The sequence below is a fragment of the Candidatus Pelagibacter sp. HIMB109 genome, assembly GCF_052048155.1.
Taxonomy (GTDB): Bacteria; Pseudomonadota; Alphaproteobacteria; order Pelagibacterales; family Pelagibacteraceae; genus HIMB114.
This window is the reverse complement of record NZ_JBNAIK010000003.1, coordinates 56,952-113,644: the sequence shown is the minus strand read 5'-3', so window position 1 is coordinate 113,644 and position 56,693 is coordinate 56,952. Positions and strand designations below refer to the sequence as shown.

The following is a 56,693-nucleotide window of genomic DNA, read 5'->3' as shown; positions in this document are numbered from 1 at the left end:
AACTTATTGACGAAAAATTTACTGTCGAAGGTGATTTAAGAAGAGAGATTTCATTAAATATAAAAAGATTAAGAGACCTGGGTACTTATAGAGGTACAAGGCATAGAAAAAAACTTCCTGTAAGAGGACAAAGAACATCATCTAACGCAAGAACAAGAAAAGGAAAAGCAATTGCAATCGCAGGTAAAAAATTAACAATGGCTAAAAAATAATGAGCAAAGAAGAAGTTAAAAAGAAAAGCAAATTCAAAGGTAAGAAAAAAGAAAAAAAAGTTGTAACGTCAGGTAAAGCTTTCGTGAATGCTACATTTAATAATACTATTATTTCAATAACAGACAAAAGTGGAAATGTTTTATCTTGGTCATCTGCAGGATCAAAAGGTTTTAAAGGATCAAGAAAATCCACCCCATACGCTGCCCAAGTAGCTGCTGATGATGCTGCTGCTAAAGCATCAGAATATGGTTTAAAAACTCTAGACGTTGAAGTTAAAGGTCCTGGATCAGGGAGAGAAACTGCTTTAAGAGCTTTGCAAGCAAGAGGTTTTAAAATTGTCTCTATTAAAGACACGAGTCCAATTCCACATAATGGATGCAGACCACCCAAGAAAAGAAGAGTTTAATTAAAAATTAAAAGGAGAACAAATTGATAGAAAAAAATTGGAAAGAATTAGTAAAGCCATCTAAATTAGATGTTCAAACTAATGATGATAAAAGTTATGCAAAGATAACTATTGAGCCTTTAGAGAAAGGCTTTGCCTTAACACTTGGAAATGCTCTTAGAAGAATTCTTCTTTCTTCTATTCAAGGAACAGCAGTAACTGCGATTCAGATTGATGGTGTAGTACATGAATTTTCTTCTATAAACGGTGTTAGAGAAGACGTTACAGATATTGTTTTAAATATTAAGGCTTTATCATTAAAGCTAAAAAATCCAGGACCAAAAAAACTAGTATTAGATGCTCAAGGACCAGGTGAAATTAAAGCTAAAGATTTAAAAGAAAGTGCAGATATTGAAATTTTAAATCCAGAACAAGTTATATGTAACCTTGATGATAATACAAAAATTTATATGGAATTAACAGTCAACACTGGAAAAGGTTATGTATCTGCTGAAAAAAATAGAGAAAAAGATTCTCCATTAGGTCTAATACCTGTAGATTCAGTATACAGTCCAGTTAAAAGAGTTTCTTACAATGTATCAGAAACAAGAGAAGGTTTATCAATTGATTATGATAAACTTACAATGGAAGTTGAAACTAATGGCTCTGTAGAAGCAGAAGATTGTGTAGCTTATGCAGCCAGAATACTTCAAGATCAGCTTGGCATGTTTATAAATTTTGAAGAACCAAAAGAAGTAGTTGCTCAACAGACAAAATCTGAGCCAGAATTTAATAAAAATTTATTAAGAAGAGTAGATGAGTTAGAGCTTTCGGTGAGATCTATGAATTGTTTAAAGAACGACAACATTATTTACATTGGAGATTTAGTTCAAAAAACCGAGGGTGAAATGCTAAGAACTCCTAATTTCGGAAGAAAATCTCTAAATGAAATAAAAGAAGTTTTATCTGGAATGTCTTTATATTTAGGTATTGAAATTCCAAATTGGCCACCAGAAAATATAGCCGAATTGTCTAAAAAATTAGAGGAAGAATATAAATAGATGAGACATAAAATTGCTCATAGAAAACTTAATAGGACTGCTGAACACAGAAAAGCTCTTATTAAAAACATGCTTAACGCATTAATTAAACATGAGCAAATTGAAACAACTTTACCTAAAGCAAAAGAATTAAAAGTAGCGATAGATAAAATTATTACATTAGGAAAAAAGAATACTCTTGCTTCTAAAAGAATACTTATTTCTAAACTTCAAGACCAAAGTATTGTTAAAAAGATAACTACAACACTTTTAAAGAGATATGAAAAAAGAAATGGCGGTTATTCAAGAGTTGTAAGATCTGGTTACAGATACGGAGATAACGCACCTAAAGCTTTTATTGAACTAGTAGACAAGGATTTTAATGCAAAAGGACAAGATTCTGGTCCATCACAAAAAAAAGTTGAAAACAAAGATCAAGAAAAAGCAGAAGTAAAAAAAGATAAAAAATAATGAGCAACTTATTTCTTGTTGCTTTATTTGGAGCAATAGGAAGTTTATCTAGATTTGTTTTAATCCAATCAACGCCAAAATTAATATATTTAAATTTTCCCATAGGTACAATTCTTGTTAACTTAATTGGTTCTTTTTTTATTGGAATTGTAGCTTCGCTTTTTGAAAAACAAATTTTAAGTAATGAATTTAGATCAGTAATTGTTTTTGGATTTTTAGGTGGATTTACAACCTTTTCAGCTTTTACGTACGAAGTGTTTAATTTTTTAAAAACTGGAGATTATTTAAATCTTTTTATTTACTTATTTTTATCAATTATAGTTAGTTTAATTTTATTTTATGTCGGTTATAAATTAATTAAAATTTTAATATGAAAAAACCATTAAAATCTTTTGTTATTAATAAAGATTTTGAAGGTTCTAGAGTAGACAGATTTCTTAAAAAACAATTTCCAAATATTCCTCAGTCTTTATTTGAAAAAAATCTTAGAAAAAAAAATATTACAGTAAATAATAAAAAAGTTAAAAATTTATTCAAACTTGAAATAAACGATATTGTAAATATTTTTACTGAACTGAAAATTGAAAATAAAATTAATAAAAAAAAACAAATTTTTAATATTAATGATTACAATGAATTAAAAAAAAATTTTGTCTTTGAGTGTGAAGATTATTGTGTATTAAATAAACCTTATGGATATGCTTCTCAAGATGGCTCAAAAGTTAAACAGAATGTAATAGATATATTGAATTCAACTAAAAAAAATTACTATATAGTTCACAGACTAGATAAAGACACCTCGGGTTTGATGCTCCTAGCTAAAAATAGATTTTACGCTAAAAAATTTTCTGAAATGTTTAAATCAAGAGAGGTGAAAAAAAAATATCTTGTGATTATAAATGGAAAAATTAAAAAAAATAAAGGCGAAATTTATTCAAAAGAAAAGTTAAATGGAAAAGAAATTGAGTCTAAGCTTTATTTTGAAGTAATATCAAAAAAAAATAACTTTTCTTATCTGGAAATTGATTTGATAACTGGAAGAAAACATCAAATAAGAAAGCAATTTTCGGATATTGGCCATCCTGTAGTTGGTGATTCAAAGTATGGAGATAAAAAAAATAATACTCAACTATGTTTATTGAGTTATGAAATAGAGTTTGAATATAATAATAAGATCAAAAAATATAAGGCAACTATTCCAGATAATTTCAAAACATGTTTGGAAAAGTTTTTTTAAATTCTGAAATTATTATATCATTTAAATCGATGATTTCTGAAAAATTTATAAAATCTGTCATGTTAGCAATTCCCTTATCCCTGATGCCACATGGAATAATTCCATTATAGTCTTTTTTATTAACATTTACATTTAGTGAAAAACCATGAAATGCTATCCATTTTTTAACCCTGATACCAATGGCTGCAATTTTTTCAGAATTATTTTTATTTTTAACCCAAATGCCAATGTTACTTGGGTCACTAAAAGATTTGATTTTATAATTATCTAAGATCCCGATTATTACAGTCTCAATATTTCTTACAAAATTTTTAATATTTTTTTTTGAATTTAAATCAATTGCAAAATATATTACTTTTTGTCCATCACCATGAAACGTCCATTGTCCACCTCTATTTGTTTTGTAAATTGGAAATTTATTTTTATTCAATAAGTCATTATCTTTTGCAGAAGTTCCAGCACTATATAAATTTGGATGTTCTAGAATCCACAGAAGATTATTTGATTCTTTATTTTGTATTTTTTTGACTCGTTCTTCTAATAATTCAATTGCATCCTGATATTCCACAGGTTTTTGGCTTATTTTTATTTCGAGTTTCATAAAAAGATTTGTTAAAAGTATTTATTATTATGTCAAACGAACAAACTATAGAAAAAAAGACATTTGAAGTCACTAAAGAACTTATTGATAATTTAGTTGGCCTAATTAATGAAAAAAGGGTAGTCGAGATCAATAATGCTTTACATGCATTGCACCCTTCAGATGCTGCAGAAGTCTTATCGAATCTTCCAGAAAAAGCTCGTTTTAATTTATTGTTACTTGAAGCGTTAGACTTAAGACCTGATACTGTAAAAGAGTTAAACAACACTCTACAAAAAGATATTTTAAATCAATTACCTTCGGATAATGTGGCAGAAATTGTTAATCAATTGGAGTCAGATGATGCCTTGCAAATTGTTTCAAATTTAGATGAAGAAAAAAAGATTGATGTATATGAAAAAATTCCATTACAAGACAAAAAACTTTTAGAAGAAGTATTAAAAGCTTATCCCGAAGACTCTGCTGCTAGAATAATGCAAACAGAGTATTGTTCTGTCTCGCCCGAGTGGACAGTTGGAGAAACAATAGATTACTTAAGAGAAACCGATGATTTACCTAAAGAATTTTTACAAATATTTATTGTTGATGATATAAAACGACCATTAGGCTCAGTTCCCTCATCAAGAGTTTTAAGAAATCCAAGGTCTACAAAGATGAGGGATATTATGGATGAAACTCAAATGCTTATTTATGGAGATTGGGATAAAGAGCAAGTTGGTTACTTATTTGAGCAATATAATTTAATTTCAGCTGGTGTAGTTGATAAAAATAATAAACTTATTGGTATGATTACTGCCGATGATATTTTAACAGTATTAAAAGAAGAAGCCGAAGAAGATGCCTTAAAATTAGCAGGTGTACAAGATGAAGCTATTACTGATAATGCAGTAAAAATTACGAAAAAAAGATTTGTATGGTTATTAATAAATTTATTTACCGCTGTAATCGCATCATATGTCATTGGTTTATTTGATGGCAATATTCAAAAAGTAGTCGCCTTAGCTGTTTTGATGCCAATCGTAGCATCCATGGGAGGCAATGCTGCAACTCAAACATTAACTGTAACTGTAAGATTAATAGCAACAAAAGAGCTTACCGCAGAAAACTTATTTAAAATAATTGGAAAAGAATTTAGCGTAGGTTTTTTAAATGGTATTTTGTTTTCTTTAATTTCAGGTTTATTTGTCTATTTTTGGTTTTACGAAATTAAACTTTCAATTTTAATTGCTGTTTCAATGGTAATTAATATGGCTTGTGCTGGATTATCTGGAATAGCGATCCCTGTTATATTAGATAAGTTTAAAATTGATCCCGCAATAGCATCAACAGTTTTTGTTACGACTGTTACCGATGTTGTTGGATTTGTATCTTTTTTAGGTTTAGCTGGGATAATACTTGGTATTTAAATATTATCTATCAACCTCACCTTTCCTAAATAGAATGCAACAAATAATCTTGATTGATTATTAATTTTATTTGTAATTTTGAAAGTCTTTAAATTTATATTTTCAACATAATCATATTTAATTTTATTTTTTTTAAAATTTTCTTTTATATCTTTTAAAATATTATTTTTTTTACTTTTCTTTTTTTTAATTTTTTTTACAAAATTAATAATTAATACAGCCTTTTTTTTATTTGCTTTATTAAGTAATTGATTTCTGGATGATAAAGCTAATCCGTTACTATCTCTTATAGTTTTGCAGTTAATTATTTTAGTTTTGATTTTATTAAGAAATATAAAGTCTTTTATAATTTTTAATTGTTGAAAATCCTTCTCTCCTAAATACATTTTTGAAGAAGGCACAATATCAGTAAGCTTTTCAATAACTTGCAGAACACCTTTAAAATGTCGTTTTCTATATTTGTGTTCCATAATTTTATTTATTTTTGGATATTTTCTTTTTTTTGACTTCCAGGAGTAAATTTCATGAAAAGATGGAATGAATAAGTAGTTTACCTTAAGCTTTTTACAAATACGGATATCATCATTAATTTTTTTTGGATATTTTTTTAAATCATTCTTATTATTAAATTGTTTTGGATTTAAAAAAATACTTACAACTGTTACCTTGTTTTCTGTGATAGATTTTTTTATTAAATACTCATGACCTTTGTGTAAAGAGCCCATTGTAGGAACAAAACCAGATTTCTTGATATTCTTAAAAAGTAAATTGATTTCTTTGGATTTTCTTATAATTTTCATTTAAAGTTTTAACAATGATTAAACAAGCAATTATACCACTTGCCGGTTTAGGTACAAGGATGCTTCCCTTGACCAAAGCTTTTCCAAAAGAATTTTGGCCGCTAGGGAATAAATCAATTCTTGAAAATATTTTAGATGAATGTTTTGACGCAGGTATTAATGAAGTTATTTTAGTGATTTCAAAAAAAAAAAAATCAATAAAAGATTACTTTAAAAAAGATATCGTTCTTGAAAAAAAAGTTAAAAATAAACCTGAGCTTTTAAAGTCTTTAAAAAATTTAAATAAAATATCTTCAAAAATTAAATTTGTTTACCAGGACAAACCCAAAGGATTAGGCCATGCCGTATTGTGTGCAAAAAAATTAATTAAATCAAAGCATTTTTTACTATTACTCCCGGATGACATTATAAATGGTAAGAATTCTTCTAAAGAACTTATTGCCATAAATAAAAAAACAAATTCTTCAGTTATTGCAATAAGAAAAGTGATTAAAAAGGATGTTAAGCGATATGGTATAGTAGGGTTTGATGAATTTAAAAATTTAAAAATTAATAAAATGGTAGAAAAGCCTTCAGTAAAAAACTCACCATCTCAGTTTGCAATTATAGGGAGATATATTTTGAATAAATCTATTTTTAATTACTTGGGTAAACAAAAAAGTGGTAAATTAGGAGAAATTCAAATTACAGACGCAATGAACGCAATGCTTTTTCATGAAAATTTTTATGGATGCAAATTTAAAGGTAAATATTTAGACTGTGGAACTATAAATGGGTATATAAATTCATTTAAAGAAATAAATAAAAAATGAAAATTTGTTTTATAGGTACTGGTTATGTTGGCCTTGTTTCTGGTGTGCTTTTCTCTGATTTTGGTAACAAGGTAATATGTGTAGATAATGACCAAAAAAAAATAGATAATTTAAAAAAAGGAATTATTCCAATTTTTGAACCTGGTCTTGATGAGCTGGTAATAAGAAATTACAAATCAAAAAGATTATCTTTTACAACTGACATAGCTAGAGCAATTAAAGACTCAGATATAATATTCATTGCAGTGGGAACACCTACAGCCAAAGACGGAGTCTCCGCAGATTTGAAAAATGTTTATGCAGTAGCAAATGTTATTTCTAAAAATATAAATAAGTATAAAATAATTATTACAAAATCTACCGTCCCAGTTTGTACTGGAGATGAAGTTGAAAAAATTATTAAAAAAAATAATTCATCTTCAAAATTTGATGTAGTTTCTAATCCAGAGTTTTTACGTGAAGGTGAGGCTATACGGGACTTTAGATATGCTGATCGAGTTGTCATTGGATCAAATAATTTATCAAAAACAAAACCAATATTGGAAAAACTTTATGAGCCAATTATTAAAAAAGGTGCAAAATTTATAGTAACAACTAGAAGGAGTTCAGAATTAATTAAATATGCAGCTAATGCATTCCTGGCTACCAAGATTACATTCATTAATGAAATAGCAAATCTTTGTGAACAGGTTGGCTCTAATGTTGAAGATATTGCCATTGGTATTGGAACAGACGCAAGGATAGGGCCTAGGTTTTTAAGGGCTGGCCCTGCTTATGGCGGCTCTTGTTTTCCAAAAGATACTAAAGCCCTTACTAAAATTGGAGACAAATTTAAAACGGATATGTCAGTTGTTAAATCTGTAATAAAAAGTAATGAAAAAAGAAAATCAAAACTTGCTGATCAAATATTAAAAATATTAGGTAATCCCAAAGGAAAAAAAGTTGGTTTTTTAGGTGTTACTTTTAAAGCAAATACAGATGACATGAGAGATACTCAATGTTTAAAAATTTTTCCTAAACTTTTAAATAAAGGGGTTAAGATTTCGTATTATGATCCAACTGGTGAAAAAAAAGAATTAAAAAAAATAAAATTTTTAAAAAGTTCTGAAGAAATTTTAAATCAAAATGACTTAATAGTAATACACACTGAGTGGGATGAGTTTAGATCGTTAAATTTTAAAAAAGCTAAATCTAAAAAGATAAAAATTTTTGACATGAGGAATTTATATCAGCCAGATAGTTTTTTAAATAAAAAAATTAATTATTATTCAATCGGCAGACCTGTGAATGAAAAAAAAGCTCGATAAACTTAGTCAACTTGAATTTAAAGAACAAACCAAGAAACCTAAATTTTTCAAATTAATTCTTCTAAACGATGATTTTACAACAATGGATTTTGTTGTTAAGATTTTAGTAATGTTTTTAAATAAATCAAATCATGAAGCAAATTTTTTAATGCTTAAAATTCACAATGAAGGATCTGCAATTTGCGGTGTTTTCCCTAAAGATGTTGCGGTTACGATTCAAAACAAGATTCATAACTTTTCAAAAATAAATAAACAACCTTTGAAATGTATTGTTAAAGAATAATGGCAACTTTTACAAAATCTTTAGAAAAATCAATTTCAAATGCATTTGCCTTAGCTACTGAAAAAAATCATCAGTATGTAACATTGGAGCATCTTTTGTTTTCATTAATGGATGAAGAAGATGCTCAAAATGTAATGAAAGCTTGCAGCGTTGATATAGGTTTATTAAGAGAAAATTTGGAACATTATATTGATCATGAATTAGATAACATAGTTAACTCTGAAAAAATTTCAGATCCTCAACCCACTGCTGGTTTTCAAAGAGTTATTCAAAGATCGATAGTACACGTTCAATCTTCAGGTAAATCTGAAGTAACAGGAGCAAACATTTTAGTTTCATTATTTGCTGAAAGAGAAAGTCACGCAACTTATTTTTTACAAGAGCAAGAAGTTACCAGATACGATGTCGTTAATTTTATATCTCATGGAATTACCAAAATAGAGAATTTTTCATATACGGAAAATTTAGAGACAGATCAAAAAATTGGACAAAAGACAAATGAACGAACTGCGCTAGATAATTTTTGCGTAAATTTAAATCTAAAGGCTTCAGCCAATAAAATTGATACTTTGATCGGTAGAGATGATGAAGTGAGTCGTATGGCTCAAATCTTATGCAGAAGAACCAAGAATAACCCATTATTAGTTGGCGATCCTGGTGTTGGCAAAACAGCAATTGTTGAAGGCTTAGCTAAAAGAATTTTTAATAAAAATGTTCCAGAACCATTAAAAGATTCTGTGATATTTTCACTTGATCTTGGATCATTACTAGCAGGAACGAGATATAGGGGTGATTTTGAAGAGCGCCTAAAAACAATTATTAATGAAATTGAAAAAAATGATAATTACATTCTTTTTATAGACGAGATTCATACGCTTGTAGGAGCTGGTACAACAACTGGTAACTCAATGGATGCAGCAAATATGCTTAAGCCGGCTTTGCAATCTGGAAAAATCAAATGTATTGGCTCAACTACTTTTACGGAATATAGGTCAAATTTTGAAAAAGATAGAGCTCTGCAAAGAAGATTTCAAAAAATTGATGTTTCTGAACCAACTATTGATGAAGCTTATAAAATTATGTTTGGTTTAAGGGATAAATATGAGGAATATCACAAAGTAAAATACAGTGATGATGCTATTAAAGCTTCTGTTGATTTATCAGCTAAATATATTGGAAACAAAAGACTTCCCGATAAATCAATTGATATTTTAGATGAACTGGGCGCGTTTGAAAATTTAAAAGAAAACAAAGATAGAAAAGAAATTTTAGACGAAAGTGATGTAGAGCAAGTTGTTGCCAAAATAACAAAAATACCAGAAAAAAGTATTACCGCTAACGATAGGTATTATCTTAAAGATTTAGATAAAAATTTAAAAAGGTTAATATATGGACAAGATCATGCAGTCGACGCACTTTGCTCATCAATTAAACTATCTAGATCTGGCTTAAGAAATCCAGAAAAAACTATAGGGAATTATTTGTTTAATGGTCCAACAGGTGTTGGTAAAACAGAATTAGCAAAACAATTATCAAAAACTTTAGGGGTCGAACTTGTTAGATTTGATATGTCTGAATTTAGTGAGAAACATACCATTTCTAAATTAATAGGCTCACCTCCTGGTTATGTTGGCTTTGATCAAGGCGGGCAACTTTCAGAGTCTATAGAAAAAAATCCATATTGTGTACTTTTGATTGATGAAATTGAAAAGGCACATCCTGATATTTTTAATATTCTTTTACAAATTATGGATTATGGAAAATTAAAAGATCAAAATGGAAAAAATGTTGATTTTAGAAATGTTATATTAATTTTAACTAGTAACATTGGTGCCGCAGAGTTAGAAAAAGATCAAATTGGTTTTTCAACTAAAAAAAATAACGAAATCGATCAACAGACAATAAATAAAGTTTTTAGTCCTGAATTTAGAAATAGATTAGACTCAATAATTAGTTTTAACAGACTTGATAAATCTATAATTAAGCAAATTGTCAGCAAGTTTATTCTTGAGCTAGAGACTCAATTAAATGCTAGAGATGTTGTGATTGAACTGTCTAACACTGCAAATGATTTAATATGTGAAAAAGGCTATTCACAAACAATGGGAGCGCGACCAATATCGAGGTATATAGATGAGCATATTAAAAAAACTTTAGCTGATGAAATTATACATGGAAAATTAGTAGATGGAGGACATGTTAAAGTTGATGTTAAAGATGAAAAAATTATTTTTAATTATAAAAAATTCTCAAAATCTGAAAAGCCAGAAAAAGTTCTAGGTAAAAATTAAACTTCAAATATAGTTTCTAACTCAACTGCTGCATCCAAGGGTAGGGTATTTGCACCAATTACGGCTCTTGCATGTTTACCTTTATCTCCAAAAATGTTTACTATTAAATCAGATGCGATATTTAAAAGTTTTGCATGCTCTTTAAATTCAGCAGAGCAATTATAGTAGCCTGTAATTTTAACACACCTTTTTACTAGATTTAAATCATTGGTTGCTTTTTTTAATTGTCCCAAAACATTGAGAATGGCTATTCTAGTTGCTTGTTCACCTTCTTCGATTGTTAAATCTTTACTAATTTTTCCCTTAATCATACTTCCGTCTGGAAGTATAGGTAACTGTCCAGAGATAAAAATTAAATTATTTGATTTTATAAAAGCTGAATAATTCCCAACAGGGTCAGGTGGATTTGGTATTTCGATATTTAGATTATTAAGTTTATCCTCAATAGACATTATTTTTTCTTTTTAGTCTTTTTTGTTTTTTTGAGGGTTTTACCTTTTTTTTGAGCGTCATATTCTAAACGTTTATCAATATAAACTAATGCCTCTTCCATGGTAATATCATTTGGATCTTTATCATCAGGTATGGTTGCATTTATTGTTTTGTATTTAATATATGGACCAAATTGACCTTTCATTACTTTTACTGGTTTTTTATCTTCTGGATGTTCACCGAGGTTTTTAATTTCGTTTGAAGACCTTCTTCCTGGTTTTGCTTCAGCAATTAAAGTAATTGCTTTATTGATTCCAATTGAAAAAATATCTTCAGGAGATTCTAAGGTAGCCGATTTGTTGGCGCACTTTACGTAAGGACCAAACCTTCCGTTATTTAAAGTAATATCCTCATTATTTTCAGGATATTTTCCTAAAACTTTTGGTAATCCTGATAAAAATTTTGCTTTTTCAATATCAACATCATTAGGCGATATTCCTTTTGGAATTGAAAAATTTTTCATTTCTTTTTCATCATTGCCAACTTGAAGGTATGGCCCAAATCTACCTTTTTTAAGCATAATTTTTTTGCCTTCATCAGTTTCTCCAATTTCCTTTGGCTCTGACATAAAATCTTCTTGAGCGGCTTTTATTCTTGATAAAGGTCTTGTAAATTTACATTCAGGGTAATTAGAGCATCCAATAAAAGCACCAAATCGCCCAACTTTTAAACTTAACTCGCCACCGCACTGGCATTTTCTTAAAATTTTTCCTTCTCCATCTTTATCAAAAATTATATCTGCTAAACTTTCATTAAGCATATCAAGAATAGTTCTTGTTCTTAACTCTTTTACTTCATTTACATTTGAATTAAACTTTTCCCAAAATTGACTCAAGACATCGATCCATTTGATTTTACCAGATGTTATTTCATCTAAGCTGTCCTCTAAATTTGCGGTAAAGTTATAATCAACATATCTATTAAATAATTTATCTAAAAAAGCTGTGATTAATTTTCCTCGGTCTGTTGGGGTAAATTTTTTATTAATTAATTCTACATAATTTCTAGTTGATAAAACTGAAATAATACTTGCATAGGTTGATGGTCTGCCAATTCCTAGCTCTTCAAGTTTTTTAACTAAACTTGCCTCAGAATATCTTGGAGGAGGATTTGTAAAATGTTGTTCATCTATAATTTTATCTAATTTTAGCTCATCACCTTCATTAACATTAGGTAAAATATTTTCATCATCATCATTATCGTCTTTTTTTTCATCTTCTTCTTTTGTTTCTTGATAAAGTTTTAAAAAACCATTAAATTTTTGAATGGAACCATTTGCTCTAAACCCTATAGTTTTATCACTATTATAAATATCAACTGAAGTTCTCTCAAACTCAGCAGATTGCATTTGAGATGATACAGTTCTATTCCAAATCAGTTCGTATAACCTCATTTGATCTCTATCTAGTATTGATTTTAAGGATGCTGGGTCTCTGTTAATATCAGTTGGTCTAATTGCTTCGTGGGCCTCTTGTGCATTTTTTGCTTTTTTCCCACTGTAGTTCCTAGCTTGTTCTGGTAAATATTCTTTTCCAATTTTATTTTCAATAAAAGTTCTGCAAGTCTGTAGCGCTTCATTGGATATTTGTGTTCCATCAGTTCTCATATAAGTAATCAGTCCAACTGTTTCTCCATCAATTTCAAATCCTTGATATAATCTTTGAGCCACTTGCATTGTTCTTGAAGCTCCAAAGCCTAACTTTTTAGAAGCTTCCTGCTGCATTGTTGAAGTCGTAAAGGGTGCGTATGGATTTCTTTTATATGGTTTTTTTTCTATTTGAGTTATTTTAAAATTGTGTTTTTTTATTTCATCTACTGCTGATTTAGTTTGTTCTTCATTTTTAAAGAAAAATTTATTTGTTTTTTCCGATTTAAATAAGGTAATTTTTGAATTTAAATCTTTATTTTCCTTATTTTTAAATAAAGATTGAACACTCCAATATTCTTCTGGTTTAAAAAGTTCTATTTCATTCTCTCTTTGAACAATTAATTTTAAGGCAACAGATTGCACTCTACCTGCAGATTTAGATCCAGGTAGTTTTGTCCAAAGTATTGGCGATATATTAAAGCCAACCAAGTAATCCAAAGCTCTTCTTGCCATATAAGCATCAACTAGCTCAGTGTTAATTGATCTAGGATTATCTATTCCATTTTTTACTGCTTTTTTTGTGATTTCATTAAATACAACTCTTTCAACTTGTTTGTCTTTTAATAATTTTTTATCATCAAGAATATTTTTAACGTGCCAAGCTATTGCTTCACCTTCTCGATCAGGGTCAGTTGCAAGGATAATTTTTTTAGCATCTTTAGCCGCATCATAAATTTCTTTTAAAGGTTTTTTAGAACCAGGATCAATTTCCCAAGTCATATTAAAATTATTTTCAGTATCAACCGATCCATTTTTTGAAGGCAAATCTCTTACATGACCATAACTTGCTAACACGATATAATCTTCACCAAGATATTTGTTAATCGTCTTTGCTTTTGCAGGACTTTCCACAATTACTAAATTCATAGCAAAATCTACTCTCAAATATTTTAATAATTGTCAATTTAATGTTGTTTGAAAGCAATAAAATGGTGCTTTTATTTAGTTTTTATTTTACTTTCGTCGCCAGAAATAATTCTCTTGATATTATCTCTATGGGTGTAGATACTAAAAATTGTAAAGAAAAACATTAGTAAAGTTAAATTAAAATCATAAAAAACAAATGTAATAACTAGAGTAATAATAAAAGCTATGATTGCTGACAATGAAGATATTTTAAATATTTTGGCAATCACTCCCCACGTAATTAAAAAAACTAATCCTAAAATGTAATTTGTTATTAATATTCCACCAATAAAAGTTGCTACACCTTTTCCACCTTTAAACTTTAGCCAAACAGGAAAAATATGACCAAGGTATACAATTAAAAAAGATAAAAGACTGTACTCACTAAAAAATTTATTTGTAATTAATACTGCAATACTGCCTTTTGCAACATCTGATAACAAAGTATATGCCGCAACCTGCTTATTGCCTGTTCTAAGAACATTCGTTGCACCAATATTTCCTGATCCTATATTTCTAACATCGCCTAATCCTGCAATTTTTGTATAAATTAATCCAAAGGGAATGCTGCCCAGTAAATATGAATATAAAATAACTAAAGTTATATTCATTATAGTTCAAAGACTAGCTTTCCATTGAGGAAAGTCTTCTCAACCTTGCCTTGTAGTTTTTTATCTTCAATTGCGGTATTTTTTGATTTTGATTGCATTTGATCTCTTTTTACTACCCAAGGTTTTTCAAGATCTATAACGGCTATATCAGCGGGCATACCTTTTTCTAATGAACCGGCATTGATCCCAAAAATTTTTGCCGGATTTTCAGTTATTGCTCTAACTATAGTTTTAAGTTCGAGATTCCCGTTATGATACTGCTCCAAGGCTAGAGATAAAAAGGTTTCTATGCCAGAAGAGCCTGTAGCACACTTTTGAAAAGTTAATCTTTTAGACTCTTCATCTTCTGGCTTGTGGTCAGACACAATAATATCAATTGTTCCATTTTTAACGCCTCTAATTAAATCAAGTCTATCTTGCTCAGTTCTTAAAGGTGGTGATAATTTTAAAAAAGTTCTAAATTCACCAATATCATTTTCATTAAGTGACAAATGATTAATAGAAACACCAGTTGTAAAATCTATATTTTTTGATTTCCACTCATTTATAATTTCTAACGATTTTCCTGATGATAGTAGAGCAATATGATATTTAGATTTATATTGACTAAGTAATCTTAAATCTCTCTCAATTACGACATGCTCAGCGTAATCGGGAATACCTTTTAAACCTAGCTTAGTTGCAATTAGCCCTTCATTAATTACACCATTTTTGGATAATTCGTTATCCTGAGGCATTTGAACAATTAAAGCATTTTGGTTTTTTGCATAATTAAAAATCTTGTCCATTACATTGTTACTTTGAACACACTTAATACCGTCAGTAAAACCTACGGCCCCACTAAGTTTTAATAATCCAAACTCGGTAATTTCATTTCCATCTAAGTTTTTTGTTAGAGAAGCTAAAGAATGAATTTTAATTAAAGATTTATCTCTAGCTCTTCTTTTAATAAAATCAAATGTAGACACATCATCAATAACGGGATCAGTATTTGGCATAGTAACAACAGAGGTTACACCACCAGAAATAGCTGCTTGGCTTAAGGTTCTATAATTTTCCTTATATTCAAAACCTGGTTCCCCAGCAAAAACTCTACCATCGATTACACCAGGCATTGCAATTTTATTTGCACAGTTGTAAATTTTTATATCACCAACATTATTTTTAGTAACTTCTTTTCCAATAGCCTCAACAAAACCTTTTTCATTTATTAATATTCCACCAACTTCATCTATATCATTCTTTGTATCAATTATTCTTGCATTGATAATTGCTGATTTCATATTTGGTTCTCCATAAGAATTTTTAGACACGCCATTCTAACTGCAACACCCATTTCAACTTGCTGAACAATAATACTTCTATTAATGTCATCAGCTAATGACGCATCAATTTCAATCCCTCTATTCATAGGACCTGGATGCATAATCAATGCATCTTCTTTGGCGTGCTTAATTTTTTTATAATCCAGGGCAAAAAATTCATAATATTCTCTTGTAGATGGGATATAAGATCCATCCATTCGTTCTAGCTGCATCCTTAACATCATAATAATATCTACATCTTTAAGCCCATCTTCCATGTTAGTATAAACTTTCACACCGAACTGATGAATTTCTTTTGGCATTAAAGTACTGGGAGCAATAACCCTTACTTCTGCGCCCATCATTGTTAATAGATATATGTTAGACCTTGCAACACGTGAGTGCATAATGTCTCCACAAATTGCTATTTTCAATCCTTCAATTTTTCCAATTTTCATTTTGATTGTCATTGCATCTAGAAGAGCTTGAGTAGGGTGTTCTCTCCAACCATCACCAGCATTAATTACTGCACAATTTACTTTTCTTGATAATAAATTTGCCGCTCCAGAGTCTCCGTGTCTTATGACTAAAATATCTGGATGCATTGCATTTAAAGTCATTGCGGTATCTATAAGTGTTTCACCTTTTTTAATTGCAGAGTTTGAAACGTTCATGTTCATGACATCTGCACCAAGTCTTTTTCCTGCAAGCTCAAAAGATGAGAGAGTTCTTGTAGAACTTTCAAAAAATAAATTAATTTGAGTTTTTCCTTTTAATAAGCTTAATTTCTTATTTTCTTTTCTATTTAGCTCAACAAAGGATTGGCTTTCGTTTAGTATGTGAACAATTTCTGGAATAGATAAATCTTGAATACCTAAAAGGTGCTTCTTTTCATATTTAACAGCTTGTTTAGTTTTGAATAAAGCCATTAAAACCAGTCCTATAGGCTTATTTCATTAATTAGGCAAGCTATTTATTAAGAAAGTCAAGATAACCTTGAAGGATAAAAGCCGCCGCATGTTGATCTAGATTTTTTGATTTTTTAGAAGAGTTAATGTCCAAATCACCCATTAGATTAAACGCTCCTTCACTTGATAATCGCTCATCCCATAAAGTTATAGGTAATTTCGTATTTTTTGAAATATTTTGTGCAAAGTCTCTAGCTGATTGCGATCTTGGTCCTGGGGTTCCGTCCATATTAATTGGGTTACCAATTACTATCCCTTTGATTTCGTATTCTTTAATTATATTATTTAGTTCTTCTAAAAACTGTTTAAATTTTTTCATTACAATAATTTTAAAAGGCGTTGCTATTTTTTGATTAGGATCACTAACTGATAATCCTATGTTTTTTTTTCCAGGGTCTATTCCGAGTATTCTAGAATTTTTTCCAACTTTAATAAGAAAGTCTTTATTATCGCAAAGGTTGATAGTTTCCATTAAAGTGTTATTTTACCGCAAATTTTATCAAAGTCTAATGACAATTACCAAAGATACAGTAAAGAAAATTTCTAAACTTTCCAGGATTGCCTCAAACGAAAAGTTTGAAGAAAATATGATTAAAGATTTAAATGCAATTTTAAAATTCGTTGACCAACTTAATGAAGTGAAAATTGAAAACATAAAACCACTTGCCTCGACTGTCGAACAAGAATTAATCAAAAGAGATGACGAAGTAAAAAAAATGAATGAAAAGAAAGATATTCTTATTAATTCTCCAGAAGAAAATGAAGATTTTTATGTTGTTCCAAAGGTTATTGAGTAATGACTGAAATTTATCAACTTACACTTTATGATTTAGTAGAAAAAATAAAATCAAAAGAAATTTCTTGCGAGGAAGCTACAAAATCATATGTCGATAGAGCTAAAAAATCACAAAAACTTAATTGTTTTATTGAAGAAACATTTGATCAAGCTTTAAATAAGGCAAAAAATCAGTCAGACAAAATAGACACTGGTAAAAAATTATTTGGCGCACCATTTGCGGTAAAAGATTTATTTTGCACAAAAGGTATTCAAACAACAGCTTCTAGTAAGATGCTTGAAGGATTTAAACCTGAATATGAGTCAACTGTTACTTCTAAACTATGGGATGAGGGGGCTAATCTTTTGGGCAAATTAAATTGTGATGAGTATGCGATGGGCTCATCAAACGAAACTAGTCATTTTGGAAATGTAATAAACCCATACAGAAATGATAAGGATTTAGTACCTGGTGGATCATCAGGAGGATCAGCGTCTGCGGTTGCAGCCCATCTTACATCGGCTACTGTTGGGACAGATACGGGTGGATCAATTAGACAACCAGCATCATTTACTGGAACTGTTGGTTTAAAACCAACTTATGGAAGATGTTCGAGATGGGGAATAGTTGCTTTTGCCTCTTCATTGGATCAAGCAGGACCAATGACAAAAGATGTTAGAGATGCTTCTTTATTAATGGAAGTTATTTCAGGACATGATAACAAAGATTCAACGTCTGCACAAATAGAACAAGAAGTTTTTAGTCAAAAGTTAACCAAAGATATTAAAGGTTTAAAAATTGGAATACCAAAAGAATATAAAATCGACGGTATGTCAAAAGAAATAATAGATCTTTGGGATAAAGGAATTGAAATAGTAAAATCTTTAGGATGTGAAATTAAAGAAATATCACTTCCACATACAAAGTATGCTCTTCCAGCTTATTATATAATTGCTCCAGCAGAAGCTTCTTCTAATTTGGCAAGATATGATGGGGTAAGATATGGTTTTAGAGCTGAAGGTAAAGATTTAATAGAAATGTATGAAAACACTCGATCTTTGGGATTTGGTGATGAGGTTAAAAGAAGAATTTTAATTGGCACTTATGTTTTATCATCAGGTTATTATGATGCCTATTATTTAAAAGCTCAAAAAGTTAGAAGGTTAATTAAAAATGACTTTGATCAAGCCTTTAAAAGTGTAGATACTATTCTAACACCTACAACACCATCAGCAGCATTCGCGATTGGTGAGAATGTTGATGATCCAATTTCTATGTATTTAAATGATGTTCTTACTGTGCCTGTAAATCTTGCGGGGTTACCAGCCATATCTATTCCTGCTGGATATGATCAAAACAATCTTCCTTTAGGCCTACAATTAATTGGTAAATCTTTTGATGAGCAAACAGTTTTAAATAATGCATATGCAATTGAACAGTCGATTAATTTTAAACCAAATTTCAAAGATTGGTGGATGTAATGTCAGAAAAAGAATTTGATTATTATTTAAAAGGTGAAAAAGGTGAGTATGAGGTTGTAATTGGCTTAGAGGTACATGCGCAAGTTTTGTCAGATGCTAAATTGTTTTCCTCCTCTGCCACAAAATTTGGCTCAGAGCCAAATTCTCAAGTAAGTTTGGTCGATGCTGCGATGCCTGGAATGTTGCCTGTTATAAATAAATTTTGTGTAGAACAAGCTGTAAAAACAGGTTTAGGTTTAAATGCAAAGATAAATACCTTTTCTAAATTTGATAGAAAAAACTATTTTTATGCAGATCTCCCGCAAGGCTATCAAATTTCTCAATTTAAACATCCAATAGTAGGTGAAGGAAAAGTGATAGTAGATATGCCTTACGGTACAAAAGAGATTGGAATTGAAAGATTACACCTTGAGCAGGATGCAGGAAAAAGTATACACGATCAAGATCCAAAAAATTCTTTTGTAGATTTAAATCGATCTGGAATAGCATTAATGGAAATCGTAAGTAAACCTGACCTAAGATCACCTGGTGAAGTTGGAGAATACATAAAAAAATTAAGATCAATTATGAGATATTTAAATACCTGTGATGGTAATATGGAACAAGGTTCATTGAGAGCTGATGTGAATGTTTCTGTGAGAAAAAAAGGATCAAAAGAATTTGGAACACGTTGTGAAATTAAAAATGTTAACTCAATTAAGTTTATGCAGCAAGCCATTGACTATGAGGCTAGAAGACAAATCGAATTAATTGAAGAGGGCAATGAAGTTGATCAAGAAACGAGACTTTTTGATACAAAAAAACAAGAAACTAGATCGATGCGTAGTAAAGAAGACGCTCATGATTACAGATATTTTCCGGATCCGGATTTATTACCATTAAGATTAGAAGATTCTTATATCGAAGATTTAAAAAAAGGTTTGCCAGAATTACCAGATCATAAAAAACAAAGATTGATATCAGAGTTTAAACTTTCAAATTATGAAGCAAGTGTAATTATATCTGATCAAGCAGTTTCTACATATTACGAAGAGGTAGCTAAAAATTCAGATTATAAACTTGCTGCAACGTGGTTAATGGGTGAATTGTTTGCAACTTTAAATAAAGAGGGCAAAGATATTACCGAAAGTCCAGTGAGTACGGTTAATTTAGCTAAGATGATTAACTTAATTAAAGACGGAACAATTTCTGGAAAAATTGCAAAAACAGTATTTGAAGAAATGATCAAGAATGATGGTGATCCAGCAAAGATAGTTGAAGACAAAGGTTTAAAACAAACCTCAGATCCAAAAGAAATTGAAAACATCGTTGATAAAATTTTATCTTCTAATCAAGATAAGGTTGAACAGTATAAATCTGGAAAAGATAAACTTTTTGGATTTTTTGTTGGTCAAGTAATGAAGGAAATGAAGGGAAAAGGAAACCCTCAAATGATCAACGATATTTTAAAAAATAAATTAAAATAAATAAAATGTCTGGAAATTTTTTACTCAATGAAAAACTTGAGAAGTATATTTATGAAAATGGTGTTAATGAAACAAAAATAGAAAAAGAACTTAGAGAATATAACAATAAAGAACACCCCAAATCAGCTCATTTACAAATATCACCTGAGCAATCTGAGTTCCTTAAATTAATAATTAATATTGGTAGTTACAAAAACATTTTGGAAATCGGCACTTATCTTGGTTATAGTGCTTTATCGATGGCACTAGCCACTGAAGGTAGAGTAACAACAATTGATAAGGATGAAAAAACCAATGAAATTGCACTTAAATTTTGGAAAAAAGCAGGAGTTGATCATAAAATTAAGTTAATAGCTGGTCTGGCATCGCAAGAGTTAGATAAATTAAACGAAAAATATGATTTTATTTTTGTTGATGCAGATAAAACAAATAATGCTGAATATTATGAAAAATGCAAAAATCTTTTGAGTGAAGGAGGCGTTATAGCCTTTGATAACATGCTTTGGAAAGGCAAGGTGTCAGAAGACACAAATGATCCAAAGGTAGAAAAAATAAAAGCATTTAACAGTTATGTTAAACGTGATAATTATTTTGAAATTTCATTAATTTCCATAGGCGATGGAATAATGTTATGCAAAAAGAGAAATTCGATATAGTTAGTTTTTACAAATTCTGTCCTATTTTAGTAAATGAGGATTTAAGAATTAAATTCAAAAAAAATTTAATTGATTGTTCTTTAAAAGGAACCATAATTCTCTCACCCGAAGGAATTAATGGAACAATTTCTGGTTTATCAGGTTTTTTTTCAAGTTTTGAAAGTTTCGTCAAAACAACTTTAAAAATTGATAAATTTGATATTACAAATTCTTCATCATCAAATTTTATTCCTTTCAATAAACCCAAGGTTAAAATTAAAAAAGAAGTTGTCCCAATAGAAATAAAAACAAAAGTAAGAGATGGAAAACACTTAACACCCAGGGAATGGGATGAATTTATTATCAAAGATGATGTAATGCTTGTTGATGTACGTAAGCCATTCGAATATGAGCTTGGTACTTTTAAAGGTGCAATTAATCCTCAGGTAAATAGTTTTAGAGAATTTAAAGAGTATTTTTCAAAAGATTTTGTTAGAAAAAATAATAAAAAGCTTGCAATATTTTGCACAGGAGGAATTAGATGTGAAAAGGCTGCAGACCATTTGAAAACAATTGGAATGGAGAATGTATATCAGCTCGAAGGTGGTATTTTAAATTATTTAGATAATACAAATGAAGAAAAATCAAACTGGAAGGGAGAGTGTTATGTTTTTGATCAACGTGTATCTGTTAAACATGGATCAAAACCTGGAACATACTCTATGTGTCATGGATGTAGACTTCCAATTAGCTCAAATGATAAAAAATCAAAAAAATATATTGAGGGTATCACTTGTCCAAAATGCCATGATAAATTAACAGTTGATCAGAAAAAAAGATTTGCAATGAGACAATTTAATATTAAATATAATAACAAATGACACAAAAAATACCAAATTCAAGAATTGTAATCAGAGAGGATGGCAAGTTTATAGAAAAAGATATTTATGAATATTTTGCGGGAAAAAAAATTGTAGCTTTTGCTTTACCTGGCGCATTTACTCCTACCTGTTCTAATTACCATGTTCCTGCTTATGAAGAAGAATATGAAAATATAACAGCTTTAGGTGTTGATGAAATTTATTGCATAAGTATGAACGATCCTTTTGTTATTGAAAAATGGAAGGAAATTTCTGGAGCAAAAAAGATTAAATTTATTCCTGATGGAAATGGTGTTTTTACTAACGATATGAAAATGATTTCAGATCGAAGTGCTTCTGGCATGGGGCCGCGTTCCTTTAGGTACTCAATGTATGTTGAAGATGGGAATATAATAAAGTTATTTAAAGATGAAGATGGAAAATTTGATGTAAGCGATCCAAAAACAATGATAAATTTTCTTAAAGAAAATAAATAGTGGTAACACGAAAATCTTTTACCAGACCAGTAACAAAAACATCTAACCCTCAACCAAAAAATAAAAAATCCAAAGACTGGATTATTTGGGCTGCATGGGCAGATAGGGTAACTTTTGAAGATATAAAAAGAGAAACAGGCAGAACAGAGTCTGAGGTGATTAAAATCATGAGATCTACATTAAAACCATCATCCTTTAGGCTTTGGAGGAAAAGAGTTCATACTAAATCTATAAAAAACCTTAAAAAATTTAGAGAAGATAGAAAGAAACTAAGAGATAAATCTTACAAAAACTACCTATAGTTGTACTTTTTTAGCGAATCTGCTACATGTTGACCTGTAATTAAGAATAATTCTTAACAGTGTTGACATTGAGAATCATTCTCATTATTACGTTAAAAAATTAAAACAAAGAAATTAAAAAAATTAAATGACTGAGTTTACAACACCTTTTATGAGTTCATTCTTCATAATCCTAAGAGAGGGATTTGAAGCTATGTTAATCGCAATGCTAGTGTTTATGTTCTTGGATAAAATGAATGCTAGACACCAAAGACCAGCTGTCTTTTGGGGAATGGGTGCAGGAGTTTTAGTATCTTTATTATTAGCAGTAGGCTTTAGAAAAATTCACGGCATGACAGGCGCTCATGAAGAAATTTTTGAAGGTTGTGTTATGTTGATTGCCTCAGGAATGTTAGCTTATTGCGCACTATTTTGTCATAATGCAAAAGAACATGTTGAGGGCAAAGTAGATAAAGCAATAGATTCAGGAAAAACTTGGTTATTGTCTTTTACGGTATTCTTAGCAATTGTTAGAGAAGGTTTTGAAGTAGTATTATTCTATGCAGCTTTATTTGCAACGGGAGTTCAAAGTATAAACGCAGTTGTGTTTGGTGCTGTGATTGGATTAGCTGCGCTAGTTGCGTCTTACTATGGTTTAAGTCGTTTAACAAAAATCATTCCAATCGGGATGTTCTTTAGAGCTTCAGCAGTATTTTTACTAATTATGTCTGTATACTTTGGTTATGAAGGTGTGCACGAATTAGTTGAAGGTCTTGAAGATCTTAAAGTTTTATAAAAATTTAACTTTAAATTTACTTAATTATAATTAAATAAATTTTAATTATTTTTAAGAATTTATTTTAATTAAAAGGAGAAAAAATGAGCACAGAGTATAAAAAATCAAATGGAAATGGAAAATGCCCAGTTATACATGGAGCATTAACAGAGAGTGGTGATACTCCAACGGCATGGTGGCCAAATAGTTTAAACTTAGACATTCTTCATCAGCATGACACGAAAACTAATCCAATGGATGAAGGTTATGATTATAAACAAGAAGTTAAGAAACTAGATTTTAAAGCATTAGAAAAAGATTTACATGCATTAATGACAGACAGTCAGGAATGGTGGCCAGCAGATTTAGGTCATTACGGCGGATTAATGATTAGAATGGCATGGCATTCCGCAGGAACATACAGAATTTCAGACGGAAGAGGCGGAAGTGGAACTGGTAACCATAGATTTGCTCCACTTAATTCTTGGCCTGATAATACAAACCTAGATAAAGCTAGAAGATTATTATGGCCGATTAAAAAGAAGTACGGAAATAAAATTAGTTGGGCTGACCTTATGATCCTAGCCGGAAACATTGCGTATGAGTCTATGGGTCTTAAAATGTATGGATTCAGTTATGGACGAGAAGATATTTGGCATCCGGAAAAAGATATTTACTGGGGTTCTGAAAAAGAATGGTTAGGTGAAGAAAGATATGACAAAGATGGAGTTAACAGATCTTCTTTAGAAAATCCCTTAGCAGCAGTTCAAATGGGATTAATTTATGTAAATCCAGAAGGAGTAGGTGGAAAACCAGATCCTTTAAGAACAGCAATGGACGTTAGAGAAACATTTGCAAGAATGGCAATGAATGACGAAGAAACTTGTGCTTTAACTGCTGGCGGCCACTCTGTTGGTAGAGCTCATGGTAATGGTGATGCCGCAATGTTAGGTGCTGAACCTGAAGCTGCAGGCGTTGAACAGCAAGGTTTAGGCTGGAATAGAGCAGATGGTGGCGGATTAGGCGTTGAACAAGTAACTAGTGGTATCGAAGGTGCTTGGACTACTCACCCTGATAAATGGGACAATTCATACTTTAAATTACTCCTTGAATACGAATGGGAATTAAAGAAAAGCCCTGCAGGTGCTAACCAATGGGAACCAATTAATATTAAAGAAGAGGATAAACCTGTAGATTTAGCGGATCCTTCTAAAAGACATAATCCAATCATGACTGATGCGGATATGGCTATGAAAATGGATCCTGAATACAGAAAAATTTCAGAAAAATTCTACAAAGATCATAAATACTTTGAAGAAACTTTTGCTAGAGCTTGGTTCAAATTAACTCATAGAGATATGGGAAAAAGAGTAAATTATATTGGACCAAATTCTCCAAAAGAAGATTTGATTTGGCATGATCCTATTAAACCAGGTAAAACAGATTATGATGTTGATGCTGCAAAGAAATTAATTAAAGAAAGCGGTTTAACAACTAACCAAATGGTTTCCACTGCATGGGATAGTGCAAGAACTTATAGAAGAACTGATCTAAGAGGAGGTGCTAACGGTGCAAGAATTCGTTTAGCTCCTCAAAAAGATTGGGAAGGTAATGAACCTGCTAAACTTGCAAAAGTATTACCTGTATTGGAAGGCATTGCATCAAAAACTGGTGCTAGTGTAGCTGATATCATAGTTTTAGCTGGAAACGTTGGTGTTGAAGAAGCAGCAAAAGAAGCTGGAGTAGATATAAAAGTACCATTTAAAACTGGAAGAGGAGATGCAACAGACGAGCAAACTGATGCAGAATCTTTTGCAGTGTTAGAGCCTATTCATGATGCTTTTAGAAACTACGTAAAACAAGATTATGCAGTTTCACCTGAAGAGTTAATGCTTGATAGATCATCTTTGATGGACTTGTCTGCAAAGGAAATGACAGTGCTATTAGGCGGAATGAGAGTGTTAGGAACAAATCATGGTGGTTCTCAGCATGGAGTGTTTACGGATAAAGTTGGAGTTTTAACAACTGACTTTTTTGTAAACTTAACCGACATGAAGTTTAAATGGGTCCCAACTGGAAAAAACTCATATGATATCGTTGACAGAAAATCTAATGACAAAAAGTTTACTGCAACAAGAGTTGATCTAGTATTTGGTTCGAACTCAATTTTACGTTCATATGCTGAAGTATATGCTCAAGATGATAACAAGGAAAAATTTGTTAAAGATTTTGTTAAAGCGTGGACTAAAGTCATGAACGCTGACATAGCTTCAATTAATTAGTATTTTAAAGAGTTTACACACCGTTATACTTTAATTAGTATAACGGTATGAACAAAGGTTTCTCTCTCGTAGAACTTTTGGTTGTTGTTGCGATTATCGGAGTGTTAGCGGGCGTAGGTATCGTTGGTTATGATAGATACGTTGAAAATGCTAAACAAAAAGTTTTTGAACAAAATGTTCAAACGATAACAAGGGCGATCGATTTTGAATATACTGTTATTTCAAATTCACTATCCTCTGCGTTAGATGAAGTTGATAGCAGCGGAAATAAAACGGGCAGTAAAATTAGTTCAGACTCTACATGCGAAGAATTTGTTAGAGCTACTAAAGAACATTTCGCACATTTTAAAAACCCTTGGTTTCCAACTAAAAGAATGGTCACAATTAATTCTAAAAGTCATGCAAATCAAAAGAAAGGTATGGTTCAAGTTATCTGTAACAGATCAGGTAATTTATTGTCTGGTTGGAACTGCAAAGTTGAACAATCACTTTTTTACATATTAGCGATGAATGAAGATTACGTTGTAGGCTCAACTCATTCAGATACTTTGGAAGGAGGCAAGGCAACTTCAGGAGGAGTTGTTAATTCAAGATGGTATTATAGAGGTTTAACAAAACCACCTGTAGCTCATCGAAACGCAAACCATCTTCCTTATATAACCCAATCTATTGCTCAAACTCAGTACTGTTCTGATGGTAGTTTTATTAGATCTTCAGCTATCGAAATAGAGTCTAACGTTAATTATTAAATTATTTTTTAAGCTGAATATTTGACGAAATAAGCTGTTCATGTTTAGGCATGAACTTTATCCAAGCTTGTGTTATTGCATTAACAAACTTTTTAATGTCTTCTTTGGAGTGACTTGGAGTAGGAGTAATTCTTATTCTTTCAGTTCCTTTTGGCACTGTTGGAAAATTAATTGGTTGCACATAAACTTGATGTTCTTCTAATAAATAATCACTTATTTTTCTACAAAGTTTACTTTCACCAATAATTACTGGGATAATATGAGATCCAGAGTCTAAAAATGGTATTCCAGCTTTTTCGAGTTCAGATTTAACTAATTTAACATTCTCAAAAAATTTCGATCTAATTTCAGGATTATCTTGAACAGTTTCAACACTTTTTAATGTTCCCGCTGCAACTGCTGGACACATAGATGTAGTAAAAATAAATCCTTTAGAAAAGCTTCTTACAAAATCAATAATAGAGTTTGATGAAGCAATATAACCTCCGGCTAGACCAAAAGCTTTTGCTAAAGTTCCGTTAATAATATCTATTTGATCTGCTACACCTTCTTGTTCCGCAATACCTGCTGCATTCTCACCGTATAGTCCAACCGCATGTACTTCATCTAAATAAATTAAAGCTCCATGCTCATGAGCAACTTCAACAATTTCTTTTAATGGGGCAAAGTCTGCTTCCATTGAATATACAGACTCCAGTACGATCATTTTGGGCCTGTTAAAAGGAATCCCCTTCAGAACAGCCTTTAAATGTTCTACATCATTGTGTTTATAAATTACCTTTTCTCTTTTACTTGCTCTAATACCTTCAATTAACGAGGCGTGGTTTAACTCATCGCTTAGTACCAAACAGTTATCAATTGCTGATAATATGGAGGTTAAAGCAGAGTCATTTGCACTATAACCAGAGTTAAAAGCAAGGGCTCTTTCTTTGCTGTGTAATTTTGCAATTTTTTCTTCTAATTCTACATGAAATCGAGTTGTGCCAGATATATTTCTTGTGCCACCTGATCCAGCACCTAATTGATCTACTGCATTTTTCATTGCAGACATCACTTCGGTGTTTTGACTCATGCTTAAATAATCATTTGAACACCAAACATCAATTTCTTTAGTTTTTCCATCTTTGTGGTGTAGGGCTTTTGGATATTGGCCTGCTTTTCTCTCAATCTCATTAAAGTATCTATAATGACCTTCGTTTTTTATTTCCTGTAATTTTTGATCGAATATTGAATTGTATGATGATTTCCAATTATGAGCTTTGTTGCCTGACATAAATAGGTTTATAGCTATTAGATTATCTATTAAAATATCTAAATAGACGCACTTATCATATCATTTAAGAACAGTATAATTAAACAATGTCTTTATCTTTAATAATAGGATCCAGAGCTAGTTTTTTAGCCAAAATACAAACTTTTATCGTAAAACAAGAATTAAAGAAAAAAATTAAAAGTATTAAAATTACAACTAAATATCATTCAACTAAAGGTGATAAGAATCAAGATCACGCACCGTGGAAAAATTTAGGATATGGAATTTTTACAACATCATTAACCAAGGGTCTTATAAATAAACATTTTAATTGTGTCGTTCATTCCTACAAGGATTTACCAATTTTAAAGTCAAAGACAGATTATATCACAATCACAAGAGATGACCCCAGAGATCTTCTTTTAATTAAAAAAAAATCCATGAATAAAAAAAACTTAATTATTGGAACATCATCACCAAGAAGAAAATCATCTGTTAGAGCTTTAAAAGATTTAATAGGAGTTAAAAATATCAAAACAAAAACTATACGAGGAAATGTAACTACTCGATTATTAAAAGTAACGTTAAAAAATCAATATGATGCAGTGTTTATGGCAAAAGCTGCAATTGATAGAATTTTTAAATATGGGAACAAAGTAGATACAGTAGAAACAAAAAAATTTTTAAATCTTTTTAAAAAATTTAAACCATTTATTCTACCTTTATCAATTTTTCCTACAGCTGCTAGCCAAGGGGCAATAGCAATTGAATATTTAAAAAATGATAAAAAAACAAAATCTATTTTAAATAAAATTAATTGTAAAAAAACACAATTTATTTGTAATCAAGAAAGAAGTCTTTTAAAAAAATATGGTGGAGGCTGTGGTCTTGATATTGGTATTACCATAGAGGAAATAAAAAATAATAACTTCTTATTCAGTAAGGGTGTTGACGCTAGGAATAATAAAGAATTTCATATCAATAAAATTTTAAATAAAAAAAATATAAAGAAAACAAAATCTATATTTCCTCAAAATATCAAAGATTATCAAATGTTTTCAAGAATTGAGTTAAAACTTCCTAAAATAAAAAACTCAACAATCATTTTAACAAGACCAGATTTTTCAATTAAAGATTTAAATAATAACAATTTTTTTATTACGAGTGGAATACAAACCTGGAAAAGAGTTGTTAAAGAAAATAAAATCGCACAATGTAGTTTTGATGGTTTGGGAGAAGATTATCGCTTCCCAGAAATTTATTATCGAAATTATAAAAATATTAAAAAAATTACATATAAAAAGAGCATGTCAATTTATAAGACTAAGCAAATTAATGGTTACGAGCTTATTCCTCAAATCAATTCTAAAACCATAAATAATTTATTTAATGCAAAAGTATTTTATTGGATGAGCTATTCAGCATTTAAATTAGCGAAAGCTATTAGACCAGATATTACAAAATATCAGCATTGCAGTGGCCCTGGCTCAACATTTGAGCAATTAAAAAAAGAAATTCCTAAAAAAAGATTAAAACTATTTTTTAATTATAAAGATTTTAAAGAGAGTGTATATCAAGCCAGATGAAAAATTTTTTTAATTCTAATAAGCTTAAAGCAAGCAATTTAATACAACCTATATTTATTGAAGAGGGTTTGAAATCGAAAAAAGTTATCAAAGGTTTGGGGGTCAATTACAGTCATACAATCCAGAGTGCCAAAAAAACCATTTCATCTGACATTAAAAAAGGTGTTAAAAATTTTATTTTTTTTATTGTTCCAAAGACTAAGCAAAAAAAACCAGAAGATTTTAATTTTCATTACCAATCATTATCTCAAATAAAAAAAACATTTGGAAAACGAATAGTTATGATTGTTGATACATGTTTATGTTCAGTCACAACTGATGGACATTGCGGCATTACTCATAAAAATAAAATAAATTTAAAAGAAACTCATAAATCACTTGGAATTGCAGCTGATACTTTTATTCAAGCAGGAGCTGACATCATAGCCCCTAGTGATATGATGAAAGGTACAACAAGATATTTAAGATCATTATTTAAAAAGAAAAAATTTAAAACTCCAATTATGAGTTATTCATCAAAATTTTTTAGTAGTTTTTATGGTCCTTTTAGAAATGCTGCAAAATCTTCTCCAAAAAAATTTGATCGATCTTCTTATCAACTACCAGTTCATGATCGCAAAAAAGCAATACAGAGTTCATTAATGAATGCAAAGCAAGGAGCCTCTTTCTTAATGGTAAAACCCGGTATCACATCTATTGATTTGATCAGAGAAATAAAAAATAAAACCAAATTACCTACTGGAGCGTATCAAGTAAGCGGTGAATATGCTTCTTTACAATATTTAGCAAAAAACAAACTTGGTGATTTTAGTAAACTGTATAAAGAAAGTTTATTAGCTATTCATAGAGCTGGTGCTGATTTTATTATAACTTATGGAGCTAGAGACATTGCCAAAGATCTATAATCAAAAATTTTATAATGCATTACATCGCATTGAACAGAAAGTTCCTCCTATTTGGTTGATGAGGCAAGCAGGTCGTTATCATTCGCATTATCAAAATTTAAAAACAAAACATACTTTTGAAGAATTATGTAAGATACCAGAGCTTATTTGCGAGACAACCATGGGCCCGATTCAAGATTTTGATTTTGATGCAGCAATTCTCTTTAGTGATATTTTGTTTCCACTAGATTATCTTGGAATGGGCTTGGCTTTTAATCCAGGGCCAGAGTTTGCTAATCCTTTAACTGAACAAATCCTCAATCAAGATAAAGAACAAAGTTTTTCTGATTACATTAAATTTCAGATAGATGGTTTGGCTTTAATCAGAGATACTTTGCCTGATAATAAGTCCTTAATTGGATTTGTAGGTGCTCCATATACTTTATTTAAATTTGCTCAAAGACATCCTCAATCAAACTCAAATTTATTAAATGATTTTTTACCTGTTATAGAAAAAATTCTCGAAGAGAATATTGATCTACAGTTTGGTATAGATTTAGACATATTAATGATTTTTGATACTGAAGCTCAGCATTTAAATCTCGATGAGTTTAATAAGAACGTAAAACCATTTATTGAGAAAATTGCACATAAGTATCCTGGAAAAATTGGATACTTTACAAAAGATATTGATGATGAAAAGTATGAAAGTCTAAAGACAATAAAAGATTTAAAATTAACTGTTGTAGGTTCTAATCAAGATATTTTTTCTAAATTATCAAATACAGATCTATCTCTTCAAGGTAATTTTCCCAATGAATACCTTGCTATTGAAGATATTGATGAGTTTAAAAAGCATTTAGATAATTTTATTAAATATATAAAAGATCAAGATCTAGCCAAAAGAGCAGGCTGGATTTGCAGTTTAGATCATGGTGTTTTAAAAACTACACCAGAACATAATGTTAAACTATTTATAGATAAAATTAGAACAGAATTATAATGGCAAAATTTATTGGAAATCCTGATTTCAAACACGGTACTAAATTGAAAATTGGTATTTTGTTATCTAATCTTGGAACACCTGATAAACCTCAACGCAAAGAATTAAGAGTTTATTTAAAAGAATTTTTATCTGATCCCAGAGTAATTGAAACACCAAAATTAATTTGGCAAATAATTTTAAATGGCATTATCTTGAATACCAGACCTCAAAAATCTGCAAAAAATTATCAAAAAGTTTGGACAGATGAAGGTTCTCCACTTTTAGTGATTTTAAATAAACAAAAAAACCTTGCACAAGATTTATTAAAAAAAGAAAACCTAGAACTAGAGTTTGCAATAGGTATGCGCTATGGAAATCCTAGCATAGAAAAAGGCTTAGAAGAATTGAGAGAAAAACATTGTAATAAAATTATCATATTACCGATGTATCCACATTACTGTGCAGCTACTACTGGTTCAACATTTGATGCAGTATCAAATACAATGCAAAAATGGAGATGGGTACCGTCTTTGAGGTTTATATCAACTTATCACGATCACCCTAATTACATAAAGGCATTATCAAATAGTATTCAAAAGCATTGGGATGAACATGGCAAACCAGATAAAATTTTATTCAGTTATCACGGTATTCCAAAGAAGTATTTTACAAAAGGCGACCCGTATCACTGTCTTTGCAGTAAAACGACAAGATTGGTGAGAGAAGAAATGGGTCTATCAGAAGAATTTGCCATGACAACTTTTCAATCTCGTTTTGGACCTGAAGAATGGTTGCAACCCTACACAGATAAGACGGTAGAAAAATTAGCCAAAGGTAAAGTAGAACACCTTCAAATTATTGCACCAGGATTTTCTGCAGATTGTTTGGAAACTATTGAAGAGCTAGATGGTGAAAATAGAGAAATTTTCGAAGAACATGGTGGAAAAAAGTTTAGCTATATTCCTTGTTTAAATGATCAGCCTGATCACATAAACCTTATTGGAGCCTTAATTAAAAATGAACTCCAAGGTTGGGTATGAGCAAAAATATAGAAGACAAAAAAAAATTAACCTCGAATTGGTTTCAAGATTTACAAAATCAAATGATTAGTTCATTTGAATCTCTAGATACAAAAAGATTTGAAAAAAAAACATGGAATAGACCAGGTGGAGGTGGTGGTACTATGGCTATTATGAAAGGCGAAGTGTTTGAAAAAGTTGGAGTTAATATTTCTGTTGTACACGGTAAGTTTAGTGAAGAATTTAGAAAAAAAATACCTGGAACTGAAAACAGTGCAAATTTTTGGGCTGCTGGGATTTCTATAGTTGCGCATATGAAAAATCCAAAAATAGCTGCAGCTCATTTTAATACTAGGTTTATTGTAACTGAAAAATCTTGGTTTGGGGGTGGCTGTGACTTGACACCTGCTTTACCAGAAAATGAGGAAACAAAATCTTTTCACTCTGGTTTAGAAAATTTGTGTAAAAAAAACTCATATGATTATCCAAAATGGAAAAAAGAATGTGATGAATATTTTTATTTAAAACACAGAAAAGAACCAAGGGGAGTAGGTGGCATTTTCTTTGATTATTTAAATGAAGATAATTTTGAAAACGAATTTAATTTTATCAAGAATTTAGGAGTTTATTTTAAAAATTTTGTTCACGATAATGCTGAAAGAAAAAAAGATTTACCTTATACTGAAGAAGATATGAAAAAATTAATGCACAAAAGATCCAGATATGTTGAATTCAATTTATTGTATGACAGGGGCACTTTATTTGGCTTAAAAACAGATGGAAATGTTGAGGCTATTTTAATGTCAATGCCTCCAAAAGTGGAGTGGAATTGATGTACGAGTGGATTAAAGTTTTTCATATTATTTCTTTTGTAGCTTGGTTTGCAGGACTTTTTTATCTACCAAGATTATTCGTTTATCATGCAGAAAATGCTGATAGTGAACTTATTTGCAAAACTTTTGAAACGATGGAATATAAACTTCTAAAATACATCATGAACCCAGCAATGATTGCTACTTGGGTTTTTGGTATTGGTTTAATTCATTATGTAGGTTCAGCAGGTTGGTTACATGCAAAAATTACACTAGTTATTATTTTATCAGCTTTTCATATGTATTTGGGTGTTGTTAGAAAAAAATTAATTAATGAACCATCAAAATATACTTCTAAATATTTTAGATACATTAACGAGGTACCAACAATATTATTAATTCTTATAGTAATATTGGTTGTGGTAAAACCTTTTTAAATTGAGTGTTTTTGAAATATTTGCAACAATAGCTCTTTTATTACATTTTTTATTTATCCTTTTTGTAATATTTGGTGCAATACTTATTTTAAAATTTAAGAAAATAATTTATGTACACATTCCAGCAGTTGCTTGGGGAGCTTACATTGAATTAAGCCATTCTATATGTCCTTTAACTCATCTTGAGAATTTTTTTTTAAAAAAAGCTGGAAAAGATCAATATTCAGTAGATTTTATTGAAAATTATATTTTTAAAATAATTTATCCACCAGCCTTAAATTATGAGATACAAACTTATTTAGGTGTTATTTTAATTTTTGTAAATTTACTTATTTACTATTATATAGTTAAAAAAATTAGGACAGGTGGGTGAGTGGTTGAAACCAGCTGGTTGCTAACTAGCCTTACGAGTAACATCGTAACGAGGGTTCGAATCCCTCCCTGTCCGCCACAAATATGAAAAAAGATATCTCGATTGGAAAAACGTTAGCTAACTCTTTTCAATTTTTAATTACAAATTTTGACAAAAGATTAAAAGAAGGCTTACCTGCAGTGATTTTTATTACCATAGCCTTTAATATATTAAATTATTTAATCTCTAATGAGATTGCTACTAATTTTACTATTTTATTTTTCTTTGTTTTTACAATGATAATTTCAAGTGCAATAGGTGTCTGTGTTCATGAAGAAATTTTAAATAAGTCTAAGATAGTATTTTTAAAAGAATTTTTATCACCAAGGAGTATTAAGTATTTTTTTAATTTTTTAGCCTTAACAATTATAGCTTTATCACCGTTATTAATACATTTTGTGTTGAAAAATATTTTAACTATTAAAAGTGAACATGCCTCTGGTCTGCTAATATTATGGATTTTTACGACTATTTTATCTTTAAAATTAATATTTATTTTGCCGAAATTAGCTCTTGGTATTAATTTTAAGTATGATTTTAAAGAATTAAATTCAATCGGGTCAAAATTATTTTTGTTATTAACTATTGTAACAATAATTTTTTTAGTACCTTCAATGATTTACTTGACGCTACAACTATCATTTATGACAAGCTACAAAGACCTATACCAAATTATCAAACCTTTGTTTGATGTTGGATCTTTTTACATATCTTATTTAAATTATATTACTATTTTTGCGGTAATTTCTTACGCCTTTAAAGATTATTTTTCAAAATAGAATTTTTTCAATATCGTTAGTTACTGTTTTTTTATTAATTACGTATTTGTAAACTTGAATATTCTCTATAACTCTTTGCACATAGTTTCTTGTTTCTGAGAAGGGTATCAATTCAATCCAATCAATTGGGCTAATTTTTCCTTTTCTTGGATCACCAAATCTTTGTATCCATCTTTTTACTCTATGTGGACCAGCATTGTATGCTGCAAATGCCATATATAAAGCTCCATCTAAATTTGATGTTAAATTAGAAATATAAAATGATCCAATTTGTAAATTAAAATATTCATCTTCAATAAGTTTAGATCTTGAGTAGCTCAAACCTGCTTGCTTAGCCACCAATCTTCCCGTTGCAGGCATAATTTGCATTAATCCTTTTGCACCAACCCAGCTATTAGCTCTTCCATCAAATTCACTTTCTTGTCTGATAAGTGCTAAAATTATTGATTGATCCAGTATATTTTTTTTCGCAACAACTTTGGGCGTTTCGATAATAGGGTAATTTAACTCTAAAAGATTTTTGTTTTCATAAGATGCTTGTTTTGCGATTTGAATAGCAAAGTCTAATCTATTTATTTCTTGTGACAACAAACCGGCATAAACTTGCTCTTTGATAGTTTTTTCCTCAGAACCAAGATGTCGTATAATATCTTTAGCTTTTTGAGATTCATCTAGCTCATCTAGAAGGACCACAGCTTTTGGAAGCTCTTGTTTTAAAAATTTATTAAATTCATCTTTTGAAAATGTGAAATTGTTTTTTACTTTAAATTTTTCTTTTTCAATTTTTGCTGCCGCTAGTTGTCCATAAAATGTTGTATTAAATATAGATGCTGATACGTACCATTGTTTTGCTTTTTGATTTTCTCCAAGTTTTTCATAAGCTTCTCCCAACCAGTATGCTCCTCTAGATTTGCTTATTGGATAGTTAACGCCATCATGCATTATTTTAAAATGTTCGACTGCAGCTTTAGGGTTATTTAAAAATCTCAGAGCTAGCCAACCCGCATGCCACTCCGCTTCTGCTAGTAAGCTACTTTCTAAAACTCCATGATTAATTAATAAATCATAAGCTTCTTGATATTTTTTTTTATCTATATGTCTTCTGGCTATAATAAATTTTTCCTTAAACCACAGATCAGGCTTGACCAAACTTTTTGGGTCGTTGGGTAGAGAGTTAATGATTTCTAATGCACTGTTATATCTTCCTCTTTTCCTTCTCCATTTCGCTCTGTCATATTGTAAGCCAATATTATTTTTAAATTGAGGTGGAACTTTTGCAATTGCACTATCAACACCATACGATCTTGTCATTAGCGCAAATCTTGCAAAATAAAGTTCTTTATATCCTGGTGGTAAATATCTTAATGTTCTTCTTAATTCATAAAAGTCTTGTTCCCAAGCTAAATATTCAGCTCTAATAATGTAATCATTTTTGGTTAATAAATTCTTAAATTTTTTATTAAGATACCTGTGATCGTCTCTGCTTAAATTTGCATCTTTAAAACCCTCAGCTATTAGTTGATGAGCTTTATTTGTTTCTCCTTGTATTAAGAAAGCTTCACCTAATTTAATTTTTCCAAAACCACTTAAGGGTTCTTGGTTACTAAAAAATTTTATTACTTCTTTGGCTTTAGTTTCTTTGAAGTTAATTTTATGTTCTGCCAAATATCTTAATCTATTAATTCTTGGCCAATCAGGATTGTTTTTTATAAAATCAGAATAATCCTGAAATGTTGCCCGATTAATTGGTTCTTTTAAATACATCCAATTCACCAATTTTCTTAAAAGCGGATCTTTTGATTTTGAAACTTGTTTTTGTGCTGAGTTCCATCTTTTTCTTTTAATTTGAGCAAATGTCTTTTGGGCAATTAAAAAGTCTTTCTGAGATAGAATTTTAGAATCTTTTTTGTTTACGCCTAGATCATCAGGTTTTTTTAAAGGTAAGATATTATTAGTTACATTGAAGTTTTCTTCTTTATCTTTTTTGACTTTTTTAATTTTTTTTATTTCAGGAGCTGGTTTTTTATTAGTTTTTTTTGAAATTGTTTTTTCTATCTTTTTGGGAACAATTTTTTTTGGTGTTACTTTTTTATCAAAAATATTTTTAACTTCATTTTTCTTTTTTGTTTTTTTTAATTCACTATTAATTTTTGAAGTATTAGTTTTAAACTCATTAGGTTTTGGTTCAGGTTTAATTAATCTAGCAAATGAATTATCGTGATTAAAAAAAAATATCGTTAAGCAAAGTGCTATTTTTAGTATAGTTTTTTTCTTAATCATGTAATAAACCTATATATAAATTCTTGTATTTTATAACTATGTTTAAAGGATCTATAACAGCTTTAGTTACCCCATTTAAAGGTGAAAATTTGGACATAAATGCTTTTGAAAAGTTTATAGAGTTCCAAATTTCCAATGGCACAAATGGTATTGTCCCTTGCGGTACAACTGGTGAGTCGCCAACTATAAATAATGATGAGCACAAAAAATTAATTGAAACTGCTGTCAAAACCTCAAATGGAAGAATACCTGTAATCGCAGGCACAGGTTCAAATTCTACTGAAGAGGCTGTAGAGATGACGAAATTTGCTGAACAGGCAAAGGCAAATGCAGCACTTATAGTTACACCTTACTACAATAAACCTACTCAAGAGGGTTTGTATCAACATTATAAAAAAATTAATGATAACTGTGGCATTCCAATAATTATTTATAATATTCCCGGAAGGTCTGTAGTTGATATGAGTGTTGATACAATGGCTCGACTTTATGAATTAAAAAATATTGTTGGTGTGAAAGATGCAACAGGTGATTTAGATAGAGTTACTCAACAAAAAAATAAAATGGGTGACGAGTTTATTATGCTATCAGGAAACGATGAAAATACACTTGAATTTAATAAACTAGGCGGCGTAGGATGTATTTCAGTATCAGCAAATGTAGCTCCAAAAATGTGTTCAGATTTTCACAAATTATGTAATGCAGGTAATTTTGATGAAGCAAAAACTTTATTTGAAAAATTGCTACCTATGCATGATGTAATGTTTGTTGAAAGCAATCCTGTTCCAGCAAAATATAGTCTAAGTTTAATGGGCATGATGTCAGAAGATGTTAGATTACCTCTTGTCACTGCTGAAAATTCTTCTAAAGAAAAAATTAAAGCAGTTTTAAAAAAACTAGATTTAATTTAATGAATAAAAAAAACGTATCTAGCAACATTGTTGCTCAGAATCGTAAAGCAAGTTTTAATTATTTTTTTGAAGATACTTTAGAAGCGGGCATTGAATTATTAGGCTCAGAAGTAAAATCATTAAGAGCAGGAAAAGGAAGTATAGCAGATGCATATGCTTTGGATAGTGAGGGTGAAATTTATTTGCACAATACTTACATACCTGAATACAAGCAAAGTAGTTATAATAACCACGATCCAAGAAGATTAAGAAAACTTTTATTAAACAAAAAAGAGATTAATAAAATTATTGGAAAAATTAACAGAGATGGTTTTACTGTGATACCAACAAAAATTTATTTTAATTCCAAAGGTATTGCCAAAGTTAACATTGCAATTGCAAAAGGTAAAAAATTGCACGACAAAAGACAGACAAAAAAACAAAGAGATTGGAATAGAGAAAAATCAAGAGTTTTTAGAAAATCAAGTTAATGAAAATTTTAGCCTTTGGATCAAATCTTCCCTTTGAAAATAACTCTACTAAAGAAAATATTGAGTCTGCCTACGAAGCACTTAGTCAATTCAATATTAATATTTTAAAAAAATCTTTTTTTTATCAATCAGAAGCTTACCCAAATAAATCTGATCCATTATTTTGTAATTCAGCAGTTTCCATTGACACTAATCTTTCACCCCATGATTTATTATTGAATATTTTAAAGATTGAGAAAAGATTTGGCAGAGAAAGAAAAGAAAAAAACTCTCCAAGAACATTAGATATAGATATTATATGTTTTGACGATTTAATTATTAATGATGACGATTTAAATATTCCTCATCCAAATTTACATAAAAGACCTTTTGTTTTTTTGCCCCTTAGAGATCTTGATAAAAGTTGGAAACATCCTATTTTTTTAAAAACTATTGATGAATTTGTTAAAGAATTTGATCCAAATGAATTAAAATCTGTTAAAAAAATTTTATAAATTGTTATAATTTTACTATGTCAGATGAGCTTCAATTAATCAAAAAGATTAAGTCCTATAATAATTACGTTGATGAAAATGTTATTATTAATGCTTATAAATATGCATCAGAATTACATAAGACACAAAAAAGACACTCTGGCGATCCTTATATTAGTCACCCAGTAGCAGTTGCCAATATTTTAGCAGAACTAAAGCTTGATGGACCCACTATTACAACTGCTTTATTGCATGATACAATTGAAGACACAAAGGCAACTTACGATGAAGTTAAAAATAATTTTGGTGAAGAGATTGCTGATCTTGTAGATGGCGTAACAAAAATTTCAAAACTTGAAGTTGAAAAGAAAACTTTAACTGCTGGTGAAAATTTTAGAAAATTAATTTTAGCTACATCCAAAGACATTAGAGTTTTATTAGTTAAACTTGCTGATAGGTTACATAATATTAGAACAATTACTTCAATCGATAAAAAAGAAAAAAGAGAAAGAATTGCGAAAGAGACAATGGAAATTTATGCGCCATTGGCCGAAAGAATGGGTATGCATAAAGTTAGAGATGAGCTTGAAGATAGGTCATTTGCAATATTAAATGATGAGGCAAGATCATTAATAGTAAATAGAGTAAAAGAAATATCTCCAGGTAGAAAAAAAATATTTAACGAAGTTTTAAAGGAAATTGAACAAATTATAGAGAAAAACAATATTGACGCTGAAGTAATTGGTAGAGAAAAAACTCCCTTTTCAATATGGAGAAAAGTAAACGAAAAAAGAATTTCTCTTGAGCAGATAACAGATTTAATTGGTTTTAGAATTATAACTAAAAATAATTCAGATTGTTATAGTTGTTTAGGTGTATTTCATAGTAAATGGAGTGCAGTTCCAGGTAGGTTTAAAGATTATATTTCAACACCGAAATCTAATAGATACCAGTCGATACACACAACTATTATTGGGCCAAAAAAACAAAGAGTTGAAATTCAAATACGTACACAGCAAATGAATGATTATGCCGAAAGAGGTGTTGCCGCTCATTGGCTTTATAAAAAAAATGAAAATATAGATAAAAAAAATAGCTATGAATACTCTTGGTTAAGTGATCTTGTTGAATTTTTAGAGTCAGGCGAAAATCCAGAGCATTATTACGAATATACCAAGCTGCAATTATATGCTGACCAAGTTTTTTGTTTTACCCCTAATGGTGCAGTAATCAGATTACCCAAAAGAGCAACGCCTATAGATTTTGCGTATGCTGTTCATACTGATCTAGGCGACACTTGTACTGGATGTAAGATAAACGGAAAACATTCGCCACTTCAAACACATTTAAGAAATGGTGACTTAGTTGAAATTTTAAGTTCAACAAAAAAATCACCCTCATATCATTGGCTATCTTATGCAAAAACAGGGAAGGCCAGAAGTGCAATTAGAAGATATTGGCACGATAAACTGCCAGTACAAAATGAAAGTAGAATTCATAAATCAAGTATTTGGGTTCTATTAAGTCATAAAGCTGGAACGTTAGGGGAGATATGCACTTTAATAGGTAAACATAAATGCAATATTTTTAATGTTGAATTAGTTGATAAAAAAGAGGATTTCCTGAGTTTTATATTTGATATTGAAATTAAAAATTTAAAAGATTTTACAAATTTAATATCTGAATTAAAAGTCAGATCAATTAATTTTAAAATAATTAGACATAGAAAATCAGATTAATGTTAAATGAAGAACAAACTATTGATATTTTAAAAAAAACAAATTCATTATTAGAAGGTCATTTCATTTTATCATCAGGTTTAAGGAGTGAAAAATATTTACAATGCGCTCAATTAATGATGCATGCAGACTTAGCCGAGAAAGTATGTGAGTCTTTAGCAGAAAAAATCAAGAATGAAAAAATTGATTTTGATTTAGTGGCATCACCAGCAATTGGCGGCATATTAGTTGGTTATCAAGTGTCAAAGTTTTTAAATGTTCCTAATATCTTTGTAGAAAGAGTAGATAATATATTTAATTTAAGAAGGGGTTTTGATTGCAAAAATAAAAAAATCTTAATTCTTGAAGATGTCATTACTACTGGCAAATCAAGTATAGAATGTTCAAAATGTCTTGAAAACTTAGGTTCAAAAATTGTTGGATATGCTTGTATTATAGATCGATCTGGCGGTAATTCTGAAATTAATAAAATTATTTCACAAATTAGTTTTAATATACCAACTTACTCCAAAGATAATTTACCAGAACACTTAAAAAAAATCGAAGCCGTAAAACCAGGTAGTAGAAAAATTTAGTAATATGAAAGCTAAATTAGGTGTAAATATTGATCATGTTGCTACTTTAAGAAATGCAAGAGGCGAAGGTCATCCAGATATTATAAGTGCAGCTAAAGAGGTAATCAAAGGTGGAGCAGATTCAATCACAATACATGTGAGAGAAGATCAAAGGCATATTAAGAAAACGGATGCTTTAATTTTAAAAAAAAAAATAAATAAACCAATTAATTTAGAAATGGCCCCAACCAAAGATATGTTGAGCTTTGCGTTAAAATTAAAACCAAAATATGTTTGTATAGTTCCTGAAAAAAGACAAGAAATAACAACAGAGGGCGGTTTAAATCTAAACCAAAAAAACTTAAAAAATATCATTCAAAAACTTAAGAATAAGAAAATTGAAGTATCATTGTTTATTAATCCTAATTTAAAAGACGTAAAAAGATCAAAAATATTAGGTGCAAGTGCTGTTGAAATTCATACTGGTGCTTTTGCATCTTCTTTAAAAAATAAAAATAAAAATAAAGCTAATATTGAATTCAAAAAAATAAAACAATGTCAAATTGAATGCCAAAATACACACATGAAATTTAATGTTGGCCACGGTTTAAACTATGACTCAGCTGCTTATTTAAAAAAAATTAAAAATATTAATGAATTTAATATTGGTCACTTTATTATTGGTGAAAGTTTGTTTGTCGGTTTTTCAAAAGTTGTAAAAAAATTTAAAAATATATTAGTTAAATAATGACTTTATTAGGCTTGGGTACTGATATCGTAAATATTAAAAGAATAGAAAAAATCTTATTAAAAGATAAGAAAAAATTCATAGATAAAATTCTTCATTTCAAGGAAAAAAAACAAAAAAAAATAACAGCTAATTTTTTATCTAAAAAATTTGCAGCAAAAGAAGCGTTTTCCAAGGCATTAGGTACTGGTATTGGCGGTGTAATAAATTTTAATGAAATTATAATTTTCAATAAACCTAGTGGGGCACCTGATATTAAAATAGATAAAAAGGCTCAAAAAAGAGTCTTAAAAAAATTAAAAGTAAGTAAAGCTAAATTTTTTATATCTATTTCTGATGATTATCCTTTTGCTTTAGCTACAGTTATTATATCGAAATAAATAATTCATGAAAAAGAAAATTATAGAAAATGTCAAAACATTAATAATTGCATTGATATTGGCTGTAATAATAAGGTCCCTTTTAATTCAACCATTTTTCATTCCATCATCATCTATGGAGAGTACTTTATTAATAGGTGATCGTCTATTTGTCACAAAATATTCTTATGGTTATAGCAGACACTCATTTCCATTTAGCATAAAACTTTTATCTGAAAGAGTTTTATATACTGAGCCTGACAGGGGTGATGTCATTGTTTTCAAAACCCCAGCTGACAATAGAACAGACTATATTAAAAGGTTAATTGGCAAACCAGGTGATATTATTCAATTTGTTAATGGTGATCTTTATTTAAATAAAAAAAAAATAGAGAAAGAATTTGTTAAAAAAGATACAGTTTTATGCGGTCAAGAAAAAATTGAAGTAAATATATATAAAGAAAAAATTACTGAAGACAGTGAATATCAAATTGCGTATTTCGCAAATGACTCTATGACAGATACTGATACTTACACGGTACCCAAGGATCATTTTTTCTTTTTGGGAGACAATAGAGACTGCTCAAAAGATAGTAGATTTTTAATGAGTGTCGGGTATGTAAATAAAGAAAATTTAGTTGGTAAAGCGAGATTTTTATTTTTTTCAAATGATCAAAGTATTGGAAATTTTTTTACATTTTGGAGATGGCATAACTCAATACGCTTCAACAGAATATTAAAAAAAATAATTTAATGAAAAAAAATGACCTTGCGCAAGTAGAAAAAATTTTAGAAATAAAATTTAATAACAAATCTTTAATTGAACAAGCTTTTACCCATAAAAGTAAATCAGTTAATATAAATAATAATAATGAAAGACTTGAATTCCTAGGAGACAGAGTTCTAGGCCTTGTTATAGCAAGTTATTTAAATGATAATTACCCTAAAGATTCTGAAGGTGTGTTAGATAAAAAATTAGCATCATTAGTTAATAAAGAAACTTGTTCCAAAATTATTTCCTCTTTAGAAATCGATAGATTTTTAAGCCTCAGTAAGGCTCAAAAACAAAATAAAGCAGGTAACAAAAAAATATTAGGTGATTTGTGTGAATCTATCATTGGTGCTGTTTTTATGGATAAGGGATTTGAGCAAACAAAAAAATTCATATTAAAAATATGGAAAGAAAATTTGAAAAATACTACTCAAGTTTTTATTGATCCAAAAACTAAACTTCAAGAGTATTCTTTGAAACTTTACAAGAAACTTCCTGTATACAAATATATTTCTAATTCAGGCCCTTCTCACAAACCAAATTTTAAAGTGTCTGTTTCTATTGAGCAATCAAAGAGTTTTGTAGCAACTGGAACTTCTAAAAAAAATGCTGAAACAAATGCTGCAAAGAAACTGATTGAGTATTTAAAAATTAAATAATGAAAACTTCTTACATTGCTTTGTCAGGTCCTACTAATTCAGGCAAATCAACATTATTAAACTGTTTTGCCAATAAAAAAGTTTCAATTGTTTCAAAAAAAATACAAACAACCAATTTTAACATTGAGTTTTCAATTAATTATAAAAATACACAAATGATTTTTATTGATACTCCTGGTTTTTACAAAGATAACATTAATGACAATTATTTAAGAGAAGCAATTCAAGGCTTGGAAAGAGCTGATATAGTCGTATTTTTACTGGATATTAATAGTAAATTTAGACATCTTGATAAAATAAAAAATAATTTAGAAAAAATTAAAAATAAAATTCTAGTTTTTAATAAGATAGACAAGGTTGATAACGATGAAATTTTAGAGAAAATAAAAACTTTAGATTTTATTAATAGGTTTGATGAAATTTTTTATATTTCTGCATTAAAAAAAAAGAATACTGAAAAAATACTTAATTATATCGAAAAGAAATCATTAAAAGAAACAACAAAATTTACAAAGCGTATTTCAAAGGAAAAGTTTTTTTCAGAGATCACAAGAGAAGCGCTTTTATTTTATATTCATAAGGAAATTCCATATAAATCTTTAATTGTCACTGATAGTATTAAAAAGGGAAAATATTTAACTGTGAATCAAACTATAATAGTAAAAACAGAAGCACATAAAAAAATTATTTTAGGAAAAAATGGTCAAATGATTAAAAAAATTGGTATTTACTCAAGGTCTCAACTTGAAAAAATTTTGAAAAAAAAAGTAAACCTTTTTTTAAAATTGAAATTGTCAAAAGTTAAATAAATGCGATGGAGTGACATTGGATATTTACTTTCAGTATCAGCTACTAAAGAAAATTCTTCTTTAGTCAAAGTTTTCTCAAGAGAGCACGGTTGCGTCACTGGTGTTGTGTATGGTAGTTCATCGAAAAAGAAAAAGCCAGATTTACAAATTGGTAATAAAATAAAATTGAATTTTAATTCTAAAAATGAAGATGCTCTAGGTTATTTCTCTATAGAATTGATTGAAAATATATCAATAAAATTTTTTAATGATTTGAAAAAACTAAATTTATTAATCATTTCAATTGAGGTTATTTCAAAAATTATGCCAGAGCAGCAAAAATATACTGAATGCTTTGATGAGTATGATCAATTAATTAAGTCTTTAGAGGGTGATAGCTTAAAGTCATATTTAATATGGGAGTTTAATTTCTTAAAAAACATTGGCTATGGAGTAGATTTAAATGAAGAGGGTTTTAACCCAGTAATAAAAAGTATTTTAAATGGTAGTAGTTTAGACTTTACTATTGAGGATTTAAAAGCAATTTTTAATTTAAATAGTGAAACAATATCTAATAGATTAGTTGATGTAATTAATATAACAAATTTTAAAAATAGACCAAAGATTCTAAATTATTTAAATGAGTAAAAATATTGTAAAAGATGAATTGCAAAATCAATTTGCTAAAAAATATCTTGCGTATGCATTATCTACAATTACGCAACGTGCTTTGCCCGATGTTAGAGATGGTTTGAAGCCAGTACATAGGAGATTAATATATGCAATGTATTTACTGAACTTAAGTCCAAAATCTCAATTTAAAAAGTCCGCAAGAGTAGTGGGTGATGTGATTGGAAAATTTCACCCTCATGGAGATCAATCTGTCTACGATGCTTTAGTGAGATTGGCCCAAGATTTTTCTACACATTATCCATTAGTAAATGGTCAAGGTAATTTTGGAAATATTGACGGTGATAATGCAGCTGCCATGAGATATACGGAAACTAAATTAACTCAAACGTCAGAATATTTACTCGTAGATATTGAAGAGGAGACTGTTAATTTTAAGAAAACATATGATGGAGAACTGGATGAACCTGAAATATTACCATCGCAATTCCCAAATATTTTAGCAAACGGATCTTCAGGTATTGCCGTAGGAATGGCAACGTCAATACCACCACATAATGTACAAGAAATATGCGAAGCAATAATTCACTTAAATGATAATCCAAATTGTTCTGTAAAGGATTTGCTTAAATTTATCAAAGGACCAGATTTTCCAACTGGCGGTATACTAAACGAAGATAAAAAGGAAATTTTCAAGGCTTATAATACTGGCCGTGGTTTTTTTGAAATAAAATCAAAATACAAAGTAGAAGATCTTGGAAGGGGATTATATCAAATTGCGGTTACTGAAATTCCTTACTCAGTTAATAAATCAAAATTAATTGAAAAATTAGCTGGAATTATAATTAATAAGAAAAATAAATTGTTAGATCATGTTTCTGATGAATCTGATGAAAAAATAAGAATTGTCTTGAGGCCCAAGAACAGAAATGTGAGTCCTGAAGATTTAATGAACTCGCTTTTTGAACAGTCAGAACTTAAAAACAAAATTTTTTTAAATATGAATGTTCTTAACGAAAAAAATGAACCAAAAGTAATGAATTTAAAAGAAATTTTAAAATCATTACTTAAGCATAGATATATTATTTTAAATAATAAAATTAATTTCCAACTAAAAAAAATTAAAAGAAGATTAGAAATTTTAAAAGGTTTTATAATTGTATATAAAAACTTAAATCAAATAATCAAAATCATAAGGAACTCTAAAGATCCAAAGAAAGAATTAATAAAAAAATATAAATTTACTTTAATTCAGGTTGACTCAATTTTAGAGATGAGGCTTCGAAATTTAAAAAAAATTGAAGAACTAGATATTAAAAAAGAGTTTAAAAATCTAGAGTTAGAAAAGAAAAGATTATCTAAAATTTTAAATTCAAAAACACTTCAAAGGAAAGAAATTAACAATGAGTATACAGAGGTTATAAATGAATTTGGAGATAATTCTGTTTATGGACCAAGACGATCTATTCTTGAAAAATTTGTTCAATTTACAGATGATGAATTAGAGTCAAAACTTGAAGTTATCGAAAATATAAATGTTTCACTTATTAATGAAAAATTTTTAAAATCAAAAAAAGGTACTTATAAAAGAAGTGAAAAAAATATTGATGACGTTAATCTAATTATTAATTGCAAAACTTCAGATCAGATTTGTTTATTATCTAACATTGGCAAATCTTATATTCTAAATTGTTCTAATTTAAAATTTGGGTCAACAAAGGGATTTTTAATTTCATCATATTTAAAATTAAAAGACGAAGAAAAAATTGTTGATTTATTTGTTTATAAAGAAAAGCAAGAAATTATTTTATCATCACAAAATGGGTATGGTTTTTTGGTAAAATCAGAAGATTTGTTTACGAATAAAAAATCTGGAAAAAAAATATTTAATATTAAAAAAAATGACCATTTTTCCGGATCATGTTTAATAAATAAAGAAAAAGATAAGTTTATAGCATTATTCTTAAAAGATAATTTAAAATATAAATTAATAATATTTGAACTTAAAGAAGTTCCTTATTTGCAAAAAGGATCAGGTGTTATTTTATTTAAAACAAAGGGTTTCAAATTAAATAATTTTTGCTCTATAGATGATAATCTTTCATTAATTGATATTGATTCAAAAAAAATTGAATTAGGTAATTTGAAATCTTTTTTATCAAAAAGAGGAAAATCTGGTAGAGTTATTAAATTAAAAAAAGAAATTTCACTAAACAAAGGTTTTACTGGATATTATAAATTTAATTCTAAAAAAATATTATTATAAGTATATGATTAAAAAATTTAAAGCTGCTCTTTCAAAGTATCCAACCGGTATTGCCTGTGTACTAAGTAAGAATATAAAAAATAATTATAATGGTATTATAATTAATTCATTTTCTTCAGTTTCATTAAAACCCCTCATGGTTTTGTGGAGTTTAGATATTAAATCAAGTAAGTTTAAAAATTTTAAGAGTTCAAAAAAACAAACTGTAGTATTATTAAGTAAAAATCAAAAGAAATTAGTTAATAAAATGGCATTTCAAAATGATGAGATATCAAGTTTGGAATATAAAAAAATTATAGATAATTCTGTTTTTTCTCTTCAATGTAATAAATTCAAGGAAATTAAAGCTGGTGATCATTTTACCATATTTTTAAAGGTAAAAAAAATATTGACTAATTCAAAGACAAAACCATTATTATATTACCAAAAAAAAATTCTAACATTTTGAATGTTAATAAGTATTTTCTCATATTGAGAATATTTTTTTTACATATAAATATTAATTACTTTGTCTAAAACTTTTATAACTAAAAAAATATTTATATCTTCTGATCATGCCGGTTATGATCTTAAAAATTATCTAATTAATCAAATTTCAAAGAAAAAAATTAAAATTACAGATTTAGGTCCATTTTCAAAAAATTCAGTTGATTACCCTGACTTTGCTAAAAAACTCTCTAAAAAAATAACCGATATTAATTTTGGAATACTGGTTTGCGGAACTGGTATTGGAATGTCAATTATGGCGAATCGTTATAAAAAAGTCAGAGCATCATTGGTCTTTAATTCAAAAACAGCAAAATTAGCAAGGGAACATAACAATGCTAACGTTTTGGTGTTAGGTTCAAGGGTGACAAATAAAAAAAATGCTTTAAAAATAACGAAAATTTTTTTTAAAACAAAATTTTTAAAAGGAAGGCACTTAAGAAGGGTAAAGAAATTAAAAAATGTCTAAAGAATTAAAAACTGAAATAAATTTTTTTGAAAAATCATTAAAAGACAGCGATCCAGAAATTTTTTCATCTATAGATGAAGAATTAAATCGCCAAAGAAATCATTTAGAATTAATAGCTTCAGAGAACATTGCTTCTAGAGCAGTGATTGAAGCACAAGGAACTGTTTTAACGAATAAATATGCCGAAGGATATCCGGGCAAAAGATATTATGGTGGTTGCGAATTTGTTGATAAATCTGAAAATTTAGCAATTGAAAGAGCCACAAAATTATTTGATGTAAAATTTGCAAACGTTCAACCACATTCAGGAGCACAAGCTAATGGAGCAGTTTTTTTAGCCCTTTTAAAACCAGGCGATACAATTTTGGGTATGGGTATTGATCAAGGTGGACACCTTACTCATGGGGCACCACCCGCACAATCAGGTAAATGGTTTAACGCTATTGCATATGGCGTAGATAAACAGACCGGTTTATTAGATTATGATCAAGTTGAAAAACTCGCTATTGAGCATAATCCAAAATTAATTATTGCAGGCGGTAGCGCCTACTCAAGAATTATAAATTTTAAAAAATTTAGAGAGATAGCTGATAAGGTAGGAGCATATTTATTAGTCGATATGGCTCATTTTTCTGGATTGGTTGCAGGCAAAGCATATCCAAATCCATGTGATCATGCTCATGTAGTTACATCTACAACTCATAAAGTTTTAAGAGGTCCAAGAGGTGGAATAATTTTGACAAATGACGAAGATCTAGCAAAAAAATTTAATTCAGCAGTTTTTCCAGGTTTACAAGGCGGTCCTCTAATGCATGTTATTGCAGCAAAAGCTGTTTGTTTTAAAGAAGCTTTACAAGACGATTTTAAAATTTATTCCAAAAATGTCATTGAAAATGCCAAAATTTTATCTGAAACGCTAAAAAACCTTGGTTATGAAATTTTCTCTGGCGGCACAGATACACATTTAGTTCTTATCGATCTTAGGCCATTGGGATTGACAGGTAAAGAAGCCGAAAGATCTTTGGTTAATGCAAATTTAACATGCAACAAAAACGGTATACCATATGATGAAGCAAAACCTTGGGTCACTTCTGGTATTAGACTTGGAACTCCAGCATGCACAACAAGAGGATTTGGACTGGCTGAATTTAAACAAGTTGCCGAGTTAGTTGATGAAGTTTTAAAAGGCTTAAAAGACAACAAAGATGATAATTCAAAAGCAGAATTATCTGTTAGAAAAAAAGTAATTGAGCTTTGTAAGAAATTCCCAATTTACTAAATTATGCTTTGTCCATTTTGTAAAGAAAAAGATACCTCAGTAATAGATTCTCGATCAACTGAAGACGGGACAGCAATACGTAGAAGGAGATTATGTGGTTGCGGCAAGCAAAGATTCACAACTTTTGAAAGAGTTCAATTTAGAGAGCTTACTGTTATAAAAAAAAACGGTAGAAAATCACCTTTTGACAGAGAAAAACTTACTAAATCTGTCATGACAGCTTTAAGAAAAAGACCCATTGATAATGATACAATTGAAAAATTTGTATCTAAAATTTATCGTAATTTAGAAGATCTTGGACAAAACGAAATCATGTCTTCAACGATAGGAAAATTTGTGATGGATGGATTAAGAGAATTAGATCACGTAGGGTATGTAAGGTTTGCATCTGTCTATACGGATTTTAAAGAAGCTAAAGATTTTGAGCAATTTGTAGACAATATTAATGCCCAAGTTAAAAAATAATTTACCAAAAAATTATTTAATTAATTTAGCCAATAAACTTTCGGAAATTAATCAATTCGAAACATTTCCAAATCCATCTGTTGGCGCTGTAGGTATTGATAAAAATAATCTTATACATTTAGGGGTTACAGGAAAACATGGGTCGCCTCATGCAGAATTTGCTTTATTAAAAAACAAAAAAATAAATTTTATAAATGAACTATATACTTCTTTAGAACCTTGCTGCCATATAGGCAAAAACCCTTCTTGCTCTAACTTAATAATTAAAAAAAAAGTAAAAAAAATTTTTTCATCATCTATAGATTTAGATGAGAGGGTAAAAGAAAAAACAAATAGATTATTAAAAAAAAAAAATATTTCTTTAAAGTATACTAAGCAGCCTTCAAAACCTTCTATTCTTCACAATTACTGTAATTTAAATCAAAAACCCTATGTAGTAGCAAAAATAGCATCTAGTAATGACTTTTATAGTAAGCATAAATTCAAAAGATTATTCACAAGTAAATCTGCTCTAAAGTTTGCTCATTTATTAAGATATCAATCTGACTCTATACTAGTTGGAAAAAATACAATTAATCACGACAATCCAAGTTTAAATTGCAGATTAAATGGTATCGAAAAAAAAATTGCGATTTTTATAATAAATAAAAATCTTTTTTTTAACAAAAAAATCTTTTTAAATAATAATTTAAAAGGTGCTTATGTTTTTCATTCTGAAAAAAATAAAACAAAAATTAAAAAAGTAGGTAAATTTTTTAAACTAATATATTTTGATCTAAATCAACCGGTTAACGATTTACTTAAAGTTGTCTATCAACTTGGATATAAAAAACTTCTTATCGAAGGCGGAGCTAACACACTAAGTAATTTCTTAAAAAGCAAAAGTATTAATGAATTGTATCATGTGAAAAATAAGCTTAATTTTAATAAAAATGGCCTGTTAAGCATAAAAAAAATTGTAAAAGATAATAAATTACCTTTAAATCAAGTATTAAACCTAGAACAAGATTTGATTTTGAATTACAAATCAAAATATGTTCACTGGAATTATTGAAGGTACTGCAAATTTAAAAAAAATATCAAAGAATAAAAATAATTTTTCTTATATATTTAGTTGTAAGTTACCGGTAAAAAAAAAAGATATTGGCACTTCAATCTCAATTAATGGAGTTTGTTTAACTTTAGTAAAATTTAGTAAAAAAAAAAGAAATAACGATTTATATTTTGATATTTCACCAGAAACCTTAAAAATTACTAACCTCATTAACAGTCAGGTAGGTGATTTATTTAATATTGAAAAATCATTAAAATTTGGCGATGAAATTGCTGGTCATTTTATTCAAGGACACGTTGATGATATGGGGAAAATTAAATCTTTTACAAAAATAAAAAACTCCTGGCAAATTTGGATACAAATTAAATCTAAATTTAAAAAATTTTTAATTACAAAAGGTTCTGTTTCTGTGAATGGTATTTCGTTAACAATTAATAATATAAAAAATAATATGTTTAGAGTAGATATTATTCCTCATACATTTAACAAAACAAATTTAAATAAATTAAAAAAAAATAGTACAGTGAATATTGAGTATGATTTGTTAATTAAATTTTTAAAACAAAATGTTAAATAAATTCACACCAATAGATCAATTGCTTAAAGCTGCCAAAAGAGGTGAGATTTTTATTTTGGTTGATGATGAAAGAAGAGAAAATGAAGGGGACCTTGTATTTTTAGGAGAAAAATGTTCACCAAAAAAAATTAACTTTATGGCAAAGTATGGGAGAGGCTTGATATGTTTGGCATTAGACAAGATGCAATCATCTAAACTGGGTTTAAAATTAATGCCAAGTTCAAATTTTTCACGTTTTAGCACGGCATTTACAGTCAGTATTGAAGCAAGAAGAGGTGTTACAACCGGTATATCTGCTTACGATAGATCAAAGACAATCCTAACTGCAATTAAAAAAAATTCTTCAAAAAAAGATATTGTTACACCGGGTCATATTTTTCCTCTAGTTTCAAGAGATGGTGGCGTTTTGATTAGAGCTGGTCACACGGAAGCATCGGTTGATATTGCTAAATTAACTAAAAAAAATCCTTCTGCGGTTATTTGTGAAATTATGAATGAAGACGGAACAATGGCAAAAAGAGACCAGCTATTTAAATTTGCGAAAAAACATAAATTGAAAATTTCTAAGATCGAAGATTTGATAGAATATCGTTTTAAAAAAGAAAATTTTTTAAAATTAAAATCAAAAAAAACATTTAAATTTAAAAAAAATATTTTAGATAAACAAATTTTTCAAAACTCAATAGATAAAAATAAACATCTCGTTTTTTCAAAAATTACCAATAAAACAAACTGCAAAGTTAGAGTTTTATCAATAAAAGACAAACTATCACAAAACATTTTAAATAATAAATATGTAAAGAATTCTCTTGGTTATTTGAATAAATCAAACAACTTTTCATTAATTGTAATTCAAAGTTCAGTAATGAAAGAGGATAAAAACTTCATTAATTTTTCTGGTAATAAAAGAGAATTTGAAGCTAATTTGATAAGAAATTATGGTGTTGGAGCTCAAATAATAAAAAAATTAGGTTTAAATGATATAGTATTGGTAACCAAATCAAAAAAAAGAATAGTTGGATTAGATGGATTTGGTATTAAGATTAAAAAACAAGAGATTTTTAAATGAAAAAATGCCTAGTCGTATATTCTGATTATTATAAATCTATAAGCAAAAATCTTTTAAAAGGTTGCATATCGATTTTAAAAAAAAATAAAATTAATCATGATGTTTATCTTGTCGACGGATCCTATGAGATTCCACAATTAATTAATATAAAAATTAAAACAAAAAAATATAATTCTGCAATTGCATTAGGATGTGTAATAAAAGGCAAAACTCCTCATTTTGACTTTATATCCAAGGCAATTACAGATGCGATTATGAAATTGTCTTTGAAATATAATTTACCTGTGTCAAATGGTGTTTTAACTTGTAATAACCAGGCACAGGCAAAAATAAGATCTTCTGGCAAAAAAAATAAGGGTATCGAGGCAGCGAATGCACTTATTTCAGTTTTAAAAAATTTAAAGTAATGAAGTCTGGAACGCGAACTAAACTAGTTCAAAAAATCTATGAGAAAACAAAAAATCCAGATGGAGTTATTGATTTTGGAAGAGATCCTTACATCAGGCATATAAAAAAAGTATTTAAAGGGTATTTTGAACAAGAGGAACAACTTAATGAAATTTTAAGCAGATCTCTATCTGCTGAAATTAAGCAAAAAAATTTAGATAGCTTGTTAAATATCATACTAAAAACTTCAATTTATGAACTAAAGTTTTGTGAGAAAATTCCATTTAAAGTTGTTATTAATCAATATTTGGATGTAACAGCCCAATTTTACGGTAATGACCAAAAAAGGCTTGTAAATGGCGTTTTAGATAACGTGGCAAAATCATTAAATTCGTCTAATTAAGTTGATTTATATTGCAATTTTTGGCAATTAGCCTGTTTTAACAAGAATATATAAAGGAAATAATAAATGAACCCATCAGATATAATTATTCTAGACTATGTTGTTCTTTGCGGTGTTGCTGCTGTAGCATATGGTTGGATCGCAAGTAAGCAAATTTTAGAAGCAAGCGCAGGTAATAAAACCATGCAAGATATTGCAGGTGCTATTCAAGAAGGAGCTCAAGCATATTTAAACAGACAATACAAGACGATAGCATTAGTTGGAGCAGTAGTATTGGTTTTAATCACTGTTCTATTTAGTCCATTAGTAGCTGCAGGTTATTTAATTGGTGCAGCCTTGTCAGGTGTTGCAGGTTATGTTGGAATGATTATTTCTGTAAGAGCTAACGTTAGAACTGCTGAAGCAAGTAGAAAAGGTTTAGCAAAAGGTTTAGATATTGCTTTTAAATCTGGAGCGGTAACCGGAATGTTGGTTGCTGGTTTAGCATTATTAGCTATTACAGTTTATTATAAACTATTAGTTTCTATAAATTCATCTGAAAGAGAAATTATTGATGCGTTAGTCGCTCTTGGGTTTGGAGCTTCATTAATATCAATTTTTGCAAGATTAGGTGGTGGTATTTTTACTAAAGGTGCTGATGTAGGAGCAGATTTAGTAGGAAAAGTTGAAGCTGGAATTCCAGAAGATGATCCAAGAAACCCTGCGGTTATAGCTGATAACGTAGGTGATAACGTTGGTGATTGTGCAGGAATGGCTGCAGATTTATTTGAAACATATGCTGTTACCGTTGTTGCTACAATGGTTTTAGCATCAATTTTCTTTACAGGAAATTCTAGCATGATGGTTTATCCTTTAGCTATCGGTGGTGTTTGTATCTTAACATCTATCATTGGAACTTTTTTTGTTAGATTGGGAAGAAGTAAAAACGTAATGGGAGCATTATATAAAGGTTTCGTTGCCACAGCTGTTTTATCTTTGGTAGCTATGTATCCAGTAACTGACAGTATTATCGGATTAGAAAAAACTCTAAATGTTGGAAACTTATCTTTCCAAGGTATTGATTTATTCTATTGTGCTGTAATTGGATTAATTATTACCGGATTAATAATTTGGGTTACAGAATACTATACTGGAACTGATTACCGACCTGTAAAATCCGTCGCTCAATCTTCAACAACTGGTCATGGTACAAACGTAATTCAAGGTTTAGCTATTTCAATGGAAGCTACAGCGTTACCGGCATTAATTATTGTTGTTGGAATTATAACTACTTATTCGTTAGCTGGTTTATTTGGAATTGCAATTGCGGTTACTAGTATGCTTGCATTAACAGGAATGGTTGTTGCTCTAGATGCATATGGACCCGTAACTGATAATGCTGGTGGAATTGCTGAAATGTCTAAATTACCATCAAGTGTTAGAAAAACTACTGATGCTTTAGATGCTGTAGGAAATACTACAAAAGCTGTAACAAAAGGTTACGCAATTGGTTCAGCTGGTTTAGGTGCATTAGTTTTATTTGCTGCTTATACGGAAGATATTAAATACTTTTCTGCCCAAGCAGATTCAGCATTAAGCGGTATCAAAGTAAGTTTTGATTTATCAAACCCTTATGTTGTTGTTGGATTATTAATTGGTGGTTTATTACCATACCTTTTTGGTTCAATGGGAATGCAAGCTGTTGGTAGAGCGGGTGGTGCTGTTGTTAATGAAGTCAGAAGACAGTTTAAAAGAATGCCTGGTATCATGAAAAGAAAACAAAAACCTGATTATGCAAGAGCTGTTGACTTGTTAACACAAGCTGCAATTAAAGAGATGATTATTCCTTCTCTTTTACCAGTGTTATCACCAATAGCTGTTTATCTGATCGTATTAAATATTGCGGATCAATCATCAGCATTATCTGCTTTAGGTGCGATGTTATTAGGTGTAATCGTAACAGGATTATTTGTTGCAATTTCTATGACAGCAGGTGGCGGAGCATGGGACAACGCTAAAAAATATATCGAAGATGGTAAATTTGGAGGCAAAGGTTCTGAGGCTCACAAGGCTGCGGTTACTGGTGATACTGTTGGCGATCCATATAAAGACACAGCTGGTCCTGCAGTAAACCCAATGATAAAAATTACTAATATTGTTGCATTATTGCTTTTAGCAATAATAGCTCATTAAGTAATAAAAATTATTATTTAAATTTTTTACGCGCATTCTCCAATCTCTTTCTTGTTGAGTTTAAGAGGTTTTTGGAGAATGTGTCTTTGACACCCAGAGTTTGCGTTCTATCCTTTGTAAATTTAATTTTATTCATTTTGCTCAAATCATAAAACTCTATTTTACTAGCTATTCCATATTTATTGAAAAAAATCTCTGCATAATCATTCACATAAATATCTTTTTTTCCATATTTAGTTTTGGTTTCTCTAACTTCAAAGTATATCCACTTTTTTTCTTTTAACTCTTCAATTTTGACAGGTCCTAAGATTTTTTTTACATCATTTTTATTTGATTTTGAAATTTTGATTAGCTTAATTTTGTTTTTTAAATTAGAAACTCCATGAACATTATCTATTTTGTTTAATGTACAAGATGTCAAAATTAGTGTTAATAAAACAATAAATAATTTTTTTAATATGAACATAGAAAATTTATACAATAAAACATTAACAGATTCTAGAAATCCTAATATATTTAAAAATTACTTATCAGATGATTTGAGCAATAAATTAATGTTATTTTTAATATTTTTATCAAAAATTTTTAATAATATGTCAAGATATGACAAAAATTATCAAATATTTTTTGATTATATTTTTAATAGGATCGAAACTGATTTGAGAGAACTTGGTTATGGAGATATGTCTGTAAATAAAAAAATGAAAATAATAGTAACTAAATTTTATTCAATTTTAATTGATTTTAAAAACTATTCTAATTTAACAACTATCCAAAAAACTGATATTTTAATGAAATATTTTTCAAAAATTGAAAAAAAAGATGATTTTATTGAGTTTTTAAATAAATATTTTGCTGTTGATAATGTTGAGTATAATGATATTTAACCGCTCATTATAATTATGGCTGTACCTAAACGAAAACTATCAGTTGCTAGAAG

The 56,693-nt window shown here is 29.2% G+C and carries 64 protein-coding genes and 1 tRNA gene (2 of these 65 cut by a window edge); 54 read left to right on the top strand and 11 right to left on the bottom strand.

The window, feature by feature from the left end; translation table 11 throughout:
* The 6 genes in view from rpsM to ACTTAQ_RS03225 are tightly spaced (at most 23 nt apart) and all read left to right on the top strand, a layout consistent with a single transcriptional unit that may run on beyond the window.
* Positions 1 to 212, top strand: the 3' portion of a protein-coding gene (rpsM, locus tag ACTTAQ_RS03250) for a 30S ribosomal protein S13 (protein ID WP_440695524.1). The gene continues 172 nt to the left of window position 1, outside the view; 212 of the gene's 384 nt are visible here — the last part of the coding sequence; its start codon lies beyond the left edge, outside the window; the stop codon is at positions 210 to 212.
* Entirely contained in the window at positions 212 to 619 is a 408-nt protein-coding gene (rpsK, locus tag ACTTAQ_RS03245) for a 30S ribosomal protein S11 (protein WP_440680066.1), read from the top strand. Before rpsM ends, rpsK begins: the two co-directional genes overlap by 1 nt.
* 23 nt (positions 620 to 642) lie before the next feature.
* The gene (locus tag ACTTAQ_RS03240; protein ID WP_440680067.1) at positions 643 to 1,659 is read left to right on the top strand and encodes a DNA-directed RNA polymerase subunit alpha; all 1,017 of its coding nucleotides are present in this window, start codon (positions 643 to 645) and stop codon (positions 1,657 to 1,659) included.
* Positions 1,660 to 2,109, top strand: coding sequence for a 50S ribosomal protein L17 (gene rplQ, locus ACTTAQ_RS03235; protein WP_440680068.1), 450 nt, complete (start codon positions 1,660 to 1,662; stop codon positions 2,107 to 2,109).
* A complete protein-coding gene (crcB, locus tag ACTTAQ_RS03230) occupies positions 2,109 to 2,483 on the top strand; it encodes a fluoride efflux transporter CrcB (protein ID WP_440695523.1) in 375 nt (124 codons plus the stop codon). The genes rplQ and crcB overlap by 1 nt, the downstream gene beginning before the upstream one ends.
* The gene (locus ACTTAQ_RS03225) at positions 2,480 to 3,346 is read left to right on the top strand and encodes an RluA family pseudouridine synthase (protein WP_440695521.1); all 867 of its coding nucleotides are present in this window, start codon (positions 2,480 to 2,482) and stop codon (positions 3,344 to 3,346) included. Before crcB ends, ACTTAQ_RS03225 begins: the two co-directional genes overlap by 4 nt.
* On the opposite strand, the gene lipB is transcribed toward ACTTAQ_RS03225, so the two are convergent.
* The gene (gene lipB / locus ACTTAQ_RS03220; protein ID WP_440695519.1) at positions 3,318 to 3,947 is read right to left on the bottom strand and encodes a lipoyl(octanoyl) transferase LipB; all 630 of its coding nucleotides are present in this window, start codon (positions 3,945 to 3,947) and stop codon (positions 3,318 to 3,320) included. The two genes, ACTTAQ_RS03225 and lipB, sit on opposite strands and share 29 nt — an antisense overlap.
* A gap of 29 nt (positions 3,948 to 3,976) precedes the next feature.
* On the opposite strand from lipB, the gene mgtE reads away from it, so the two are divergent.
* A complete protein-coding gene (mgtE, locus tag ACTTAQ_RS03215; protein ID WP_440695517.1) occupies positions 3,977 to 5,353 on the top strand; it encodes a magnesium transporter in 1,377 nt (458 codons plus the stop codon).
* Here the strand turns inward: mgtE and panC are convergent.
* Positions 5,350 to 6,153: a pantoate--beta-alanine ligase gene (gene panC / locus ACTTAQ_RS03210; protein WP_440695515.1), complete on the bottom strand. Its 804-nt coding sequence runs from the start codon at positions 6,151 to 6,153 to the stop codon at positions 5,350 to 5,352. The two genes, mgtE and panC, sit on opposite strands and share 4 nt — an antisense overlap.
* Positions 6,154 to 6,167: 14 nt before the next feature.
* On the opposite strand from panC, the gene ACTTAQ_RS03205 reads away from it, so the two are divergent.
* The 4 genes from ACTTAQ_RS03205 to clpA are packed head-to-tail and all read left to right on the top strand — an operon-like array spanning position 6,168 to position 10,846.
* A complete protein-coding gene (locus ACTTAQ_RS03205; RefSeq protein ID WP_440695513.1) occupies positions 6,168 to 6,965 on the top strand; it encodes a sugar phosphate nucleotidyltransferase in 798 nt (265 codons plus the stop codon).
* The gene (locus tag ACTTAQ_RS03200; RefSeq protein WP_440695511.1) at positions 6,962 to 8,272 is read left to right on the top strand and encodes a UDP-glucose dehydrogenase family protein; all 1,311 of its coding nucleotides are present in this window, start codon (positions 6,962 to 6,964) and stop codon (positions 8,270 to 8,272) included. The genes ACTTAQ_RS03205 and ACTTAQ_RS03200 overlap by 4 nt, the downstream gene beginning before the upstream one ends.
* Positions 8,253 to 8,555, top strand: coding sequence for an ATP-dependent Clp protease adaptor ClpS (locus tag ACTTAQ_RS03195; RefSeq protein WP_440695509.1), 303 nt, complete (start codon positions 8,253 to 8,255; stop codon positions 8,553 to 8,555). Before ACTTAQ_RS03200 ends, ACTTAQ_RS03195 begins: the two co-directional genes overlap by 20 nt.
* Complete coding sequence (clpA, locus tag ACTTAQ_RS03190) at positions 8,555 to 10,846, top strand: ATP-dependent Clp protease ATP-binding subunit ClpA (protein WP_440695507.1); 2,292 nt, start codon at positions 8,555 to 8,557, stop codon at positions 10,844 to 10,846. Before ACTTAQ_RS03195 ends, clpA begins: the two co-directional genes overlap by 1 nt.
* Here clpA and ACTTAQ_RS03185 read toward each other — a convergent pair.
* The 6 genes from ACTTAQ_RS03185 to ruvX all read right to left on the bottom strand — a co-directional run bounded on the left by ACTTAQ_RS03185 (position 10,843) and on the right by ruvX (position 17,247).
* Positions 10,843 to 11,298, bottom strand: coding sequence for a RidA family protein (locus ACTTAQ_RS03185; RefSeq protein ID WP_440695505.1), 456 nt, complete (start codon positions 11,296 to 11,298; stop codon positions 10,843 to 10,845). The genes clpA and ACTTAQ_RS03185 overlap by 4 nt on opposite strands.
* On the bottom strand, positions 11,298 to 13,853 hold the full coding sequence (gene topA / locus ACTTAQ_RS03180) for a type I DNA topoisomerase (RefSeq protein ID WP_440695503.1): 2,556 nt from the start codon (positions 13,851 to 13,853) through the stop codon (positions 11,298 to 11,300). Before topA ends, ACTTAQ_RS03185 begins: the two co-directional genes overlap by 1 nt.
* A gap of 71 nt (positions 13,854 to 13,924) precedes the next feature.
* Positions 13,925 to 14,503 (bottom strand): glycerol-3-phosphate 1-O-acyltransferase PlsY, encoded by a 579-nt coding sequence (gene plsY / locus ACTTAQ_RS03175; protein WP_440695501.1) that lies wholly within the window; start codon positions 14,501 to 14,503, stop codon positions 13,925 to 13,927.
* A complete protein-coding gene (gene pyrC, locus ACTTAQ_RS03170) occupies positions 14,503 to 15,786 on the bottom strand; it encodes a dihydroorotase (RefSeq protein ID WP_440695499.1) in 1,284 nt (427 codons plus the stop codon). The genes plsY and pyrC overlap by 1 nt, the downstream gene beginning before the upstream one ends.
* Positions 15,783 to 16,736, bottom strand: a complete 954-nt coding sequence (locus ACTTAQ_RS03165; RefSeq protein WP_009360143.1) for an aspartate carbamoyltransferase catalytic subunit — start codon at positions 16,734 to 16,736, stop codon at positions 15,783 to 15,785. Before ACTTAQ_RS03165 ends, pyrC begins: the two co-directional genes overlap by 4 nt.
* Before the next feature lie 40 nt (positions 16,737 to 16,776).
* The gene (gene ruvX, locus ACTTAQ_RS03160; RefSeq protein ID WP_440695497.1) at positions 16,777 to 17,247 is read right to left on the bottom strand and encodes a Holliday junction resolvase RuvX; all 471 of its coding nucleotides are present in this window, start codon (positions 17,245 to 17,247) and stop codon (positions 16,777 to 16,779) included.
* A gap of 37 nt (positions 17,248 to 17,284) precedes the next feature.
* Here ruvX and gatC point away from each other — a divergent pair, with 37 nt between their 5' ends.
* The 10 genes from gatC (at position 17,285) to ACTTAQ_RS03110 (ending at position 26,577) form a co-directional block, all read left to right on the top strand.
* A complete protein-coding gene (gene gatC, locus ACTTAQ_RS03155) occupies positions 17,285 to 17,572 on the top strand; it encodes an Asp-tRNA(Asn)/Glu-tRNA(Gln) amidotransferase subunit GatC (protein WP_440695495.1) in 288 nt (95 codons plus the stop codon).
* Positions 17,572 to 19,032, top strand: coding sequence for an Asp-tRNA(Asn)/Glu-tRNA(Gln) amidotransferase subunit GatA (gene gatA / locus ACTTAQ_RS03150; protein ID WP_440695493.1), 1,461 nt, complete (start codon positions 17,572 to 17,574; stop codon positions 19,030 to 19,032). The genes gatC and gatA overlap by 1 nt, the downstream gene beginning before the upstream one ends.
* Positions 19,032 to 20,498: an Asp-tRNA(Asn)/Glu-tRNA(Gln) amidotransferase subunit GatB gene (gene gatB, locus ACTTAQ_RS03145; RefSeq protein WP_440695491.1), complete on the top strand. Its 1,467-nt coding sequence runs from the start codon at positions 19,032 to 19,034 to the stop codon at positions 20,496 to 20,498. Before gatA ends, gatB begins: the two co-directional genes overlap by 1 nt.
* Before the next feature lie 5 nt (positions 20,499 to 20,503).
* Positions 20,504 to 21,154, top strand: coding sequence for an O-methyltransferase (locus ACTTAQ_RS03140; protein ID WP_440695489.1), 651 nt, complete (start codon positions 20,504 to 20,506; stop codon positions 21,152 to 21,154).
* Complete coding sequence (gene trhO, locus ACTTAQ_RS03135) at positions 21,130 to 22,014, top strand: oxygen-dependent tRNA uridine(34) hydroxylase TrhO (protein ID WP_440695487.1); 885 nt, start codon at positions 21,130 to 21,132, stop codon at positions 22,012 to 22,014. The genes ACTTAQ_RS03140 and trhO overlap by 25 nt, the downstream gene beginning before the upstream one ends.
* Positions 22,011 to 22,490, top strand: a complete 480-nt coding sequence (locus tag ACTTAQ_RS03130; RefSeq protein WP_440695485.1) for a redoxin family protein — start codon at positions 22,011 to 22,013, stop codon at positions 22,488 to 22,490. The genes trhO and ACTTAQ_RS03130 overlap by 4 nt, the downstream gene beginning before the upstream one ends.
* Positions 22,490 to 22,792: a TIGR03643 family protein gene (locus ACTTAQ_RS03125; protein ID WP_440695483.1), complete on the top strand. Its 303-nt coding sequence runs from the start codon at positions 22,490 to 22,492 to the stop codon at positions 22,790 to 22,792. Before ACTTAQ_RS03130 ends, ACTTAQ_RS03125 begins: the two co-directional genes overlap by 1 nt.
* Positions 22,793 to 22,919: 127 nt before the next feature.
* Complete coding sequence (locus tag ACTTAQ_RS03120; protein ID WP_440695481.1) at positions 22,920 to 23,567, top strand: FTR1 family iron permease; 648 nt, start codon at positions 22,920 to 22,922, stop codon at positions 23,565 to 23,567.
* Between the two features lie 83 nt (positions 23,568 to 23,650).
* Positions 23,651 to 25,828: a catalase/peroxidase HPI gene (katG, locus tag ACTTAQ_RS03115; protein ID WP_440695479.1), complete on the top strand. Its 2,178-nt coding sequence runs from the start codon at positions 23,651 to 23,653 to the stop codon at positions 25,826 to 25,828.
* Positions 25,829 to 25,875: 47 nt separating this feature from the next.
* Complete coding sequence (locus ACTTAQ_RS03110) at positions 25,876 to 26,577, top strand: type IV pilin protein (protein WP_440695477.1); 702 nt, start codon at positions 25,876 to 25,878, stop codon at positions 26,575 to 26,577.
* Position 26,578: 1 nt separating this feature from the next.
* On the opposite strand, the gene hemA is transcribed toward ACTTAQ_RS03110, so the two are convergent.
* Positions 26,579 to 27,850: a 5-aminolevulinate synthase gene (gene hemA, locus ACTTAQ_RS03105; protein ID WP_440695475.1), complete on the bottom strand. Its 1,272-nt coding sequence runs from the start codon at positions 27,848 to 27,850 to the stop codon at positions 26,579 to 26,581.
* Positions 27,851 to 27,936: 86 nt separating this feature from the next.
* Between hemA and hemC the strand changes: the two genes are divergently transcribed.
* The 9 genes from hemC (at position 27,937) to ACTTAQ_RS03060 (ending at position 34,743) form a co-directional block, all read left to right on the top strand.
* Positions 27,937 to 29,415, top strand: coding sequence for a hydroxymethylbilane synthase (gene hemC, locus ACTTAQ_RS03100; protein WP_440695473.1), 1,479 nt, complete (start codon positions 27,937 to 27,939; stop codon positions 29,413 to 29,415).
* Positions 29,412 to 30,320 (top strand): delta-aminolevulinic acid dehydratase, encoded by a 909-nt coding sequence (locus ACTTAQ_RS03095; RefSeq protein WP_440695471.1) that lies wholly within the window; start codon positions 29,412 to 29,414, stop codon positions 30,318 to 30,320. Before hemC ends, ACTTAQ_RS03095 begins: the two co-directional genes overlap by 4 nt.
* Positions 30,289 to 31,302 carry a uroporphyrinogen decarboxylase family protein gene (locus tag ACTTAQ_RS03090; RefSeq protein ID WP_440695469.1) on the top strand — a complete coding sequence of 338 codons (1,014 nt, stop codon included), beginning with the start codon at positions 30,289 to 30,291 and terminating at the stop codon, positions 31,300 to 31,302. Before ACTTAQ_RS03095 ends, ACTTAQ_RS03090 begins: the two co-directional genes overlap by 32 nt.
* A complete protein-coding gene (gene hemH, locus ACTTAQ_RS03085; RefSeq protein WP_440695467.1) occupies positions 31,302 to 32,324 on the top strand; it encodes a ferrochelatase in 1,023 nt (340 codons plus the stop codon). Before ACTTAQ_RS03090 ends, hemH begins: the two co-directional genes overlap by 1 nt.
* Positions 32,321 to 33,136, top strand: a complete 816-nt coding sequence (hemF, locus tag ACTTAQ_RS03080) for an oxygen-dependent coproporphyrinogen oxidase (protein ID WP_440695465.1) — start codon at positions 32,321 to 32,323, stop codon at positions 33,134 to 33,136. The genes hemH and hemF overlap by 4 nt, the downstream gene beginning before the upstream one ends.
* Entirely contained in the window at positions 33,133 to 33,552 is a 420-nt protein-coding gene (hemJ, locus tag ACTTAQ_RS03075) for a protoporphyrinogen oxidase HemJ (RefSeq protein ID WP_440695464.1), read from the top strand. The genes hemF and hemJ overlap by 4 nt, the downstream gene beginning before the upstream one ends.
* Before the next feature lies 1 nt (position 33,553).
* Entirely contained in the window at positions 33,554 to 33,925 is a 372-nt protein-coding gene (locus ACTTAQ_RS03070) for a DUF2784 domain-containing protein (RefSeq protein ID WP_440695462.1), read from the top strand.
* Positions 33,912 to 34,003 (top strand) — tRNA-Ser (locus tag ACTTAQ_RS03065). The genes ACTTAQ_RS03070 and ACTTAQ_RS03065 overlap by 14 nt, the downstream gene beginning before the upstream one ends.
* 5 nt (positions 34,004 to 34,008) lie before the next feature.
* On the top strand, positions 34,009 to 34,743 hold the full coding sequence (locus ACTTAQ_RS03060; RefSeq protein WP_440695460.1) for a hypothetical protein: 735 nt from the start codon (positions 34,009 to 34,011) through the stop codon (positions 34,741 to 34,743).
* Here ACTTAQ_RS03060 and ACTTAQ_RS03055 read toward each other — a convergent pair.
* Positions 34,735 to 37,023: a transglycosylase SLT domain-containing protein gene (locus ACTTAQ_RS03055; protein ID WP_440695458.1), complete on the bottom strand. Its 2,289-nt coding sequence runs from the start codon at positions 37,021 to 37,023 to the stop codon at positions 34,735 to 34,737. The two genes, ACTTAQ_RS03060 and ACTTAQ_RS03055, sit on opposite strands and share 9 nt — an antisense overlap.
* Before the next feature lie 38 nt (positions 37,024 to 37,061).
* Here ACTTAQ_RS03055 and dapA point away from each other — a divergent pair, with 38 nt between their 5' ends.
* From dapA to ACTTAQ_RS02945, 22 genes are all read left to right on the top strand, one after another.
* Positions 37,062 to 37,934 carry a 4-hydroxy-tetrahydrodipicolinate synthase gene (gene dapA / locus ACTTAQ_RS03050; RefSeq protein WP_440695456.1) on the top strand — a complete coding sequence of 291 codons (873 nt, stop codon included), beginning with the start codon at positions 37,062 to 37,064 and terminating at the stop codon, positions 37,932 to 37,934.
* Entirely contained in the window at positions 37,934 to 38,404 is a 471-nt protein-coding gene (gene smpB / locus ACTTAQ_RS03045) for an SsrA-binding protein SmpB (RefSeq protein WP_440695454.1), read from the top strand. The genes dapA and smpB overlap by 1 nt, the downstream gene beginning before the upstream one ends.
* Positions 38,404 to 38,898: a 2-amino-4-hydroxy-6-hydroxymethyldihydropteridine diphosphokinase gene (gene folK / locus ACTTAQ_RS03040; RefSeq protein WP_440695452.1), complete on the top strand. Its 495-nt coding sequence runs from the start codon at positions 38,404 to 38,406 to the stop codon at positions 38,896 to 38,898. The genes smpB and folK overlap by 1 nt, the downstream gene beginning before the upstream one ends.
* A 17-nt stretch (positions 38,899 to 38,915) precedes the next feature.
* On the top strand, positions 38,916 to 40,616 hold the full coding sequence (locus tag ACTTAQ_RS03035; protein WP_440695450.1) for a bifunctional (p)ppGpp synthetase/guanosine-3',5'-bis(diphosphate) 3'-pyrophosphohydrolase: 1,701 nt from the start codon (positions 38,916 to 38,918) through the stop codon (positions 40,614 to 40,616).
* On the top strand, positions 40,616 to 41,191 hold the full coding sequence (gene pyrE / locus ACTTAQ_RS03030) for an orotate phosphoribosyltransferase (protein ID WP_440695448.1): 576 nt from the start codon (positions 40,616 to 40,618) through the stop codon (positions 41,189 to 41,191). Before ACTTAQ_RS03035 ends, pyrE begins: the two co-directional genes overlap by 1 nt.
* 4 nt (positions 41,192 to 41,195) lie before the next feature.
* Positions 41,196 to 41,918 (top strand): pyridoxine 5'-phosphate synthase, encoded by a 723-nt coding sequence (locus tag ACTTAQ_RS03025; RefSeq protein ID WP_440695446.1) that lies wholly within the window; start codon positions 41,196 to 41,198, stop codon positions 41,916 to 41,918.
* On the top strand, positions 41,918 to 42,298 hold the full coding sequence (gene acpS / locus ACTTAQ_RS03020) for a holo-ACP synthase (RefSeq protein ID WP_440695444.1): 381 nt from the start codon (positions 41,918 to 41,920) through the stop codon (positions 42,296 to 42,298). Before ACTTAQ_RS03025 ends, acpS begins: the two co-directional genes overlap by 1 nt.
* A gap of 7 nt (positions 42,299 to 42,305) precedes the next feature.
* Positions 42,306 to 43,031: a signal peptidase I gene (lepB, locus tag ACTTAQ_RS03015; RefSeq protein ID WP_440695442.1), complete on the top strand. Its 726-nt coding sequence runs from the start codon at positions 42,306 to 42,308 to the stop codon at positions 43,029 to 43,031.
* Positions 43,031 to 43,708, top strand: coding sequence for a ribonuclease III (rnc, locus tag ACTTAQ_RS03010; protein WP_440695440.1), 678 nt, complete (start codon positions 43,031 to 43,033; stop codon positions 43,706 to 43,708). Before lepB ends, rnc begins: the two co-directional genes overlap by 1 nt.
* Positions 43,708 to 44,517: a GTPase Era gene (gene era / locus ACTTAQ_RS03005; RefSeq protein ID WP_440695438.1), complete on the top strand. Its 810-nt coding sequence runs from the start codon at positions 43,708 to 43,710 to the stop codon at positions 44,515 to 44,517. Before rnc ends, era begins: the two co-directional genes overlap by 1 nt.
* A complete protein-coding gene (gene recO / locus ACTTAQ_RS03000; RefSeq protein ID WP_440695436.1) occupies positions 44,518 to 45,144 on the top strand; it encodes a DNA repair protein RecO in 627 nt (208 codons plus the stop codon). It begins immediately after the preceding gene.
* Entirely contained in the window at positions 45,137 to 47,392 is a 2,256-nt protein-coding gene (gene parC / locus ACTTAQ_RS02995; RefSeq protein ID WP_440695434.1) for a DNA topoisomerase IV subunit A, read from the top strand. The genes recO and parC overlap by 8 nt, the downstream gene beginning before the upstream one ends.
* Before the next feature lie 4 nt (positions 47,393 to 47,396).
* Positions 47,397 to 47,840 carry a flavin reductase gene (locus tag ACTTAQ_RS02990; protein WP_440695432.1) on the top strand — a complete coding sequence of 148 codons (444 nt, stop codon included), beginning with the start codon at positions 47,397 to 47,399 and terminating at the stop codon, positions 47,838 to 47,840.
* A 60-nt stretch (positions 47,841 to 47,900) separates the two neighbouring features.
* A complete protein-coding gene (gene rpiB, locus ACTTAQ_RS02985) occupies positions 47,901 to 48,347 on the top strand; it encodes a ribose 5-phosphate isomerase B (protein WP_440695430.1) in 447 nt (148 codons plus the stop codon).
* Positions 48,340 to 49,626, top strand: coding sequence for a serine hydroxymethyltransferase (gene glyA / locus ACTTAQ_RS02980; RefSeq protein ID WP_440695428.1), 1,287 nt, complete (start codon positions 48,340 to 48,342; stop codon positions 49,624 to 49,626). Before rpiB ends, glyA begins: the two co-directional genes overlap by 8 nt.
* Before the next feature lie 3 nt (positions 49,627 to 49,629).
* Positions 49,630 to 50,091, top strand: coding sequence for a transcriptional regulator NrdR (gene nrdR / locus ACTTAQ_RS02975; RefSeq protein WP_440680163.1), 462 nt, complete (start codon positions 49,630 to 49,632; stop codon positions 50,089 to 50,091).
* Positions 50,072 to 51,145, top strand: coding sequence for a dihydrofolate reductase family protein (locus ACTTAQ_RS02970; RefSeq protein WP_440695426.1), 1,074 nt, complete (start codon positions 50,072 to 50,074; stop codon positions 51,143 to 51,145). Before nrdR ends, ACTTAQ_RS02970 begins: the two co-directional genes overlap by 20 nt.
* Positions 51,126 to 51,722, top strand: coding sequence for a riboflavin synthase (locus ACTTAQ_RS02965; protein ID WP_440695424.1), 597 nt, complete (start codon positions 51,126 to 51,128; stop codon positions 51,720 to 51,722). The genes ACTTAQ_RS02970 and ACTTAQ_RS02965 overlap by 20 nt, the downstream gene beginning before the upstream one ends.
* The gene (gene ribB, locus ACTTAQ_RS02960) at positions 51,712 to 52,791 is read left to right on the top strand and encodes a 3,4-dihydroxy-2-butanone-4-phosphate synthase (RefSeq protein ID WP_440695422.1); all 1,080 of its coding nucleotides are present in this window, start codon (positions 51,712 to 51,714) and stop codon (positions 52,789 to 52,791) included. The genes ACTTAQ_RS02965 and ribB overlap by 11 nt, the downstream gene beginning before the upstream one ends.
* A complete protein-coding gene (gene ribH, locus ACTTAQ_RS02955; RefSeq protein WP_440695420.1) occupies positions 52,788 to 53,198 on the top strand; it encodes a 6,7-dimethyl-8-ribityllumazine synthase in 411 nt (136 codons plus the stop codon). The genes ribB and ribH overlap by 4 nt, the downstream gene beginning before the upstream one ends.
* A complete protein-coding gene (locus ACTTAQ_RS02950; RefSeq protein WP_440695418.1) occupies positions 53,198 to 53,581 on the top strand; it encodes a transcription antitermination protein NusB in 384 nt (127 codons plus the stop codon). The genes ribH and ACTTAQ_RS02950 overlap by 1 nt, the downstream gene beginning before the upstream one ends.
* Positions 53,582 to 53,647: 66 nt before the next feature.
* Complete coding sequence (locus tag ACTTAQ_RS02945) at positions 53,648 to 55,753, top strand: sodium-translocating pyrophosphatase (RefSeq protein ID WP_440695416.1); 2,106 nt, start codon at positions 53,648 to 53,650, stop codon at positions 55,751 to 55,753.
* A 13-nt stretch (positions 55,754 to 55,766) separates the two neighbouring features.
* Here ACTTAQ_RS02945 and ACTTAQ_RS02940 read toward each other — a convergent pair whose 3' ends face one another.
* On the bottom strand, positions 55,767 to 56,219 hold the full coding sequence (locus ACTTAQ_RS02940; RefSeq protein WP_440695414.1) for a hypothetical protein: 453 nt from the start codon (positions 56,217 to 56,219) through the stop codon (positions 55,767 to 55,769).
* On the opposite strand from ACTTAQ_RS02940, the gene ACTTAQ_RS02935 reads away from it, so the two are divergent.
* Together ACTTAQ_RS02935 and rpmF are read left to right on the top strand one after the other, a co-directional pair.
* A complete protein-coding gene (locus ACTTAQ_RS02935; RefSeq protein ID WP_440695412.1) occupies positions 56,212 to 56,640 on the top strand; it encodes a ubiquinol-cytochrome C chaperone family protein in 429 nt (142 codons plus the stop codon). The two genes, ACTTAQ_RS02940 and ACTTAQ_RS02935, sit on opposite strands and share 8 nt — an antisense overlap.
* 15 nt (positions 56,641 to 56,655) lie before the next feature.
* On the top strand, positions 56,656 to 56,693 hold the start of the coding sequence (rpmF, locus tag ACTTAQ_RS02930; protein WP_440695410.1) for a 50S ribosomal protein L32. 142 nt of this gene lie beyond the right edge of the window; the window shows 38 of its 180 coding nt (coding positions 1-38); the start codon lies at positions 56,656 to 56,658; its stop codon lies beyond the right edge, outside the window.

Coding starts and splice junctions, on each gene's coding strand:
- rpsK (WP_440680066.1), top strand. CDS start 212: ATGAGCAAAGAAGAAGTTAAAAAGAAAAGCAAATTCAAAGGTAAGAAA.
- rplQ (WP_440680068.1), top strand. CDS start 1,660: ATGAGACATAAAATTGCTCATAGAAAACTTAATAGGACTGCTGAACAC.
- crcB (WP_440695523.1), top strand. CDS start 2,109: ATGAGCAACTTATTTCTTGTTGCTTTATTTGGAGCAATAGGAAGTTTA.
- ACTTAQ_RS03225 (WP_440695521.1), top strand. CDS start 2,480: ATGAAAAAACCATTAAAATCTTTTGTTATTAATAAAGATTTTGAAGGT.
- lipB (WP_440695519.1), bottom strand. CDS start 3,947: ATGAAACTCGAAATAAAAATAAGCCAAAAACCTGTGGAATATCAGGAT.
- mgtE (WP_440695517.1), top strand. CDS start 3,977: ATGTCAAACGAACAAACTATAGAAAAAAAGACATTTGAAGTCACTAAA.
- panC (WP_440695515.1), bottom strand. CDS start 6,153: ATGAAAATTATAAGAAAATCCAAAGAAATCAATTTACTTTTTAAGAAT.
- ACTTAQ_RS03205 (WP_440695513.1), top strand. CDS start 6,168: ATGATTAAACAAGCAATTATACCACTTGCCGGTTTAGGTACAAGGATG.
- ACTTAQ_RS03200 (WP_440695511.1), top strand. CDS start 6,962: ATGAAAATTTGTTTTATAGGTACTGGTTATGTTGGCCTTGTTTCTGGT.
- ACTTAQ_RS03195 (WP_440695509.1), top strand. CDS start 8,253: ATGAAAAAAAAGCTCGATAAACTTAGTCAACTTGAATTTAAAGAACAA.
- clpA (WP_440695507.1), top strand. CDS start 8,555: ATGGCAACTTTTACAAAATCTTTAGAAAAATCAATTTCAAATGCATTT.
- ACTTAQ_RS03185 (WP_440695505.1), bottom strand. CDS start 11,298: ATGTCTATTGAGGATAAACTTAATAATCTAAATATCGAAATACCAAAT.
- topA (WP_440695503.1), bottom strand. CDS start 13,853: ATGAATTTAGTAATTGTGGAAAGTCCTGCAAAAGCAAAGACGATTAAC.
- plsY (WP_440695501.1), bottom strand. CDS start 14,503: ATGAATATAACTTTAGTTATTTTATATTCATATTTACTGGGCAGCATT.
- pyrC (WP_440695499.1), bottom strand. CDS start 15,786: ATGAAATCAGCAATTATCAATGCAAGAATAATTGATACAAAGAATGAT.
- ACTTAQ_RS03165 (WP_009360143.1), bottom strand. CDS start 16,736: ATGGCTTTATTCAAAACTAAACAAGCTGTTAAATATGAAAAGAAGCAC.
- ruvX (WP_440695497.1), bottom strand. CDS start 17,247: ATGGAAACTATCAACCTTTGCGATAATAAAGACTTTCTTATTAAAGTT.
- gatC (WP_440695495.1), top strand. CDS start 17,285: ATGACAATTACCAAAGATACAGTAAAGAAAATTTCTAAACTTTCCAGG.
- gatA (WP_440695493.1), top strand. CDS start 17,572: ATGACTGAAATTTATCAACTTACACTTTATGATTTAGTAGAAAAAATA.
- gatB (WP_440695491.1), top strand. CDS start 19,032: ATGTCAGAAAAAGAATTTGATTATTATTTAAAAGGTGAAAAAGGTGAG.
- ACTTAQ_RS03140 (WP_440695489.1), top strand. CDS start 20,504: ATGTCTGGAAATTTTTTACTCAATGAAAAACTTGAGAAGTATATTTAT.
- trhO (WP_440695487.1), top strand. CDS start 21,130: ATGCAAAAAGAGAAATTCGATATAGTTAGTTTTTACAAATTCTGTCCT.
- ACTTAQ_RS03130 (WP_440695485.1), top strand. CDS start 22,011: ATGACACAAAAAATACCAAATTCAAGAATTGTAATCAGAGAGGATGGC.
- ACTTAQ_RS03120 (WP_440695481.1), top strand. CDS start 22,920: ATGACTGAGTTTACAACACCTTTTATGAGTTCATTCTTCATAATCCTA.
- katG (WP_440695479.1), top strand. CDS start 23,651: ATGAGCACAGAGTATAAAAAATCAAATGGAAATGGAAAATGCCCAGTT.
- ACTTAQ_RS03110 (WP_440695477.1), top strand. CDS start 25,876: ATGAACAAAGGTTTCTCTCTCGTAGAACTTTTGGTTGTTGTTGCGATT.
- hemA (WP_440695475.1), bottom strand. CDS start 27,850: ATGTCAGGCAACAAAGCTCATAATTGGAAATCATCATACAATTCAATA.
- hemC (WP_440695473.1), top strand. CDS start 27,937: ATGTCTTTATCTTTAATAATAGGATCCAGAGCTAGTTTTTTAGCCAAA.
- ACTTAQ_RS03095 (WP_440695471.1), top strand. CDS start 29,412: ATGAAAAATTTTTTTAATTCTAATAAGCTTAAAGCAAGCAATTTAATA.
- ACTTAQ_RS03090 (WP_440695469.1), top strand. CDS start 30,289: ATGGAGCTAGAGACATTGCCAAAGATCTATAATCAAAAATTTTATAAT.
- hemH (WP_440695467.1), top strand. CDS start 31,302: ATGGCAAAATTTATTGGAAATCCTGATTTCAAACACGGTACTAAATTG.
- hemF (WP_440695465.1), top strand. CDS start 32,321: ATGAGCAAAAATATAGAAGACAAAAAAAAATTAACCTCGAATTGGTTT.
- ACTTAQ_RS03060 (WP_440695460.1), top strand. CDS start 34,009: ATGAAAAAAGATATCTCGATTGGAAAAACGTTAGCTAACTCTTTTCAA.
- ACTTAQ_RS03055 (WP_440695458.1), bottom strand. CDS start 37,023: ATGATTAAGAAAAAAACTATACTAAAAATAGCACTTTGCTTAACGATA.
- dapA (WP_440695456.1), top strand. CDS start 37,062: ATGTTTAAAGGATCTATAACAGCTTTAGTTACCCCATTTAAAGGTGAA.
- smpB (WP_440695454.1), top strand. CDS start 37,934: ATGAATAAAAAAAACGTATCTAGCAACATTGTTGCTCAGAATCGTAAA.
- folK (WP_440695452.1), top strand. CDS start 38,404: ATGAAAATTTTAGCCTTTGGATCAAATCTTCCCTTTGAAAATAACTCT.
- ACTTAQ_RS03035 (WP_440695450.1), top strand. CDS start 38,916: ATGTCAGATGAGCTTCAATTAATCAAAAAGATTAAGTCCTATAATAAT.
- pyrE (WP_440695448.1), top strand. CDS start 40,616: ATGTTAAATGAAGAACAAACTATTGATATTTTAAAAAAAACAAATTCA.
- ACTTAQ_RS03025 (WP_440695446.1), top strand. CDS start 41,196: ATGAAAGCTAAATTAGGTGTAAATATTGATCATGTTGCTACTTTAAGA.
- acpS (WP_440695444.1), top strand. CDS start 41,918: ATGACTTTATTAGGCTTGGGTACTGATATCGTAAATATTAAAAGAATA.
- lepB (WP_440695442.1), top strand. CDS start 42,306: ATGAAAAAGAAAATTATAGAAAATGTCAAAACATTAATAATTGCATTG.
- rnc (WP_440695440.1), top strand. CDS start 43,031: ATGAAAAAAAATGACCTTGCGCAAGTAGAAAAAATTTTAGAAATAAAA.
- era (WP_440695438.1), top strand. CDS start 43,708: ATGAAAACTTCTTACATTGCTTTGTCAGGTCCTACTAATTCAGGCAAA.
- recO (WP_440695436.1), top strand. CDS start 44,518: ATGCGATGGAGTGACATTGGATATTTACTTTCAGTATCAGCTACTAAA.
- parC (WP_440695434.1), top strand. CDS start 45,137: ATGAGTAAAAATATTGTAAAAGATGAATTGCAAAATCAATTTGCTAAA.
- ACTTAQ_RS02990 (WP_440695432.1), top strand. CDS start 47,397: ATGATTAAAAAATTTAAAGCTGCTCTTTCAAAGTATCCAACCGGTATT.
- glyA (WP_440695428.1), top strand. CDS start 48,340: ATGTCTAAAGAATTAAAAACTGAAATAAATTTTTTTGAAAAATCATTA.
- nrdR (WP_440680163.1), top strand. CDS start 49,630: ATGCTTTGTCCATTTTGTAAAGAAAAAGATACCTCAGTAATAGATTCT.
- ACTTAQ_RS02970 (WP_440695426.1), top strand. CDS start 50,072: ATGCCCAAGTTAAAAAATAATTTACCAAAAAATTATTTAATTAATTTA.
- ACTTAQ_RS02965 (WP_440695424.1), top strand. CDS start 51,126: ATGTTCACTGGAATTATTGAAGGTACTGCAAATTTAAAAAAAATATCA.
- ribB (WP_440695422.1), top strand. CDS start 51,712: ATGTTAAATAAATTCACACCAATAGATCAATTGCTTAAAGCTGCCAAA.
- ribH (WP_440695420.1), top strand. CDS start 52,788: ATGAAAAAATGCCTAGTCGTATATTCTGATTATTATAAATCTATAAGC.
- ACTTAQ_RS02950 (WP_440695418.1), top strand. CDS start 53,198: ATGAAGTCTGGAACGCGAACTAAACTAGTTCAAAAAATCTATGAGAAA.
- ACTTAQ_RS02945 (WP_440695416.1), top strand. CDS start 53,648: ATGAACCCATCAGATATAATTATTCTAGACTATGTTGTTCTTTGCGGT.
- ACTTAQ_RS02935 (WP_440695412.1), top strand. CDS start 56,212: ATGAACATAGAAAATTTATACAATAAAACATTAACAGATTCTAGAAAT.
- ACTTAQ_RS02940 (WP_440695414.1), bottom strand. CDS start 56,219: ATGTTCATATTAAAAAAATTATTTATTGTTTTATTAACACTAATTTTG.